Annotated in this window: 53 protein-coding genes and 1 riboswitch (1 of these 54 only partly in view); of the genes, 37 read left to right on the top strand and 16 right to left on the bottom strand. The window is 61.3% G+C overall.

Annotated elements, in window-relative coordinates:
* The 4 genes from aspD to ASH01S_RS10790 form a co-directional block, all read left to right on the top strand.
* Positions 1-458, top strand: partial view of an aspartate 4-decarboxylase gene (gene aspD / locus ASH01S_RS10805; RefSeq protein WP_083517058.1) — the 3' portion only. It extends 1,213 nt beyond the left edge of the window; the window shows 458 of its 1,671 coding nt (coding positions 1,214-1,671); its start codon lies off the left edge, out of view; it ends in the stop codon at positions 456-458.
* A gap of 127 nt (positions 459-585) precedes the next feature.
* Positions 586-1,551 carry an aldose 1-epimerase gene (locus ASH01S_RS10800; protein WP_067927782.1) on the top strand — a complete coding sequence of 322 codons (966 nt, stop codon included), beginning with the start codon at positions 586-588 and terminating at the stop codon, positions 1,549-1,551.
* Positions 1,552-1,781: 230 nt separating this feature from the next.
* The gene (locus tag ASH01S_RS10795; protein WP_067927779.1) at positions 1,782-4,739 is read left to right on the top strand and encodes a CDP-glycerol glycerophosphotransferase family protein; all 2,958 of its coding nucleotides are present in this window, start codon (positions 1,782-1,784) and stop codon (positions 4,737-4,739) included.
* Positions 4,736-5,917, top strand: a complete 1,182-nt coding sequence (locus ASH01S_RS10790) for a glycosyltransferase family 4 protein (RefSeq protein WP_067927776.1) — start codon at positions 4,736-4,738, stop codon at positions 5,915-5,917. Before ASH01S_RS10795 ends, ASH01S_RS10790 begins: the two co-directional genes overlap by 4 nt.
* A 15-nt stretch (positions 5,918-5,932) precedes the next feature.
* Here ASH01S_RS10790 and ASH01S_RS10785 read toward each other — a convergent pair whose 3' ends face one another.
* Both ASH01S_RS10785 and ASH01S_RS10780 read right to left on the bottom strand, forming a co-directional pair.
* Positions 5,933-6,709, bottom strand: coding sequence for an SGNH/GDSL hydrolase family protein (locus ASH01S_RS10785; protein ID WP_067927773.1), 777 nt, complete (start codon positions 6,707-6,709; stop codon positions 5,933-5,935).
* A 51-nt stretch (positions 6,710-6,760) separates the two neighbouring features.
* Positions 6,761-7,675 carry an endonuclease/exonuclease/phosphatase family protein gene (locus ASH01S_RS10780; protein ID WP_067927770.1) on the bottom strand — a complete coding sequence of 305 codons (915 nt, stop codon included), beginning with the start codon at positions 7,673-7,675 and terminating at the stop codon, positions 6,761-6,763.
* A gap of 198 nt (positions 7,676-7,873) precedes the next feature.
* On the opposite strand from ASH01S_RS10780, the gene ASH01S_RS10775 reads away from it, so the two are divergent.
* The 3 genes from ASH01S_RS10775 to ASH01S_RS10765 are packed head-to-tail and all read left to right on the top strand — an operon-like array spanning position 7,874 to position 11,673.
* Positions 7,874-10,006, top strand: a complete 2,133-nt coding sequence (locus ASH01S_RS10775; protein WP_067927767.1) for a S9 family peptidase — start codon at positions 7,874-7,876, stop codon at positions 10,004-10,006.
* Positions 10,007-10,037: 31 nt separating this feature from the next.
* Entirely contained in the window at positions 10,038-11,201 is a 1,164-nt protein-coding gene (locus ASH01S_RS10770; protein WP_067927764.1) for an acyl-CoA dehydrogenase family protein, read from the top strand.
* Between the two features lie 28 nt (positions 11,202-11,229).
* Positions 11,230-11,673 (top strand): GNAT family N-acetyltransferase, encoded by a 444-nt coding sequence (locus tag ASH01S_RS10765; RefSeq protein WP_067927761.1) that lies wholly within the window; start codon positions 11,230-11,232, stop codon positions 11,671-11,673.
* Positions 11,674-11,780: 107 nt separating this feature from the next.
* On the opposite strand, the gene ASH01S_RS10760 is transcribed toward ASH01S_RS10765, so the two are convergent.
* Positions 11,781-12,788 (bottom strand): FTR1 family iron permease, encoded by a 1,008-nt coding sequence (locus tag ASH01S_RS10760; protein WP_067927759.1) that lies wholly within the window; start codon positions 12,786-12,788, stop codon positions 11,781-11,783.
* A gap of 204 nt (positions 12,789-12,992) precedes the next feature.
* On the opposite strand from ASH01S_RS10760, the gene ASH01S_RS10755 reads away from it, so the two are divergent.
* Positions 12,993-13,343: a YojF family protein gene (locus tag ASH01S_RS10755; protein ID WP_067927756.1), complete on the top strand. Its 351-nt coding sequence runs from the start codon at positions 12,993-12,995 to the stop codon at positions 13,341-13,343.
* Positions 13,344-13,419: 76 nt separating this feature from the next.
* Positions 13,420-14,094 carry a bacillithiol biosynthesis deacetylase BshB2 gene (bshB2, locus tag ASH01S_RS10750; RefSeq protein ID WP_067927753.1) on the top strand — a complete coding sequence of 225 codons (675 nt, stop codon included), beginning with the start codon at positions 13,420-13,422 and terminating at the stop codon, positions 14,092-14,094.
* Between the two features lie 28 nt (positions 14,095-14,122).
* Here the strand turns inward: bshB2 and ASH01S_RS10745 are convergent, their stop codons facing one another.
* The gene (locus tag ASH01S_RS10745) at positions 14,123-15,262 is read right to left on the bottom strand and encodes a glycosyltransferase (RefSeq protein WP_067927750.1); all 1,140 of its coding nucleotides are present in this window, start codon (positions 15,260-15,262) and stop codon (positions 14,123-14,125) included.
* A gap of 246 nt (positions 15,263-15,508) precedes the next feature.
* Here ASH01S_RS10745 and ASH01S_RS10740 point away from each other — a divergent pair, with 246 nt between their 5' ends.
* The 3 genes from ASH01S_RS10740 to nagA all read left to right on the top strand — a co-directional run bounded on the left by ASH01S_RS10740 (position 15,509) and on the right by nagA (position 18,748).
* Positions 15,509-15,772, top strand: coding sequence for an HPr family phosphocarrier protein (locus ASH01S_RS10740; RefSeq protein WP_067927746.1), 264 nt, complete (start codon positions 15,509-15,511; stop codon positions 15,770-15,772).
* Between the two features lie 93 nt (positions 15,773-15,865).
* Complete coding sequence (ptsP, locus tag ASH01S_RS10735; RefSeq protein WP_169794225.1) at positions 15,866-17,539, top strand: phosphoenolpyruvate--protein phosphotransferase; 1,674 nt, start codon at positions 15,866-15,868, stop codon at positions 17,537-17,539.
* A 39-nt stretch (positions 17,540-17,578) separates the two neighbouring features.
* The gene (nagA, locus tag ASH01S_RS10730; RefSeq protein WP_067927740.1) at positions 17,579-18,748 is read left to right on the top strand and encodes an N-acetylglucosamine-6-phosphate deacetylase; all 1,170 of its coding nucleotides are present in this window, start codon (positions 17,579-17,581) and stop codon (positions 18,746-18,748) included.
* A gap of 25 nt (positions 18,749-18,773) precedes the next feature.
* Here the strand turns inward: nagA and ASH01S_RS10725 are convergent, their stop codons facing one another.
* The 3 genes from ASH01S_RS10725 to tlp all read right to left on the bottom strand — a co-directional run bounded on the left by ASH01S_RS10725 (position 18,774) and on the right by tlp (position 20,462).
* Positions 18,774-19,376 carry a sterol desaturase family protein gene (locus ASH01S_RS10725; protein ID WP_067927737.1) on the bottom strand — a complete coding sequence of 201 codons (603 nt, stop codon included), beginning with the start codon at positions 19,374-19,376 and terminating at the stop codon, positions 18,774-18,776.
* 60 nt (positions 19,377-19,436) lie between these two features.
* Positions 19,437-20,081 (bottom strand): Maf family protein, encoded by a 645-nt coding sequence (locus ASH01S_RS10720; protein ID WP_067927731.1) that lies wholly within the window; start codon positions 20,079-20,081, stop codon positions 19,437-19,439.
* A gap of 153 nt (positions 20,082-20,234) precedes the next feature.
* Positions 20,235-20,462: a small acid-soluble spore protein Tlp gene (gene tlp, locus ASH01S_RS10715; protein WP_067927730.1), complete on the bottom strand. Its 228-nt coding sequence runs from the start codon at positions 20,460-20,462 to the stop codon at positions 20,235-20,237.
* A 135-nt stretch (positions 20,463-20,597) separates the two neighbouring features.
* Between tlp and ASH01S_RS10710 the strand changes: the two genes are divergently transcribed.
* From ASH01S_RS10710 to ASH01S_RS10705, 3 genes are all read left to right on the top strand, one after another.
* The gene (locus ASH01S_RS10710; RefSeq protein WP_067927729.1) at positions 20,598-21,764 is read left to right on the top strand and encodes a uracil-xanthine permease family protein; all 1,167 of its coding nucleotides are present in this window, start codon (positions 20,598-20,600) and stop codon (positions 21,762-21,764) included.
* Positions 21,765-21,836: 72 nt separating this feature from the next.
* Positions 21,837-21,989, top strand: a complete 153-nt coding sequence (locus ASH01S_RS18880; protein ID WP_169794224.1) for a hypothetical protein — start codon at positions 21,837-21,839, stop codon at positions 21,987-21,989.
* Between the two features lie 260 nt (positions 21,990-22,249).
* Entirely contained in the window at positions 22,250-22,705 is a 456-nt protein-coding gene (locus tag ASH01S_RS10705; protein WP_067927728.1) for a hypothetical protein, read from the top strand.
* Between the two features lie 206 nt (positions 22,706-22,911).
* On the opposite strand, the gene acnA is transcribed toward ASH01S_RS10705, so the two are convergent.
* Positions 22,912-25,638 carry an aconitate hydratase AcnA gene (acnA, locus tag ASH01S_RS10700; protein ID WP_067927718.1) on the bottom strand — a complete coding sequence of 909 codons (2,727 nt, stop codon included), beginning with the start codon at positions 25,636-25,638 and terminating at the stop codon, positions 22,912-22,914.
* 501 nt (positions 25,639-26,139) lie between these two features.
* On the opposite strand from acnA, the gene ASH01S_RS10695 reads away from it, so the two are divergent.
* Positions 26,140-26,769: a hypothetical protein gene (locus tag ASH01S_RS10695; protein ID WP_067927711.1), complete on the top strand. Its 630-nt coding sequence runs from the start codon at positions 26,140-26,142 to the stop codon at positions 26,767-26,769.
* A 333-nt stretch (positions 26,770-27,102) separates the two neighbouring features.
* Here ASH01S_RS10695 and ASH01S_RS10690 read toward each other — a convergent pair whose 3' ends face one another.
* Positions 27,103-27,585 carry a hypothetical protein gene (locus tag ASH01S_RS10690; protein ID WP_067927708.1) on the bottom strand — a complete coding sequence of 161 codons (483 nt, stop codon included), beginning with the start codon at positions 27,583-27,585 and terminating at the stop codon, positions 27,103-27,105.
* Positions 27,586-27,711: 126 nt separating this feature from the next.
* On the opposite strand from ASH01S_RS10690, the gene ASH01S_RS10685 reads away from it, so the two are divergent.
* The 5 genes from ASH01S_RS10685 to ASH01S_RS18515 all read left to right on the top strand — a co-directional run bounded on the left by ASH01S_RS10685 (position 27,712) and on the right by ASH01S_RS18515 (position 32,581).
* A complete protein-coding gene (locus tag ASH01S_RS10685; protein WP_306302861.1) occupies positions 27,712-28,947 on the top strand; it encodes an MFS transporter in 1,236 nt (411 codons plus the stop codon).
* 298 nt (positions 28,948-29,245) lie between these two features.
* A complete protein-coding gene (gene coxB, locus ASH01S_RS10680; protein WP_067927703.1) occupies positions 29,246-29,881 on the top strand; it encodes a cytochrome c oxidase subunit II in 636 nt (211 codons plus the stop codon).
* Between the two features lie 70 nt (positions 29,882-29,951).
* On the top strand, positions 29,952-31,580 hold the full coding sequence (gene ctaD, locus ASH01S_RS10675) for a cytochrome c oxidase subunit I (RefSeq protein WP_067927700.1): 1,629 nt from the start codon (positions 29,952-29,954) through the stop codon (positions 31,578-31,580).
* Positions 31,581-31,771: 191 nt separating this feature from the next.
* Complete coding sequence (locus ASH01S_RS10670) at positions 31,772-32,398, top strand: hypothetical protein (protein ID WP_067927697.1); 627 nt, start codon at positions 31,772-31,774, stop codon at positions 32,396-32,398.
* Between the two features lie 12 nt (positions 32,399-32,410).
* Entirely contained in the window at positions 32,411-32,581 is a 171-nt protein-coding gene (locus ASH01S_RS18515) for a hypothetical protein (RefSeq protein ID WP_157067092.1), read from the top strand.
* 57 nt (positions 32,582-32,638) lie between these two features.
* Here the strand turns inward: ASH01S_RS18515 and ASH01S_RS10665 are convergent, their stop codons facing one another.
* Positions 32,639-32,836, bottom strand: a complete 198-nt coding sequence (locus ASH01S_RS10665; protein ID WP_067927693.1) for a YjzC family protein — start codon at positions 32,834-32,836, stop codon at positions 32,639-32,641.
* A gap of 103 nt (positions 32,837-32,939) precedes the next feature.
* Positions 32,940-34,076, bottom strand: coding sequence for a class I fructose-bisphosphate aldolase (locus tag ASH01S_RS10660; protein WP_245629031.1), 1,137 nt, complete (start codon positions 34,074-34,076; stop codon positions 32,940-32,942).
* A gap of 169 nt (positions 34,077-34,245) precedes the next feature.
* Here ASH01S_RS10660 and ispG point away from each other — a divergent pair, with 169 nt between their 5' ends.
* Positions 34,246-35,349 carry a flavodoxin-dependent (E)-4-hydroxy-3-methylbut-2-enyl-diphosphate synthase gene (ispG, locus tag ASH01S_RS10655; RefSeq protein ID WP_067927689.1) on the top strand — a complete coding sequence of 368 codons (1,104 nt, stop codon included), beginning with the start codon at positions 34,246-34,248 and terminating at the stop codon, positions 35,347-35,349.
* Positions 35,350-35,432: 83 nt separating this feature from the next.
* Here the strand turns inward: ispG and ASH01S_RS10650 are convergent, their stop codons facing one another.
* Both ASH01S_RS10650 and ASH01S_RS10645 read right to left on the bottom strand, forming a co-directional pair.
* Positions 35,433-35,882: a hypothetical protein gene (locus ASH01S_RS10650; protein WP_067927688.1), complete on the bottom strand. Its 450-nt coding sequence runs from the start codon at positions 35,880-35,882 to the stop codon at positions 35,433-35,435.
* The gene (locus ASH01S_RS10645) at positions 35,883-36,902 is read right to left on the bottom strand and encodes a peptidoglycan-binding protein (RefSeq protein ID WP_067927687.1); all 1,020 of its coding nucleotides are present in this window, start codon (positions 36,900-36,902) and stop codon (positions 35,883-35,885) included. It lies immediately after the preceding gene.
* Between the two features lie 286 nt (positions 36,903-37,188).
* Between ASH01S_RS10645 and ASH01S_RS10640 the strand changes: the two genes are divergently transcribed.
* Genes ASH01S_RS10640 through hisI form a run of 8 tightly spaced genes read left to right on the top strand, consistent with a single transcriptional unit; the run spans position 37,189 to position 43,842 of the window.
* A complete protein-coding gene (locus ASH01S_RS10640; RefSeq protein WP_067927686.1) occupies positions 37,189-38,241 on the top strand; it encodes an ATP phosphoribosyltransferase regulatory subunit in 1,053 nt (350 codons plus the stop codon).
* The gene (gene hisG / locus ASH01S_RS10635; RefSeq protein WP_067927684.1) at positions 38,235-38,885 is read left to right on the top strand and encodes an ATP phosphoribosyltransferase; all 651 of its coding nucleotides are present in this window, start codon (positions 38,235-38,237) and stop codon (positions 38,883-38,885) included. The genes ASH01S_RS10640 and hisG overlap by 7 nt, the downstream gene beginning before the upstream one ends.
* Complete coding sequence (hisD, locus tag ASH01S_RS10630; protein ID WP_083517052.1) at positions 38,882-40,228, top strand: histidinol dehydrogenase; 1,347 nt, start codon at positions 38,882-38,884, stop codon at positions 40,226-40,228. Before hisG ends, hisD begins: the two co-directional genes overlap by 4 nt.
* A complete protein-coding gene (gene hisB / locus ASH01S_RS10625) occupies positions 40,191-40,817 on the top strand; it encodes an imidazoleglycerol-phosphate dehydratase HisB (RefSeq protein ID WP_245629029.1) in 627 nt (208 codons plus the stop codon). Before hisD ends, hisB begins: the two co-directional genes overlap by 38 nt.
* Complete coding sequence (hisH, locus tag ASH01S_RS10620; RefSeq protein ID WP_067927682.1) at positions 40,814-41,473, top strand: imidazole glycerol phosphate synthase subunit HisH; 660 nt, start codon at positions 40,814-40,816, stop codon at positions 41,471-41,473. Before hisB ends, hisH begins: the two co-directional genes overlap by 4 nt.
* Positions 41,463-42,239 carry a 1-(5-phosphoribosyl)-5-[(5-phosphoribosylamino)methylideneamino]imidazole-4-carboxamide isomerase gene (gene hisA / locus ASH01S_RS10615; protein WP_067927681.1) on the top strand — a complete coding sequence of 259 codons (777 nt, stop codon included), beginning with the start codon at positions 41,463-41,465 and terminating at the stop codon, positions 42,237-42,239. Before hisH ends, hisA begins: the two co-directional genes overlap by 11 nt.
* On the top strand, positions 42,233-43,015 hold the full coding sequence (hisF, locus tag ASH01S_RS10610; RefSeq protein WP_067927678.1) for an imidazole glycerol phosphate synthase subunit HisF: 783 nt from the start codon (positions 42,233-42,235) through the stop codon (positions 43,013-43,015). The genes hisA and hisF overlap by 7 nt, the downstream gene beginning before the upstream one ends.
* Positions 42,991-43,842, top strand: a complete 852-nt coding sequence (gene hisI, locus ASH01S_RS19505; RefSeq protein ID WP_281178215.1) for a phosphoribosyl-AMP cyclohydrolase — start codon at positions 42,991-42,993, stop codon at positions 43,840-43,842. The genes hisF and hisI overlap by 25 nt, the downstream gene beginning before the upstream one ends.
* Positions 43,843-43,980: 138 nt before the next feature.
* Here the strand turns inward: hisI and ASH01S_RS10600 are convergent, their stop codons facing one another.
* On the bottom strand, positions 43,981-45,489 hold the full coding sequence (locus ASH01S_RS10600) for a DHA2 family efflux MFS transporter permease subunit (protein WP_067927675.1): 1,509 nt from the start codon (positions 45,487-45,489) through the stop codon (positions 43,981-43,983).
* A gap of 75 nt (positions 45,490-45,564) precedes the next feature.
* A complete protein-coding gene (locus ASH01S_RS10595; RefSeq protein WP_067927673.1) occupies positions 45,565-46,215 on the bottom strand; it encodes a TetR/AcrR family transcriptional regulator in 651 nt (216 codons plus the stop codon).
* A gap of 157 nt (positions 46,216-46,372) precedes the next feature.
* On the opposite strand from ASH01S_RS10595, the gene ASH01S_RS10590 reads away from it, so the two are divergent.
* The 6 genes from ASH01S_RS10590 (at position 46,373) to ASH01S_RS10565 (ending at position 53,521) form a co-directional block, all read left to right on the top strand.
* Positions 46,373-47,047, top strand: coding sequence for a response regulator transcription factor (locus tag ASH01S_RS10590; RefSeq protein ID WP_067927669.1), 675 nt, complete (start codon positions 46,373-46,375; stop codon positions 47,045-47,047).
* A complete protein-coding gene (locus ASH01S_RS10585) occupies positions 47,044-48,213 on the top strand; it encodes a sensor histidine kinase (RefSeq protein WP_067927666.1) in 1,170 nt (389 codons plus the stop codon). The genes ASH01S_RS10590 and ASH01S_RS10585 overlap by 4 nt, the downstream gene beginning before the upstream one ends.
* A gap of 93 nt (positions 48,214-48,306) precedes the next feature.
* Complete coding sequence (locus tag ASH01S_RS10580) at positions 48,307-49,263, top strand: ABC transporter ATP-binding protein (protein WP_067927663.1); 957 nt, start codon at positions 48,307-48,309, stop codon at positions 49,261-49,263.
* A complete protein-coding gene (locus ASH01S_RS10575) occupies positions 49,260-50,051 on the top strand; it encodes an ABC transporter permease (protein WP_067927660.1) in 792 nt (263 codons plus the stop codon). Before ASH01S_RS10580 ends, ASH01S_RS10575 begins: the two co-directional genes overlap by 4 nt.
* 68 nt (positions 50,052-50,119) lie before the next feature.
* Positions 50,120-50,221, top strand: a riboswitch (TPP riboswitch).
* Positions 50,222-50,357: 136 nt separating this feature from the next.
* Complete coding sequence (locus ASH01S_RS10570; RefSeq protein ID WP_067927657.1) at positions 50,358-50,924, top strand: ECF transporter S component; 567 nt, start codon at positions 50,358-50,360, stop codon at positions 50,922-50,924.
* The gene (locus ASH01S_RS10565) at positions 50,921-53,521 is read left to right on the top strand and encodes an ATP-binding cassette domain-containing protein (protein ID WP_067927646.1); all 2,601 of its coding nucleotides are present in this window, start codon (positions 50,921-50,923) and stop codon (positions 53,519-53,521) included. Before ASH01S_RS10570 ends, ASH01S_RS10565 begins: the two co-directional genes overlap by 4 nt.
* 112 nt (positions 53,522-53,633) lie before the next feature.
* Here the strand turns inward: ASH01S_RS10565 and ASH01S_RS10560 are convergent, their stop codons facing one another.
* Positions 53,634-54,686 (bottom strand): cytochrome d ubiquinol oxidase subunit II, encoded by a 1,053-nt coding sequence (locus tag ASH01S_RS10560; RefSeq protein ID WP_067927643.1) that lies wholly within the window; start codon positions 54,684-54,686, stop codon positions 53,634-53,636.
* Between the two features lie 189 nt (positions 54,687-54,875).
* Here ASH01S_RS10560 and tkt point away from each other — a divergent pair, with 189 nt between their 5' ends.
* Positions 54,876-56,861, top strand: coding sequence for a transketolase (tkt, locus tag ASH01S_RS10555; RefSeq protein WP_067927641.1), 1,986 nt, complete (start codon positions 54,876-54,878; stop codon positions 56,859-56,861).
* Positions 56,862-56,988: the final 127 nt, after the last annotated feature.

Below are 56,988 nucleotides of genomic sequence, written 5' to 3'. Positions count from 1 at the left end.
CGGCCGGTCTGTCGACGCCGCAGCAGGTCCAGATGGCCCTGTTCGCTGCGGCCGCGTTGGTGGATGCGGACGACGATTACAAGTCCCTCACCAAGTCCATCTGCCGGCACCGCCTGCACCTGCTCTATGAAGGGCTGGGTCTCCCGGTGCCCAATGTCCCTCACATGGCGGATTATTACACGGAGTTTGACCTGGCGGAATGGGCCGCCCGCCACTACGGTCAGGAGTTCGCCCAGTTTCTTCGGGAGACGTGCGAACCCACGGATATTCTGTTCCGGTTGGCCGAAGAATCGTCGGTGGTGCTGTTGAATGGCGGCGGTTTCCATGCTCCGAGGTGGTCGGTGCGCATTTCTCTGGCCAACCTGGACGATGCGGATTATGCGCAAATTGGCCGAGACCTGCACAAAGTTCTCGAGGAATACGTGGCAAAGTGGCAGGAGAGGGTGAGGCGTAAGTAGCACCCGGGGATGCGGTTCAGTACAATAATGAACGTGCATCAGCAGCCTGTTTCATGTGGGTGAATTTCCGCGAGGGCCGAGTGCAGCTATGCGCCGGCCGTTTGCTTGTCAGGGAGAGGATAGCCACATGTCTATTGTGCGTTCGTCGTACGTCGGGGAAGCGGCCATCACGGCGGTGGGTGAGCAACTGGCCGTGACGGTGGCCCCCAGTCTGGGCGGCAAGTTGGTCTCGCTTGTGCACCGTCCCAGCGGCGTCGAGTTGCTGCGCCAGCCGTCCAGCCGCGAAGAGTATCAGGCGCGGCCGATACTCTTCGGCGCACCCATTTTGTTTCCGCCCAACCGCATTGCGGATGGGCGCTTTCAGTTCGCTGACCAGACCTACCAGTTTGACTTGACCGAGCCGTCCAAACACAATCACATCCACGGCTTTGTCGCCCATCGTCCGTGGCAGGCGGAAACGGTGGAAGGGGGGCGGCGGACGGCGATTGTCGTCACCTTTGATTCGGCTCACCATCCGGAGGTGCTGCGTCAATTGCCGCAGCGTTTCACGATTGTCGTGGAGTATGTGCTCGACGGTCCACGGCTAATCAAGCGCGCGACGGTTGAGAACCACAGCGAGCGGCCACTGCCGTTTGGGTTCGGTTACCATACGACGTTTCGCTTCCCGTTGGCGGACGGGGGGCATCTGAAGGATTGCCGGTTCAGCCTGCCGGTCAGCAAACAGTGGCAGCTGGATGCCCGCAATCTGCCGACGGGCCGGCAGGACCCGGTGCCAGCGTCGGTGGCGGAAAACCTACCGCTGGCGGGCGTGGCGCGGGATGACGTGTTCTCCACCGCAGCCGGTGTGCCGAATCGGGCGGTGCTGCGGGACGACGCGGCAGGGCTTAAGGTCCATTACGACTGTGCGGAGCCCTTTCGGTTTTGGGTCGTGTACAACGCGGACGGCAAACAGGGTTTCTTGTGCCCGGAGCCGTACACCTGGGTGACCAATGCACCCAATTTGGCGCTGCCGGCAGACGAAACAGGTATGTCCGCCTTGGAACCGGGCGAGCGCCGCATCTTGGAGACGTCGATAGCCGTGTTGCCCCTTTAGCTGGATGGAAGGGAAGGCTGGGTGTTCCTGAACTTTACATATTCTGTAACAGATAGTGCTAGACGAGCTTGTGCGCTTGTGAGACAATACGCTCGTGCTCGGCTCCGAGTGTGGCCTCGGGCTGTGAGATGGAGAACCTAACAGAAGATATAAGATATGGCGCGCATCGGCCGGACTTGAGTAGGACCGGCCGATGCAGCGTGCAAATAGATGCTGCAGGAGGAACGAGCGTGAACCGACGAGCGCGGTTTGCCGGTCAGGACAAGCAGGAGTGGAAGCTGATTGACCTCGAAATGATGAGTTCGGGATGGCGTTTGTGGTTGGCTCCGGCCGTCGATGACGGGGCCGATTGGGAGTTGCTGCTGCAGGAGCGGCATGCGTCCCGTACGATGTCGCTGCCGCTGATGCGCAGCGACGGTGAACGCCTTGGTTCGGGAGCCGCGTACGTGGCCGATATCCCCTTCATACCGTCCGGCGGGCATGGCGAAGCCCTGTTTGACGTGGACACCTGGGACGCATATGTCCGCAAAGGGGGAGTGGTGGCAGCGGGGGGCGAGGCGCCGCGCTGGCGGGTGCGCAGCCACCTTCGCGAGCGGGAGTCGTTGTACGCGTTCCACCGTCCGCGCCGCCTGGCCGCCATTCCCTACAGCACCGTGCAGGGTAACCTGTCCATCCGCATTCGTCGCGTCAACGGATCGGCCAAATTGGTGTCGACGGCTTGGGATGGGGACGGTGTGCTGGTTTTGAACGGGTACGTGTTTGGTCCCCTGGTGGATCCGAATGAGCCCAAGCGGGTCCACCTGTCCCTGGTGGTGCGCAACGAGGCGGCCACTGCGGAATACGCCTTTGCCGCGAAACCGGTCCCTTGGATCGAGGAAGGGGATGCGATGTCGACTGCAGCGGCGGAGTCGAGGGCCGGACGCGAACCCATAGCTCGGGTGGTCGACTATGCGCCGCCGTCCGCCGCGTCGTCCTTGGCGTTCACAGCCCGGATTCCGATGGGGGCCTTGGACTTGGCCGGACTGATGGACCAGCGTTTGGAGTTTTTTGTCTCTGTCGGGCAAAGCGACGACGAGCGGCTGTTGCCGCTGCGCCAGCGCGAGGGTGGCCCCGCCGCGCTTGACCGGCGCAACCCAATCGTCCATACCCATCTTGGCGCGGTGCGGTGCGAGCTGTTGCTGGATGGGATGCGCCCGTTCGTCCGCCTGGTGCCCCATGACCTGGAGGCGGAGGTGGAGGCCGTCTATGCCCGCGATGGGGTGATTCAAATTCTCGGGCGGGTGCTACGCCCGGCCGGCCATAGTGGGGCCGCCCAGCTGTGCTTACGCCGACGCGATTCGCAGGCGGGGATGGCTGTGCCTGTTGTGGTGGAGGATGGCCGCTTCAACGTCCGACTGACGCCGAGCGGTCTCTTGCGGGACGGCTTACGCCCGGGGCTTTGGGACCTGTCCCTGTCGGCGCAGGGGCGTGCGTGCCGATTGCGTTCCTGGCAGGACGGCATCGCTCACAAGAACCAGTTGGTGCGTTTTCCATGCCAGCGCTTCACGCTGGACGGACAAGCCTATGCCGTTTACCCGCTCTACACGCGCGGCGACTACCTGGCGGTCAGGGTTCGTCCAGACGTGCGGGTCAAGTCGGTCTTGTGCGTCGAGGCGAGGAAAACGGGGTTGACGCTGCGGGTGCGCTTGGAGGTGTTTCCCCCCGTGGAGGGCGTCGACCAGGTGACGGGTGTGCTGACCGTGCGCTGCAAATACGGCAAGGTGCTCAGGATTCCCGTGGCATGCAGTTTGCAGAGGGTGGGACAGACGAGCAATTTTCAGGCTGTCCTGATGACCACGCTGTCGGCTGGGGAATTTGCCGCCATCCACGACGACGTGGTGAGAAACCTGCACTTTGATTCGGTGGAGTGCGTCTTGGAGTTTCCCAGCCATCAATCGCGGTTTCCCATTACCCTGAGCCCGGACGCGGTGGTCTCCTCCTTTGACGACCGACTGGATCGGCGGCCGCGGCTGCGCCGAGTGTTCGACAGGCTGCGGGTGCTCTTTTACCGCGCCGCCAACCGTGTGCTGCCGGTGCGCAGTGACCTAATCGTGTTTCAGAGCTACTACGGTAACAGTTATGCCTGCAACCCGCGCGCCATTTACGAACAGATGCTCAGACAAGGCCGCCGCTTTCGAGCCGTCTGGGTGATGAAAGACCTGAACAAACGGTTGCCCGGATCCCCGCGCCTGGTGAAGCCCAGATCAACCGCGTATTTCTATTATATGGCTCGCGCAAAGTATTTTATCAATAACGGGAACTTTCCGGATTTTTATCGCAAACGCCGCGGCACGGTGCATGTGGAAACCTGGCACGGAACGCCGCTCAAACGGTTGGGGTACGATGTCGATCCCGGTTCGACCGCGTACAAGGAGAACACGGCTCCGGAACTGCTCAGCCGGGTTCGCAGGTGGGACTACCTGGTTGCCCCCAATCCTTATACGGCCGAGATCCTGTGTCGCGCCTACCGCTATGACAAAGCCGTGTTGGAGGTGGGCTATCCCCGCAACGACGTCTTTTACCGCCCCGATGCCGCTCGGCGCGCCCAGGAGATTCGCCGCCGGTTGGATATCCCGGAGACAAAGCGGATCATCCTCTATGCGCCCACCTGGCGGGACTCAGAACATCAGGGCCAGCAGCGCCATGCGCCGTACGAGTTTCGTTTCGACCTGGATGATTTCAAGCGCGAGTTTGGCCACGACTATGTTCTGCTCTTGCGCCTGCATTACTTCGATGCCCAGCGCATGCAATGGATAGACGACAGCGGCATCGTCCGCAACCTCACCTATTATGACGACATCGCGGATCTGTACCTGATTTCCGACCTGCTCATCACCGATTATTCCTCGGTGATGTTTGACTTTGCCAACTCGGGTCGGCCGATGATCTTCTTCACCTATGACCTGTTGGCCTATCGATCTGTGATGCGCGGGTTTTACTTTGATTTGGAAGAGCAGGCGCCAGGACCGCTGGTGCGCACTGAGGCGGAGCTGTTTGCGGCGATTCGCCAGGTGGACGAATGGTCTATACGCTATCAGGACAAGTACGACGCGTTCCGCCGGCGTTTCTGTTCACTGGAAGACGGCGGCGCGGCGCGGCGCGTGATTGAGGCTGTGTTCGACGACGTCGGAAAGGGTGGGCGCCGATGAGAATCACCTTTTTGATCTTTGACATCTATGGCATGGGCGGCACCGTCCGCACAGTTCTCAACACGGCAAACTATTTGGCCGCGCACGGCCAGGATGTAGAGATTGTCAGTGTTTTTCGCAAGAACAAGGATCCGTTCTTTCCTATAGATCCGCGCATTCGCATCCGCGTTCTGCGTAACTCGGTCGCCGCGGGCCAAGTCGGCGGGCGGCCGGGCATCAAACAGCGGACGCTGCAGTACCTGCGTGTGCCCAAGCTGAAAAGCCGGCTGATCCACCGCGATGATGAGGCGTACGACGCGTTTTCGCTCATGAGCGACGTGAAGATCTACCGCTTTCTCAAGTCGCTCCATGACGGTGTCCTCATCACCACGAGGCCGAGTTTCAACCTGATGGCGGCCAAATACGTGGATCCGCGCGTCTGTCGGGTGGCACAGGAGCACCTCAACTTCGACATCCATCCGCCGGGGCTGCAGCGCGCCATCCGCCGGCTCTACCCGCGGCTCGACCATCTGATCACGCTGACAGATGATGACACCGCCACCTATCGCCGCCTGTTTGACAGTACCGGGCTGGATGTCCGCAAGATCACGAATTCGGCTCCACAGGTGTCCTGTCCGCAGTCCTCCTTGGATCAAAAGGCTGTCATCGCCGCTGGCCGGCTGGTGCCGCAAAAAGGGTTCGACCTGTTGATTGAGGCGTTTGCGCGCGTGGTCGAGCGCTTCCCCGATTGGCGCTTGAAGATCTACGGCTACGGCCGGGAGAGGGACGCCCTGCAGAGGTTGATTCTGGATAAGCACCTGTACAACCATGTGTTTTTGATGGGCCCTTCGCGCGACATGCAGCAGGAACTGGCCCAGGCTTCCATCTATGCTTTGAGTTCCCGGTTTGAAGGGTTCGGCATGGTCCTGGTCGAGGCGATGCAGTGTGGCGTGCCGATGGTCTCGTTTGACTGCCCCAAGGGCCCGGCGGAGATTGTGACGCATGGCGAAGACGGCTGGCTGGTCGAGAACGGCAATGTGGAACGGTTTGCCGAGGCGCTCATGGATCTGATGGGGGACGATGAGAAGCGGCGTCGCTTTGGCCAGAACGCCGTGCGCAATGTGCAGCGCTTTGACATTCAACAGATTGGCCAGCAATGGCTGGACCTGTTGGAGGATATAGGCCGCAACCGGGCCTGAGAAGGACCATGCGGCCTACATGGCGGCGGTGCTCGCATTGCCGTCCCCTCCCGGCCTCGGCCTCGCCAATCGAGGGTTCTCGACGTAGACAATCGGACCGCGTCCCAGCATGTGGACGATGTCCCTGTACAGGAGCTGGCCAGCCAATCGGTGGCCGGCGCTGTTGGGATGCCAGGAGTTTCCATAGTACACCCAGTACGTCTGGCCATGGGCAGCCATGTAGCGGCGCATCTGCGACAGGATGTCGAAGACGTGCACGTTCGGACTGCGGAACTCGTGCGCGACCTCCATTTCTGCCGTCAGGTAGCGTTCGGTACCGGCACGATAGAACGAGGACGACGCCTCGGTCACCGGCGGCGTCACGAGCATGACGACCGCATGTCGCGCCAGGGCGCCGTCGATTTCAGCGTGGATGGCGTGTTTAAACCTCGCCATGGGGGTGCGCTTGTGACAGTCGTTGAGCAGTCCCCAAGCGATGGCCACCACTTGGGGCTTTGTGCTCAAGAGCCAATGCGGGTAGCGATGCATCACATCGACCGCGCGTTCTCCTGGACGGCTTCGGTCGACATACTGCCATTGCACGGGAGTGGTGCTGCTGAGCTCGGCAAAGGCGCGCCGCAGGTAACTGTCGCGCCGTGCGTCCAGCCACCCGTGCGCCATCGATCCACCCACAACCAGCACCGTTTCTTGTTCACTGTGTCTGTGCGGTCTGCCCTCCGCGATGTACGTGGATCCGCACAGGGCTGCGGCACAGATCAGGGCTGCAGCCAGCCCCATCCAGCGTCGCTTCATTCCCGTTCACCTGCACCTATGTATGTCAATATCCCCCAGTATACTACAGGTTTACGTTCGCTTGCTGGCGGGGGCCGGCAAGGTTCGCGGGTGTTTCGCGCCGGCCAGCGAGATCACGGCTCGGACGGGACGGTGGTCGGACGCCGTCGTGTCCACGACGTGAACGGACCGGACCTTAAGTCCATGACTGACGAGCACGTAGTCAATCAAGCGCCTGGGGGAGTCGGCAGGGAAGGTGGCGCATCCGCCCTGGCACCGGTTCATCGTCTGGTCGAACACTTTCCACAACGGTCGCAGTTCGGGGGCAGCGGGGACCGCGTTGAGATCACCCATCAACACCTTGGGTCCGGTGTCTTCGGAGACGATGCGCATCATGTCGGCCACCTGCCGCGCTCGCACATGCGTATCACGCCGATAATCCAGGTGCGTGAGGTAAATGTGCAGGTCCTGTCCATGGACGTGAATCATCGCCTCCGCAAACCCCGGTTTCATCGCCACCGATTCGCGCTGGTCTCGCGTCAACCGGCGGGCAATCCGATGGTTTTCCATGCCCTGTATGGGATAGCGGCTCAGGAGCAGGACGCCGTATTGGCGCCGGGGGCCTCCTGGGGTGCCCGCGTCCAGGTTGAAGATGGGGGCGAAAAATCCGTACATATGGAGACGTCGGATGTAGAACTGCGCCTCGTCCTCATGCTGGGCGTGCTTGTGCCAGTAGGCACCCACTTCCTGCAGTCCGACCACGTCGGCGTGCGTCTGGGTGATGATGTCGGCAATCCGCGCCAAGTTATAGCGGCCGTCGATGCCGATGCCGCCGTGCGTGTTGTAGGAGACGACGGTTAACGTCTCTTTCCCCGTAGTCGGCTGGGTAGGCAGTTCTGCGGCCCGTGCCGGGGACGCCGCCATAGCCACAGCCAGGCATAGACTGGCGGCCGTCAGGATGGAGCGGGACAGCTTGGGCCAGTGCATGGCGGCTGTCACCTCGCTTTCCGTTTTTCGCTATTCTCTGCAACCCGGACGCGAAATACTCCTCAGTCAAGCAGGCACCCTTGTCCGTGAAGTCTGATCTATACTTAGAATCATACGTTGATTCATGAACATGCGATGCAGGGGTGCGCAGACGCCGGTTGGGCGGCTGGTGCAGGTTCACCGACGAGGGGGATGACAATGTCCAAACGCACCATCCAAGCGGAGGATCTCTATCGGTTTCAATGGCTGTCCAATCCGGTGCTCCGTCCGGACGGGCAATGGGCCGTGTTCGAGTGCATGAGCGTGGACGAGAAACAGGACGATTACGAGACGCAGCTATGGCTAGCGCGCACGGATGGGGCGGAGTTCCGCCCGCTGACGACAAGCGGTACGCATAACCATGGAGCCGTGTGGTCGCCGGACGGCGACACGCTCGCGTTCGTGTCCAATCGCGCGTATGGAACGCAGGTTTGGTTGCTGCCGATGCAAGGGGGCGAGGCACGGCGGTTGACCCGCTTCCGCTACGCTCCAGGCGCCTTGGCCTTCGCGCCGGATGGACGCAGTTTGTACGCGTTGGTGCCGGTGCCCCGGGAGCAGACAGTGGGCGACGTCGCGTTCTGGGATGAGGACCTCACGGACAAAGAGGTTCAGGAGCAAATGGACAAGGAGAACAAGGAATGGGCGGATAATCCCAAACGTTACGACCGGCTCTACTACAAGGGGGATGGCGTGGGACTGTCGCGCAAGCGCGTGCGACAGTTGGTGGCCATCGACGTGGAGACGGGTGTTTGTCGCCAGCTGACGTGGGAGCGCGAGGGGGTTTCTGCGTTCAGCGTGGCCCCCGACGGAAAGTCTGTTGCCTATACCACGAATCGGCGGGATAACCCGGATGTGAACTGGTGGTATGAGGATATCTACCAGGTGCCGGCGGACGGCGGAGAGGCTAGGCTGCTCTGTGCGGATGTGGTGGCGCATGACCTGGCGTATTCACCGGACGGCCGTTACCTGGCCGTGCTCGGGCACGGCGAGGAGTTGTACAAGTACTGGTCGGCTGCGCATACGCATCTGTTTCTGGTCGCCACGGCGGATGGCGGGGTGACCCGGTTGACCGGACAGTTTCCCGACGAAATCGGGGACGCAACCGGATCGGACATGCACGGTCTGGTGAAGAACCAGCCCCCCGTATGGTCGCGTGACAACCGATTCATCTACGTGCTGTCGGCGCGGGAAGGACGCTGCGAGGTGGTCCGCTTTGCCACCGATGGGAGCACACCGGAGGGCGAGGTGGTCATCGGCGGCGACAGGGACGTGTATGGGTTCGCCAGCGACGGGGGGACACGGTTTGTTGTGACTTACGGCACCCCAACGCACCCGGGAAAGGTGGTGTCGGTGGGCATTGCCGGCGTTCCACCCAGGCCGCGCAAGCCGCGCGCCGTGACCGAGGCGATGGACGGTCCGCTGCCGTTCTTTCCGGAGCGGGAGGTGCGTCTGGACCGGTGCAACACGTGGCTGGACGAGGTGGCGCTGGTGGAGCCGGAACCCTTTTATTACAAATCGGGTGGGGACTGGACGCTCCAGGGATGGGTGATGAAGCCGGCCCGTTTCGAGTCGGGAAAGCGCTACCCGGTGATTCTGGAGATTCACGGCGGGCCGCAGACCCACTACGGGTACGCCATGTTTCACGAGATGCAGTGGCTGGCGGCGCAGGGGTATGCGGTAGTCTACACGAATCCGCGCGGGGGCACCAGCTACGGTCAGGAGTTTGTCAACGCGGTGCGCCATCACTACGGCGAGGACGACGCGGCCGATGTGCTGAACGGCTTGGAGGCGGCTCTGTCGCAATTCGATTTTCTCGACGGGGAGCGCGTCGCCGTCACCGGCGGCAGCTACGGAGGCTTCATGACCAACTGGTTGATTGGGCACACCCAACGGTTTTTCGCCGCGGTCACACAACGCTCCATCTCCAACTGGATCTCTTTCTACGGGTGCAGTGATATCGGACCGCTGTTCGTCGAAAGCCAACTGGGTGTGTCGGACGTGATTGCGGAACGGGAGCGGTTGTGGCAGATGTCGCCCTTGGCCCACGCGGCCCATATCCGGACGCCGCTGTTGATTTTGCACTCGGAAAACGACCTGCGCTGCCCGATGGAACAGGCCGAGCAGCTGTACACGACGCTGAAGCGGCGCGGCGCGGAGGTGGAACTGCTGCGCATACCCAACGCCAGCCACGGGCTCTCTCGCGGGGGCAAGCCGAAGCTGCGGGTGGCCCGGCTCCAAGCCATCTTCGGCTTCATCGACGCTCACCTGCCGGATGTGGATTCACTCACCTGAGTGACATGTCCGTTGGAAGGGGGAATTGCCAATGGACTTTCTCTTGCCGCAAGAGTTGATGGAGATGAAGCGGACGGTGCGCGACTTTGTCGATCAGGAAGTCGAACCGCTGGCCATGCAGATTGAGCAGCAGGACCGGGTGCCCGACGATCTCTTGCTCAAGTCCAAGCAACTGGGGCTGTTCGGCCTCAGCATTCCCGAGGAGTACGGCGGCCTTGGCCTGTCCATGCTCGGCAAATGCGCCGTGTTTGAAGAGCTGGGGCGCACCATCAACGGCTACACTACGGTCGTTGGCGCGCACAACGGGATTGGCAGCGTGGGCATCGTGGAGTTGGGAAACGAGGAGCAAAAGCGCCGCTACCTGCCGAAAATGGCTTCCGGGGAGTGGATTGGCGCCTTTGCCCTGACGGAGCCACAGGCCGGTTCCAACGCCGCCAATCTGCGCACTGTGGCGGTCAAGAAAGGGGATCGCTACATCCTGAACGGCCAGAAGATCTACATCACCAACGCCCCCATTGCCCATGTGTTCACGGTCATGGCCGCGACGGACCCGGCGAAGGGGGCGCACGGCATCACATCGTTCATCGTCGAGCGCAGCTTTCCAGGCTTTCACGTCGGCCAGGTGGAGAGAAAGATGGGACTGCATGGCTCGCAGACCGCTCAGCTCTATTTTGAAGACCTGGAGGTGCCGGAGGAGAACGTGCTCGGCGAGGTCGGCCGCGGCTACGTCAACGCTCTCCGCATCCTCGCCAACGGCCGGGCGGGCTTGGCCGCGCGGTCTTTAGGATCGTGCGAGTACCTGCTGGAAAAGTCGCTCGCTCACGCCTTGACCCGCGAGCAATTTGGCAGGCCCATCTTCGAGCAGCAGATCATCCAGCACTACCTGGCGGAGATGGCGCTCGAAATTGAAACCCTGCGGGCGTTCCTGTACAAGGTCGCCTGGCAGGCGGACCAGGGCGAGAAAATCGTCAAGGAAGCGGCGATGTTGAAACTGTATGGCTCTGAGGTGTATAACCGAGTGGCGGACAAAGCGGTGCAGATTCACGGGGGCATCGGCTACATCGCCGACTATCCGATTGAGCGTTTCTACCGCGATGCCCGCATCACGAGAATCTATGAAGGCACGTCGGAAATTCAGAAGAATATCATTGCAGCCCAACTGAAACAGGAGTTCGAACGGCGGGCGACGCATTGATTCGGCGTGCGTGCAAAGGGGAGTGCCGATGCGCGCGCAGGTCGTGGAGAACGAAGAGCAGTTGCGGGAGTGCCTCGCCATTCGCCGCGAGGTGTTTGTCGAGGAGCAGGGCGTCCCGGAAGACCTGGAGTGGGACGAATGGGACCGCGTGGGCGCCTGCGTCCATCTCCTGGTCCGGGATGGGCGGGGGATGGCTCAAGCGACCGCGCGGGTCAAGCGGTACGATGAAACAACGGCCAAGGTCCAGCGCGTGGCCGTGCGCCGGTCGGTCCGCGGTGGGGGCTGGGGCAGGGCCGTGATGGCGGCCGCGGAGGCGGCAGCGCGACAGCTCGGCTTGCGGCGCGTCGTCTTGGACGCCCAGTGCCAGGCACAGGCCTTTTACGAGAAGCTGGGCTATCGCGTGGTCAGCGAGGAGCCGTTCCTGGACGCGGGAATCTTGCATGTGCGCATGGAAAAGGAACTCGCCGATTGAGTAAACTGAGCCTCGCGACGAAGGTAGAGCGTGTGGGCGATCCGGCCGGATCGCCCACAGGGATATGGGCTGTACGCTTGGCTGTGCCCGCGCGCGGTTGGCGCGCCTTACGCCTGCCCGGCGGAAGTGCGCAGCGCTTCCCGTCGCGGCTTCCATACCCGCACATACTGCGCGCCAAAGTAGGACCCGAGCACGAACAGAGCGGCGATGAACTGCGCGGCCAGGCTTTGAATGTTGTTGAACACACAGAACCAAAGCCCCATCCAGTCCGGGAAGTGCACCGGCAGCTGGGTGGCGCCAAGCCAGCCGGCTTGCTGCATCTCCTGCACTTGTTCTCCGACCATCACCAACAACACGGCGCCCAGCATGACGCCCGTGAACACCAGCATCTTTTTGTAGGGAAGTTTTTGGTGGGCGAAGAAGGTTAGGACGGCGACCATCAGGGTAAGCGCCAGGCCCACCGCGGTGCCGATGAGGACAACCATGGACCCCACCTGCATGCGCGTGTTCTGTAGGAACAGCACGACTTCGAAGCCTTCCCGATAGACGGACGTAAACCCGAGAACGACCAGGCCTTTGTAGGCCACCGATTTCGCGGTGTCGGCGATGCCGACTGGCGCTGTCGCGTCCGATTCCAGCGTATCAATCATTTCGTTTTTCTTTCGGTTGTGCATCGAAATCCAGCCGGTCCAATAGATGCGGTGGAAGAACCAGTTCATTACCAACAGCAAGACCAGGATGGCCAACAGCCCGGTAGCCGCCTGGATGTCGAGTTCCGAGGCGGTCTGGCCGACCAGGGCGATGATGCCCACCACTACAAACCAGGTAACGATGGTGGCCAGAAAGGCGAGTCCGGCGCCGTTTGAGATTGGCCGCCAATACGCTCGCCGGGTACGGACCAGGCTGGCCGTGATGGCCGAGAGGACGAGGATGGTCTCCAATCCCTCGCGAAACACCAGGATGCCTGTGTCCACGATGGCCGCACCTCGGCCAATGTTCTGCGCCGTCGGGTCCGGATTGCCGCCGGCGGTGACGCCCTGCCACACGAGCGCCGCCACCACCGCAGCCGCCAACACCGTCAAAATCGTTCGCTTGATACTCCACCGGAAAGACAACCGATACTCCCCCTCGTCTCGGTGCGTCGACAAACATGACCTAGTGAATCAACTTTCTCTCTGGGTATTGTACGATTAGCAGATGCTAACTGCAAGAGGTTTGATACATGAACTCGCCATCATTCGCAGATCGGACGAGAGTTTGCTAACCTATGAAGTAGCGACAGGACTTGTGGATCAGGTTTGATGGATGGAGGTTGTGCCATGGGACCCATCGATAAAGAGGCGGTGCAAACTGTCCTCAACGAGTTTGAAAACCAGGATTTGTACCTGCACCTGGAGACGACCAACGGGGCGTACGCGGCGCATAGGCAGGAGTCGCAGCTGGCGGTGTGCGCGTACATTCGCAACGGGCGCATCCGGTATCACCGCGGGGTGGTGAGCGGAGACGGCCCGTTTCGGGTGGGGCTCAAGATGGACCAAGGTTGGGTCTACGCCGAGGGACTGACCGACTACGAGGTGGATGCCGAGGGACGGCTGCTGATGGCCGGTCATGACCGGGAGGGCCGCCTGGCGGTCGCCTTGGAGCTCAGCCGCACCCCGTTTCGCATCTGAGCGCATCTAGGCGCAGTTTTGCTCTGCGGTTGGTATCCTACGCTGGTGTGTGCAGCGGATAAGGGAGTTGAACACAATGGAGAGGCACGTTTTAGTGGTATTCCCACACCCAGACGACGAAACTTTCAGCAGCGGGGGCACCATCGCCATGCACACACAGGCTGGCACACCGGTCACCTATGTGTGCGGCACGCTGGGAGAGATGGGACGCAACATGGGCAAGCCGTTTTTTGCCACCCGCGAGTCGCTGCCCCAAGTGCGGGAACAGGAACTGCGCGAGGCCTGCCAGGTTCTTGGCATTCGGGATTTGCGGCTGTTGGGGCTGCGCGACAAGACGGTAGAGTTTGAGGACCGGGAAGCGTTGGCCGAGCGCATTCGGGACATCATCCTGGAGCTCAAACCTTCTCTCATCATCACGCACTACCCGGGATTCGCGGTGCACCCAGACCACAACGCGCTCGGGGCGGCGACCGTGCGCGCGGTCGAGATGTTGCCCAAGGATCAGCGACCGACCGTGCACTGCAGCGCTTTTTCCCGTGACGCCCGGGAAAAGTTGGGCGATCCGGACGTAATCAACGATGTCCGTGCGGTGTTCGACATCAAGATGGCGGCCATCCGGGCGCACCGCTCGCAGTCGGAGGCGATGCTCAAGAATCTGGAGGAACAGTTCGCGAAAAATCCCGACGCGGCCCGGAGGATGGAAGCGGAGCGGAGCAAGGAAGCGTATTACACCTACCGTTTTGCCGATTGAGGCGCCGGGCTGCCCGGCGCATGGTCCCTCACAATATTTTTTCCCGTGTCACGGAGACCACCGGCGCAAGCTCGTCGTCGCCGGGGCCTCCCCTCGCCGCCCATGTCCAACGGTTGTTGGCCGTGAAGTTCCAGACGGTGGCGAGGGCAATCCCGAGCAACTGCCCATACAGTTCGGGGATGTGCAGCCAGGCAAAGGCCTGCGCCGCTGCCGCTGTGATGGCGATGCCGACGGCCGAAATCGCCATGAACAATGGCAACTGCAGCCACCGGTGCCAGCGTCCACGGACCGTCCTCCCGCGCCAGGTGACGCGATCATTCCAGACGAAGTTATGCACCATCGCGACGACGGAGGAGGACACGGAGGCAACGAGCACGGGCAGGTGTGCCACGTCAAGGAGCAGGGCCATGACCATGAGGTTGACCCCAACTCCAAGGAGCCCAACCAGACAGAACAGATAAAATCTTCTATCCTCCGGCAGCTGCGCCACGAGGCGGATCAAATGGTGGACGTAATTCCACTGTTCGCGCAGGCTCATCTTGGACTCGCCGGCACGGCGGGCGATGAACCGGTAAGGAATTTCATGGACGGTGCGGTATCGGCCCTTGGCCAGGACCTCGATGAGGATTTTCCAGCCAATTGGGGCGAGCGGCACGCCGTCGACGACCGAGCGGCGGATACCGAAGAAACCGCTTGTGCAGTCGGAGACATGACGCAGCCGGTGCAGGGCCAGCTGTCCCATCTTGCGCGCAATCCAGGAGACGAGTTTGCGCGTGCCCGTCAATCCGCCGTCCGATCCGCCCGCCACAAAGCGGCTCGGGATGACCACGTCAATCCCCTGCAGCAGCCGGTCCATGACCGTGGGCAGGACCTCTGGCGGGTGCTGCAGGTCTGCGTCCATGACAATGAAGAATTCTCCACCAGCCCGCTGGAAGCCTTCCACCACCGCCGTCGCCAGGCCGCGGCCGTGACCGCGGTGGTGCACGCGCACGTGCGGATCGCGCTGCATGAGCGCCTGCAAGATGTCGGGGGTATCATCATCGCTGTCATCCACAAACCACAATTCGTACCAGTCCGTCCGGTCCGCCAGGACCTGGGCGATTCGATCCGCCAGTATGCAGACATTTTCCCGTTCATTGTAGGTTGGAACGATGATGCTGAAGCGCACGGGCATGCCCCCCAAATACAGGCAATTCACAGGCTGATTATACCATGAACCGCGTTCGGAGACGTCCCGACCCTCTTCGCCTGCCCCGGATACAGAGAGCGGTCTCCCGTTCCTGTCGCACATTCACACATTCATGAAATATTGTCGTGGACGCGGGAGTCTGACCACAACCAGGGCAAAAATCGATACAATAAGGTCGTACACCGTTATCAGCCAGACCATAGCGGCTGAGAGAGGAGAGTCCTGATGACAGAACAAACGGTCACCATTCACAACCCGAGCGGACTGCATGCCCGGCCGGCAGCGCTGCTGGTCCAGGAGTGCGGCCGCCACAGCTGCCAGATCTGGATCCGCAAAGAGGACAAAGAGGTGGATGCCAAGAGCATCCTCGGTGTCATGTCGCTGGCGGTTCAATCCGGTCAGACGGTGACGATTCGCGCCGAAGGCGAGGGCGAGGAGGCGGCCATCCAATCGGTCGTCGCTCTTATCGAAAGCGGTCTAGGGGAATAATTCACACGATGCGCTCGCGTGTTGGCCCGGCCTCGGTGACGGCCGGGGCAGGGCTGTGCTGACAATTTAGAGAGGATGGACGAGGTGCAATCAGTGGAACGAGTGTATCGTGGAATTGCCGCGTCGGAGGGGCTTGCGGTGGGGCCAGCGTTCCTGTGGCGAACTCAAGCGGCCGACGTACCTGTGCGCCCATTGGCGCCGGAGCAGGTCGCTATAGAACAAGAGCGGTTTGAGGCGGCGGTTGCGACAGCAAAGCAGCAGATCACGCACATCCGGGAACGAACGGCTGCCCAAGTGGGCGAAGCGGAGGCCAGGGTGTTCGACGCCCACCTCGCCTTCTTGGACGATCCGGCCTATGTCGGCGAGATCGGCAGGCGAATCGCGGCTGATCAACTCAACGCCGAAGCGGTGTGTCAGCAGGTCACCGAGGCGACGGCGGACATGCTGGCCGCGATTGCCGACGAGTACCTGCGGGCGCGTGCGGATGATATCCGGGATGTCGGGAGGCGCCTGCTGCAGGTGTTGAGCGGTGTCGAGACGGGCGGGCGGAACGTGCCGGACGGCGCCATCATCGTGGCGGACGAACTGGCACCTTCCGATACCGCCCAATTGCCTGCGGGCGTGGCTGGGTTTGTGCTGGCGCACGGCAGCAAGACCGCCCATACCGCCATTTTGGCGCGGACGATGGGGATTCCGAGTGTAGTTGGATTGGGTGGAGAAGCCATCGCCCAGGTGCGCGACGGAGACGTCCTGGTGGTGGACGGACGGGCCGGGGAAGTCACGGTAAACCCGGACCCAGCGTCAGCTGAGCGTGCTCGCCAAGAGGCGCAAGAACAGCGTGCCCGGCGCGAAACTCTGCGGGCGGCGGCGCAGGTTTCGGCCAGGACGAAGGATGGTGTGCGCATTGAGGTGTTCGCCAACATCGGCAGCCTCAAGGACGTAGAGCCGGCGCTCGCCAATGGGGCGGAAGGGGTCGGCCTGTTCCGAACTGAATTCTTGTATCAGAACTCTGACCATTGGCCCACGGAGGAGGAGCAATACGCAGCATACCGATCCGTCCTGGAGGCGTTCGCCCCGCGGCCGGTGGTGATTCGGACGCTCGACATCGGCGGGGACAAGCCCCTGCCGTTTGCCCAGTTGCCCAAGGAGGAAAACCCGTTCCTCGGCCACCGGGCGATTCGCTTTTGTCTGGACCAGCCCTCTGTCTTTCGGACGCAGTTGCGCGCTTTGCTGCGGGCGAGCCAGCACGGGCAGCTGTGGATCATGTTCCCGATGATCCAATCGCTGGCCGAACTCAGGCAGGCGAAGAGCCTGCTTGGTGAATGTCGCGAGGAATTGGTGGCCGTCGGCGTACCGGTGGCCGAGCAGATCAAGGTCGGCATGATGGTGGAAATTCCTGCGGCAGCCGTGTTGGCCGACGTGTTCGCCCGCGAAGTGGACTTCATGAGCATCGGCACCAACGACTTGACTCAGTACACACTGGCGGTGGACAGGGGCAATGAGCAGGTGGCCGATTTGTATCAACCGATGCACCCGGCCGTGCTGCGGCTGGTGCAGATGACGTGCGATGCGGCGCGTAAGGCGGGCATACCGGTGGGCATGTGCGGTGAGCTTGCGGGCGACGTGCACGCCACGGAGTGTCTTGTCGGGCTTGGGCTGACGGAATTGTCCATGAGCGCTGGTTCCATCCCCGCTGTCAAGCTGCGGTTGTCGGAGGTCGACAGTTCCACGGCTCGTATCCACGCTTCCGAGATGCTGGAGAAGTGACGGGCCGAATCTATCGCTTGGCTGGAGGTGACGCATCGTATGGGCAGCGATGACTGGGTCCTCAACGGGGTTCGTATCGTCACTTCAACCGGTATCTGCGAAGACGGGTACGTGCGGGTGCAAAACGGCGTCATCCGCGAGTTGGGCGCCGGACCGGCGCCTGCGGCGGCACCCTCGACTTTCTCTGAACCGCGTGGGGCGTGGCTGGTGCCGGGGTTTATCGACATGCACGTGCACGGGGGGGACGGAGCCGATGTCATGGATGGCAGACCGGAGAGCGTGGAGCGCATTGGCCGCTTTCATGCGTCCCATGGCACCACCGGTTGGCTCCCGACGACTCTGACCGCGTCAGCAGACCGGCTGCTTCAGGCGCTGGACGCCGTGCATGAGGTCCGCCAGCGACGGTGGCAGGGCCCCGTCATTCTCGGCGTACATCTCGAGGGGCCCTTCATCGCCCCCAGCCGGCGTGGGGCGCAGAATCCGGAGCACATTGTCAATCCGTCCGTTTCCCTGGCCGAATCACTGCTGGCGCGGGTGCCTGGGTTGGTCCGCAGTATGACCCTTGCTCCCGAGCGCCCCGGGGCGCGCGACTTGATAGAGTGGCTCGGCCGGCAGGGGGTGCTGGTCTCGATGGGGCACACGGATTGCGACTCCGATACGGCCGGCGAGGCCATCCGGCAAGGGGTGCGCCAGGCCACACACCTGTTCAACGGCATGCGCGGCTTGCACCATCGGCAGGGCGGGCCGGTAGCACAGGCCCTGCTGGATGAGCGTGTGGTCTGCGAGTTGATTGCGGACGGACAGCACGTCGATTGGGACGTGTTGCGGTTGGTGGTGAAGGTCAAGGGAGCCGACGGCGTGACGCTGATTACAGACGCCATGGCGGCTGCCGGACGCCCGGATGGAGAATATGACCTGGGGGGCCTTCCGGTGTCGGTGCGCGACGGGCGAGCCTGCTTGGCTGGCAGCGACCAGCTCGCCGGCAGCACGCTGACCATGGACCAGGCCGTGCGCAACATGGCCATGAAAGTGGGGGTTGGCTTGTTCGACGCCGTGCGCATGGCCAGCACCACGCCGGCGCGCCAACTGGGGCTCTCACATTGCAAGGGGGACATTCGTCCCGGTATGGATGCCGATTTAGTGCTCCTGGATGAATCCTTATCGGTCCTCGCGACCTGGGTTGGAGGGGAGCGTATCTTTCACCGCTAGCGCGTATGTGCAGAGAGCGGCGAGACTAGCGTTGCCAAGTCTCGCCTTTCAGTGCGGAACTGACGGTATCGACCTCGTCCCGCCTGGGGTTGGTGCCCATGACCATGTCGAGGCTGGGGTTGGTGACGCCAAACCAATAGTTTTCGTTCTTGTAGTGGTGCAGCAGGTGGTACTTTTTCATCCACCGACCCCAGGCGCTGCGCGGCACGATGGGCCGGTGCGAGACAAAATGGGTCCATTCGTAGTACAGCTGCGCGAGCGATGTGCCGACAATCAGGCCGGCGGTGATCAGGGCGCTGCGGGTGCCGAGGTACCCCACCACCCAGTACACAATATATCCAGGCATGTTGTACACGTTGGGCGTCAACATGTATTTCAGCTCGGTGGGCAGCTGATGATGCACCACATGGCCCTCGTAGGCCTTGGGTAGAATGATCTTGAGAATCCCATGCAGCACAAAACGGTGCGTGATGTATTCAATGAAATAAAACAGGACGATGCCGGCAATGATGGCCAGCCAGAGTATCGGCCGATAGGGCTGAATCAGTGCGACCACGATGTCTGCAGCCAACACCAGGGAGAGAAACAACACTCGGTGGTCCCGCAAAAATTCCTTTCCGTACGGCATTGTCATCGCCTCTATCATGAAGGATTTACGGAAGTATTTTAGTATAGTTGCACGGGGATGTCACTCCGCCGGCCGATTTTGCGGGTCCAGTAGCGGACAGCCGAGTTCGTCCAGGTAGCGTCCCAGTTGGTGGAGCGGCAGGCCCACCACGGTGAAATAGTCTCCCTCGATGTGGTGGATGAGAACCGATCCGTATCCTTGAATTCCATAGGCCCCCGCCTTGTCGAAGGGCTCTCCGGTGGCGATGTAGGCGTAGATTTGTTGGGGATTCAGACTCGACATATGCACCCGGGTTCGTGAAAATCCCTGGCGTTTTCGGATGGCTCCGTCATTGTCCCGGGCCAGCACACACAGCCCGGTGTACACATCATGCGCCCTGCCCTGTAGCCGCGAGAGCATCGCGAAAGCTTGCTCGTGGTCGCGCGGTTTGCCCAAGATCTCGCCGTCGAGCGCAACCACCGTGTCAGCGCCGATGATGATAACCGGATCGCCCGCGGTGTCGTGGCCGCCGAGCCTTTGCAACACCGCGCCTGCCTTGCGCTCGGCCAGTATCCGCACCAACTCGGCCGGATGAGGGTGGCCGGGCACCGATTCGTCGGCTTGGCTGGTTTGCACTTCAAACGGGCGCTGAAACATAGCCAGTAGCTGGCGTCGACGCGGTGAAGAAGAAGCCAACACCAGACGTGCTCGGTTCACAACTGCCATTCGTGTTCCCCCTTGCCTGCGTCAGCGCATACGGACTTTGTGGGCTATTGTACAACAAACGGGCGCGACACCGGGCAAGCTGGGCAGTCGGTAAGGATGTGGGCGCCGCAGGCCGTATCCGGACCGTCGGCCTTTAGCGCCCACGGTAGATGCTCACAGCTGATGAGCGTCTTCCACCTCATCTTTGATTTCATCCCGGAAACCCTCGATGGCACGTTCCCGCCGCTCGTTCTTAGCCTCCAGGGCGGCCTTGTCCCGCTCATTCATCTGTTCTCCATGCGCCTTGAGAAAATCGTTGGCTTCCCGCAGGTTGGCCATCGTGTTCTGAATCGACCGCTGAAGTTTTTCCACATTGTCGCTGCGGTCATCCGGTTTCGCCATGGATTGACACTCCTTCTCAAAAAAGTTGGTGGCAAACCGAGCATAGGGTGCGTTGCTGAGGACCCTTTTATGCTATGGTTATACAGGCTGCGTGCGGATAACCTGACATGGCAGGATTGTGGAGGAGTGGATGTGATGAAGTCGTTTTGGCGGGCGGTGCCTCTCTCGATTCAACACGTGTTCGCAATGTTTGGCTCCACCGTGCTCGTCCCTTACATGACCGGATTGGATACCGGCAGCGCCTTGATTTCCAGCGGTGTGGGCACACTGGTGTTTCACGCCATCACGCGGGGTAAGGTGCCTACGTACCTTGGGTCTTCGTTTGCGTTCATTGCACCCTTGACCCTCTATGTGGGGAAGTACCATTCACCGGCGGAGGCGGCCGCTGGTTTGGTCAGCGTGGCAGTAGTCTACGCCCTGGTGGCCCTGCTCGTGACCAAGTTGGGATTTGCTCGCGTGCGGCGCTTCATTCCTCCGGTCGTGGTTGGGCCGGTAGTCTCGGTCATCGGACTGTCGCTGGCCGGCACGGCTGTCAGCAACATGGCCGCGGTGCACTGGGACGCGGCGATTGTCAGCCTGGCCGCAGCGATTGCCGCCTCGCTGGTGGGTCCACGGCAGCTGCGCGTGGTCCCCTTGTTGGTCGGAATTATGGTCGGATACATATACATGTGCGCGCGCGGTCTCGTAGATCTGCACTCTGTTGCCAGCGCACCAATACTATCGTGGCCCCACTTTGTTCTGCCGCATTTCACCGGATCCGTCGTGTTGGCCATGGCACCCATCGCCTTGGTCACCATGGTTGAGGACCTGGGTCACATGTTTGTTCTCAATGAGATCATCGGTCGCGACGTGACCAAAGACCCTGGATTTTCTTCAGTCCTCTGGGGCAATGGCGCGGCGACCTTGCTGTCCGCCCTCATGGGCGGTCCTGCTCAGACCACGTACGCGGAGAATCTGGGCGTTCTGGCCATCACGCGCCAGTACTCCGCTCGCATCATTCAAGGAGCGGCCGTCGTCGCCATCATATTGGGTCTGTTTGGCAAGGTAGGGGCGTTGATTCACACCATTCCGGTGCCGGTCATGGGCGGTATCAGCATTCTTTTGTTTGGGATGATTGCAGCTATGGGAATTCGCCACGTGATTGAGGAACGGGTTGATTTCACGAACATGAAGAACCTGATTGTGGCGGGGGTCATCTTCATTGTCGGCGTCGGCTACCCGAACAATGGCGTCGCCTTGGCCACACTGGCAGGACTTGTTATATATTGGGTGCTGCCGGACTTAAACCGCAAACCAGTTTGATGGCATCACATACTGGACGGCTGGTGTGGGCACGTTATCGAGTGTCGGACACCACGCTGGGAGGGCTGTGTGATGACATCGAGACGCAAGTCCATTGGACGCGGCGATGAGGCCTCTGGACCGATTGCCAATGCTCTCGCCAGTCAGAGCATGGCGCGCGGGGAACCCGAGGAAGAGCTGATACGACGCCGTGCTCACAAGGCGTCGTCAAACCTCCAGAGTTGACCGGCGGCTCTTTTTGACTGGCCGTGCGGAACGAAGAGGCATCCACAAAAGTGCCCAGTGTCCGACAGGGACCCGGCGACCAGGCCGGGTCTTTCTTTGTCCATGACTCGGCATCGATGGGCCACCATGCCAGCGCAGCGGGTGTTGTCCGTTTTCTGCCATGGCCATGGAAACCACGGCTCCTGTATACTAGAAATCTGACGGATTGCGCGATTTCCCCTGCTGTTGTGAAAGTGGACGGGGATAGAAGGAGAGTAGACATGCTGGTTGTCGGTTTTGTTGCAGGCGTTTTGGCCATTATCCTCCTGCTGTGGGGCATGCTGCGGCTTGTGCGACGCAATCTCAGCCGTTGGTACTTTGTCGGCTTTATCGTCTTGGCGGCGGTGTCTCTGGTCGGCCTGTATCTTGGGCGCCCACATTATACCGTCAAGTCGGTGGCGGCGGAGGCGGGGAATCGGCATGCGTACGTTGTCCATGTGGAGACGGTCAACAGCGAAAGGGCGCATCTGGAAGCGTACGCGCGGGACATCATCCAACAGGTTCGCCAGGAACATCCTGATGCGGTGGCTATCGATGTTGAATTCTTCGCGCCGCATGGTTCGACATGGCAGTCGCGGGCTATGTGGGGGTCTCACTCTGACGTCAGCGCGGGTGAACAGGGCGTGACCGGTGCGGACGCCGCCAATCAGACCGTGTTTGACTATGTGCTACGCTGAGAAACGCGCCTGTTGAGAGCGTCATGAGCGGCACGTCATGGCTGCAGCGGAGGACCGCAGGCCCGCTCAAGCCGAAGCGAGCAAGGATGTGCTGACCATCCTACCAAACAGTCCGTAAGCAGCAGCCTAGGCGGTCGACAGCAAAAACCAGGGGTCTCCCAACCGGGAGTGGCCCCTGGTTTTTCTTCAGACAACGGACGACACGTTCACTGGGCGGTGCCGCGCAGGAAATTGCGCAGCACGGTCTGGAGAATGCCGCCGTTGCGGAAGTAATCAATGTCCACCTGGTTGTCCAGGCGAGCGGTCGTGGTGAAGGTGAAACTCGTCCCGTCTTCCCGCGTCGCCTTTACGGTGATGTCCTGTCCCGGCTGCAGGTCCCCGTCCAATCCAAGGATGTCAAACCGTTCACGGCCGGTGATGCCGAGCGACTTCCAGCTGTCACCCGCCTTGAACTGCAGCGGCAGCACGCCGAGACCTACCAGGTTGCTGCGGTGGATGCGTTCGAAGCTCTCCGCAATGACCGCCCGCACGCCCAGCAGGATGGTCCCCTTCGCCGCCCAGTCGCGCGAACTGCCGGTGCCGTATTCCTTGCCCGCAATGACCACCAGCGGCTGGCCGTTTTCCTTGTATTTCATGGCCGCATCGTAAATCGGCATGACCTCGCCGGTTGGCAGGTAGGTGGTGAACCCACCCTCGGTTCCCGGTGCCATCTGGTTGCGGATGCGGATGTTGGCGAACGTTCCGCGCATCATCACTTCGTGGTTGCCCCGGCGCGATCCGTACGAGTTAAAGTCGGCCGGCTTGACGCCATGGTCACGCAGGTACTTGCCGGCTGGGCTGTCGTACGCAATGTTGCCGGCGGGCGAGATGTGGTCCGTGGTTACCGAATCCCCGAGCAGCGCCAGCACGGCCGCTCCTTGGATGCTCTGGGCCTTGGGCACGTCCGCGGTCAGTCCGACAAAGAACGGAGGCTCCTGAATATAAGTCGACGCTTCGTCCCACTGATACAATTCGCCTTCCGGACTGGACAGGGCGTTCCAGCGCTCGTTGCTGTTGAACACGTTGGCGTACTTCTTTTGGAACAAATCCGGTGTGATGACCGAACGAATGACCTCGGCCACCTCGTTCGGAGTCGGCCAGATGTCCCTCAGATAGACCGGGTTGCCGCCTTGATCTCGCCCAATGGGTTCTTGCGTCAGGTCGATGTCGACCGTTCCGGCCAACGCGTAGGCGACGACCAACGGCGGCGACGCCAAATAGTTGGCGCGTACCAGGGAGTGGATGCGGCCTTCAAAGTTCCGGTTGCCCGACAGCACCGCCGATACCAGCAGGTCGTTGTCCTTGATGGCGTCGGAGATGGCGTCTGGCAGCGGACCGCTGTTTCCGATGCAGGTGGTGCAGCCGTAGCCGACCACATCGAACCCGAGCTGCTCCAGGTACGGCAGGAGGCCCGATTTCTCCAAGTAATCGGTGACCACGCGGGACCCCGGTGCCAGGCTGGTTTTCACGTAGGCCGGCGTCTTCAGTCCTTTCTCGACCGCCTTTTTGGCCAGCAGGCCGGCGCCGACCATGACCGTCGGGTTGGAGGTGTTGGTGCAGCTCGTAATCGCCGCGATGACCACCGCGCCCGGCTTCATGGTGGACTGCACGCCCTCTGGATACTGCACCTGAACCTCCTTCCGGACGTCTTCGTCGCCGAGGCCAAACCCACCTTGGTCGAGCGGCTTTTGCAGGGTGTCCTCGAAGGTAGACTTCATCTTTGTCAGTACAATCTTGTCCTGCGGCCGGCGCGGACCCGCCAAGGTCGCTTCGACATCTCCCAGGTTCAGTTCCAGGGTGTCGGTGAATACCGGATCGGGCGTGGCGTCGGTGCGGAACAAGCCCTGCTCTTTGCAATACGCTTCGACGAGTCGAACCTGGCTTTCGTCACGACCGGTGCTGCGCAGGTAGTTGAGGGTTTCCTCGTCGACCGGGAAAAAGCCCATCGTCGCGCCGTACTCGGGAGCCATGTTGGCGACTGTGGCGCGGTCGGCGACGCTGATGTTGCTCAGCCCCGGGCCATAGAACTCGACGAACTTGCCGACGACACCCTTCTTGCGCAGCATCTGTGTGACCGTCAGCGCCAGGTCCGTGGCCGTCGCTCCTTCGGGCAGCTGGCCGGTCAGCTTGAAGCCGACGACCTGCGGCATCAGCTGATACAGGGGTTGTCCCAGCATGCAGGCTTCGGCCTCAATGCCGCCGACGCCCCAGCCGAGGACGCCGATGCCGTTGATCATGGTGGTGTGAGAATCGGTGCCGACCAGCGAGTCCGGGAAGACTACCGTCTCGCCGTCAACCTCGCGGCGTCCGACGACGGAAGCCAGGTACTCCAGGTTCACCTGGTGGACGATGCCGGTTCCCGGCGGAACCACGCGGAAGTTGTCGAACGTCTTCTGCGCCCAGTGCAGGAATTTGTAGCGTTCCTCGTTGCGCTCGAACTCGCGCTGGATGTTAAACTCCAGCGCTTCCTTCGATCCGAACGCGTCCACCTGCACGGAGTGGTCGATGACCAGGTCGACCGGGATGAGTGGGTTGATGCGCTGAGGATTGCCCCCAATCCGCTGCATGGCGGCACGCATCGCCGCCAGGTCGACAACGGCCGGCACGCCCGTGAAGTCCTGGAGCAAGATGCGGGCCGGTTTGAACGGCACGTCCGTGCGCTGCGGCGAAGCCGCTTGCCAATTGGCCAATTCCCTGACATGGTTTTCGTCAATCACACGGCCGTCGTATTGCCGCACCACCGCCTCCAGCAGGATCTTGATGGAGAACGGGAGCTTTGCGACGTCCGCGACCCCTTTTCGTTCCAGTTCCCCGAGATGGTAGTAGGTGAACTGGCTGTTATCGATGGTTAACTTCTTTTTGATGCCAAACGGGTCTTGCAATTGGTTCGCCATTACGTTCCCCCCACTCTGGCTGTCATTTCCTCGATACCCATTGTCGCAGATGCGCAGTCCGCTTGTCGAAGGCAGATAAGAAAAGCCGATGAGGCGATTTCAAATCCCAATAACTCACCCATCCACCTTGACACAGACTTGACATATAAAGTTCGCACTTACATGGATGTAGTCTAACACACTTAAATTGAGTGTCACAAACGCCTCTCCAGCCTCATGAGAGCCCGCCATTTCAGCATTTTCAGCTCATCGTGTGGAACCGAGTTCTTGGTACGTCAGCACGCTTTCAGGAATCGGTACCAAGCATCTTCAAACGTTTGGAAGTGCATCGGGCTACCATCCGGTCTGGCAATGACGAGATCATGGTCTTGGTATTCGTCTCACATACAGTGCCCGGTCTTGTGCTATTGTAAATCTATGTTTATATCAATTTTCTAATCGATTGCTGATCAAGTTGTGAAACCAATACTGTTTTCAAATTCGTGATAGGTGAGGATGCTAGTGAATCTACATACTCAATTGTATCTGGGTAATTTAGGGAATCAATTAGGGTATGGTTATGGAATATTCCTTATTTTGATATGTTTACCGATGATTATTTGGCTTATTGTCTCACTGATCAGATGGGTGATATCAAGAAAAATAGCACTCCTGAAATGGTGGGCGATTACAGCTGGCGTTCTTTCTACTGTAGGCTTGATTATACTGGCCTTTGCCAAGATATTGGGTGGTGCTGCGTATACTATCGCATCCCGGACTAACATTTATATTCCAAGATCGGTCGATGTACTTGAAAACGATCATCTGGTTGCAATGGATGAGGAACAGGACTATGTAGTCGTACGGTTCAATCAGACTCAAATGGATACCTTCATGAAGTCCGCTAAGGACAAGGGATGGAAGTCTGGAACTGTTGTGCCTTACTCCTTGCTAAATCTCTCGCCTGGACAAGAGAACCCAATGTCTGGGAGAAAGAATCCATTGCCTAAAGTCAAACGGGATGGATACTATTATTCGTTCATCAAAACAAGATACGAATATCAAGATTCGTACACGACACGGAAAGCATACTTCTTAGATACCAAGTCAAGAACGCTGTACATTTTCTATGACGACTCACAATGGGGTTAAGAGGATGGACAGCTAAAGACCAATACGGATGTCTCAAACTCCGTAAGAAATTATACGAAACAAGGCGGAAATTGTCGGTGTCAAGTTCCAGTAGGTGAGACCTCACTGTAGGCATTAGGCGACCGTGAATGGGGAGTGAACCCATGGACGCAAGACGTACTTGAGCAGGGTCTTGCCGCATGTGGCCCCTCAAGCGCGGGTAAATGCGCCTGCAGCCACTGTTCTGCCACTCGCTGCTTCCGCCTCATCCGGTGAAACAATCTCGTCCTAGTTGTTTCGCAGATAGACCTCCATGCCGCCGGGGCGGCACCAGCACAGGTTAGAGATGCGCTTTCACCAATGCTCATCCCGATTGACGACGCGGGTGCCGCCGCTGTCGAGGTTGATAGTCAGCTGCAGCCGTCCAGTCGAGTCATCGTAATGAGCCGATCCAATGGGCTGGTCCTGGCCCGTGGGGGAGCGGTAGACCACAGACAACAGTTCTCCCTTGTCGTATTCGTAGTACTTCTTCATCAGACGGGTGAGCAACGCCTCACGGTCGTTGACGGAGACCGGGCGGCGCACGGTCAGCACATACGAAACCGGGTCCAGCCCGGTGCCGGAATCAATCACGGTGAGGGTCCCGAGGTGGTGCACCGTGACGTATTCCATAAATGTATGTTGATGAGCGGCTTCACGCGCGGCCGCGATGTGGTGCATCACGGGAATCAGTGTCAGGACCAGTCCTGTGATGATGCCGGCCATGGCCAAGATCCAAGCCCGCGTGCGCCACTGATGCCGTTTGCTTGAGCCGGTGTTCGCTGGCAGTGAGTTCACTTTGTGTCCCCCCTCGGCAGACGTGTCTTCATATCATTCCTACTATTATAGATTATACTGCAAAACACGACCTTGACCGGCGTCTCTGAATGTCAATGGCTGGACACATTCTGTAGTGGCCAAAAGGTGTTGAACGGCGGTCGTTGGTGCTATCCTGAGAATGGTGAACAGAGGAGGCATGTAGTGGTGCTGAGACGGCTTGCAGTGATTCTGTCCATGATTGTCACGGTTTTTGTCGGCTTTGGGCTGGTCATACCGGTGCTGCCGATGATGGTTGCCAATGTCGGTGCCCAGCCGTACCACCTGGGCCTGATGCTCGCCGTGTACTCGGCCGTGGCCTTTTTCATTTCTCCCTGGTGGGGGCGATTGTCCGACCGAATCGGGCGCAAGCCGGTCCTGATGGTTGGGTTGGTCGGGTTTGCCTTCAGCTTCTTCCTGTTTGGACTGGCCAAGGACATGCTGTGGTTGATGTACTTAGCGCGCATTGTCGGCGGTGGCTTTTCGGGCGCGGTGACGGCCACTGCCATGGCCTACATCGCGGATGTGACGGGTGTGGAGGAGCGCACCCGCGGGATGGCGTTCGCCGGCATGAGCATCGGGCTAGGGTTCATCATTGGTCCCGGCGTGGGCGGAATTCTCGCCAATTTTGGCGTGGCCATTCCGTTCTTTGTGGCGGCTGCGCTGGCCCTGTTGAACGCCGTATGGGCGCTTGTATCGCTGCAGGAACCGGATCGGGAGCAGCGCGTTCACGTGACCGCCAGCACTCAGTCCAGGTGGGCGGCGTTTGCCGGCTCATTGAAATACATGTATCTGGTGGATTTCATCGCCCAGTTTACGATTGCCGCGTTGGAAGGTTGTTTTCAGTACTACGAGATGTGGAAGATTGGCGCCACTCCGACGCAGATTGGATATATGTTCTTCATTTCTGGCATCGTCGGCGCCCTTATCCAAGGCGGCATCGTGCAACGGTACGTCAAACACGGCCGGGAGGTTCCAACCCTCTATCTTGGGCTCGCCGTATCGGCTGCGGGACTGTTCTTGGTTCTGCTCTCGCACAGTTTCTGGACGGCGGCCTTGTTCATGACCATCTTCGGGGCCGGCAACACGGTGCTCAAGCCGACTGTCACCTCCTTGGTGAGCAAGCGGACCACGGTGGGCCAGGGACTGGCCTCCGGACTGCTGTCATCGATGGATTCGCTCGCCCGCATCGTGGGTCCCCTGTTGGCCACGCTGCTGTACCAGTGGGATAAAGGCCTGCCGTTTGTTGTGACGGCGTTGGTGTGCGTGGCCGGACTTGGTTTGGTGGCGGCGTTTCAACATGGAGAACTGCAAGCCAAGCGGACAGCCGCAGAAACTCTCTGAATCGAACCGGGTTGAGGTTCTGGGTAGCAGGCAGAAGCCGCCGCGTCGCTTGACTCGCGGCGGCATTTCTATGGTAAACTGTACCCGTATCTTGAATTGAGTGTGTGTTTCTTGTTGCCGATGCTATCGGAATCTTGCAGGGATTTGGGAGACTGGCTGTGCGAAGGGCATGCACCGTATGGCAAGGGGCATTCATCCCTGGTTGGGCAGGACGTCCAGGAGCCGCGAATCTGCGACGCCCAAGCTCCGGGAGCCCATCCATAGCTTGGACGGCAAACCGGTAAAGGAGGGTGCGTCCGTGTTCTCATCGTGGTTGCCGGTGGAGCTGACTCAGATGGCGCACAGCGTGGATTCGTTTTTTTACATCATGCTGGGCGTGGTGGCTTTCTTCTTTGTCTTGGTCGAGGCTTTGTTGATCACGTTTCTGATTCGCTACCGGCGGACCCGGCGCAATCCGACGGGGGCTGCGGTGCACGGCAACACCAAGTTGGAGGTGGTGTGGACGCTCGTACCGGCAGCCATTTTGGTCTTCTTGGGGGCATTTTGCGTCAGGTACGTGTATGCGCTTCAAAAACCGCCGGCTCAGGATGTGACGATTCGCGTAACCGGCCACGAGTGGTACTGGGACTTTGAGTATCCCAACGGGGCGCATGCGCGGACGCTGGAGGTGCCGGCAGGAACGCCGGTGCTGTTCGACATTACCTCGGCTGACGTGATACACGGTTTCTACATACCGGATGTGCGGCTGCAGCAGGACGCTCTGCCTGGGCGCATCACGCAGTTTTGGATTAACATCAAGCCGGACATGGTGGGGCATGTATTCGATGTGCCCTGCGACCAGTTCTGCGGCGCTGGCCATTCGCAAATGCACGCGACCGGCAAGGTCGTGACGCAGGCCGAGTTTCAGCAGTGGGTATCCTCGTTGAAGAAGTAGGTATATACAAGGCAATCGCGACCGTGTCGGGCGCCGACCCTTATGACTTCAACCTGCGAGGTGAGGATTCATGGAGGCTGTCCTCAGTCATCCGCGCCCACGTCGGCAGTCGTTTGTACGCGAGTGGGTGCTGACCGTCGACCACAAGAAAATCGGCGTTATGTACGGGGTTACCGCCATCTTCTTCTTCCTCTTGGGCGGCCTGTTTGCGCTTTTGGTGCGTACCGACTTGCTTGTCCCGCAAGGGGTGTTTGACGCGCAGTCCTACAATGAATTCTTCACCATGCACGCCACCATCATGATTTTCCTGGTTATCATCCCGCTTCTGACCGGGGCGTTTGGGAATTATCTCATACCCCTGCACATCGGCGCCCGGGACATGGCGTTCCCCCGAATGAACGCACTGAGCTACTGGTTGTACCTGACTGCGGGTGTCATCATGCTGTGCAGCATGGCCGGCGGCATGCCGGACGCCGGGTGGACCGCCTATCCGCCGTACAGCGTGTCCGCCAAGGGCGCCGGTATCGATTTTTGGATTTTCTCGGTCCACTTGGCTGGCCTGTCGTCCATTCTTGGCGCTATCAACTTTTTGGTCACCATTCACAAGATGCGCGCTCCCGGCATGTCGTTCAATCGCATGACGCTGTTCACTTGGAGCATCTGGGTTACCGCGTGGATGCAGTTGTTCGGCACCCCTGCCCTGGCCGGAGCCATCACGACGCTTTTGTCCGATCGCCACTGGTCGACCGTGTTTTACAACTCCAGCGCCGGCGGCGATCCGATGCTGTATCAGCACCTGTTCTGGTTCTATTCGCATCCTGCGGTCTACATCATGATTCTGCCGGCGTTCGGGATCATATCGGAGGTTCTGCCGGTGTTTTCCCGTAAGCCGATCTTTGGCTACCACGCGATTGCCTATTCCAGCGTCGCGATTGGTTTTCTCGGCTTTTTCGTGTGGGCTCACCACATGTTTGTCGCTGGCATGCAGATGTCCGAGGGCATTCCATTCATGATTTCGTCACTGGTCATCGCTGTACCGACGTCGGTGAAGATTTTCAACTGGCTGGCGACGATGTGGCGCGGTTCCGTCGAGTACTCGGTGCCGATGATGTACGCGTCGCTCGGGTTCATCGGATCGTTCATCATCGGCGGATTCAGCGGCGTCCTGGTGGCCGCGGTGCCGCTGGATATGCACCTGCACGACACGTATTTCGTCGTCGCCCACATTCACTACGTCCTATTCGGCGGCAGTGTCATGACCATCATGGCCGGGCTGCACTTTTGGTTTCCCAAAGTCACGGGCCGAATGTTCAACAAGACGCTGGGGCATGTCTCCTTCTGGTTCTACTTCGTCGGTACGCAGCTGACTTTCTTTCCGATGCACTTTCTCGGTTTGGCCGGGATGCCGCGGCGATATGCGGCCTACGCGCCCCAGTACATGTTTTGGAACGACGTGGCCACAATCGGCTCCTACGTTTTGGGGTTCGGTACCCTGTTGATTGTCGCCAACCTGTTCTGGGCGGCCAAATACGGGGTGAAGGTGGGGCCCAATCCGTGGGGCGCCCAAACCTTGGAGTGGCAGGTCTCGTCTCCGCCTCCGGAGCACAATTTCGACGAAATCCCGACCGTCACCGACAACCCGTACCGGCCGTATGATCCGCCGCAAACGGAACCGGAGGCGAATCCAACGTGGGCTTGAGCGGGGAGCCGCGGGCGCGCGGGGAAGTTGCAGACAGACGATGCCAGCGACGTCCGGCCGCCTGCGGTGGTCCTCGGCCCTGGCGCTCGGGTGCCGTCCGGGGGCTGGATGACGGCGCTTGCGGAGCGCCAACCCTGTGTAGGGCAAGGGCCGGTTAAAGGCATCCATGGAGAAGGAGAGGAGATGCGGATATGGCTGTGCGGATGGAAAACGGGCATGGCGGACAGGCGGTGCACGATGAGCGCATAGACCCGCAGGCCAACGCAAACCTGGCGGTGTGGCTTGGTTTGGTCGCTTTGACGTTCATGTCGGCCGTGTTTGTCGCCTCGAACGTCTACCTGCGCGGTTGGAATCCGAGCAAGTTCACGCTGAACAATCGACTGCTCACAGACCTTCCTTATTGGGATACCTTGCTCCTGATTGTGTCTGGGGTGCTGGTGCTTGTGGCTGCCGCGTTCTTTGCCAAGGACCGGTGGCAGGCGTTCAACGCGGTGTTGGCGCTGGCGGTGTTGTCCTGGGTGGCCACGGCGTTGATTCAGTTTCGTCTCATGCTGTGGTTTGCGGGCTACAGCCAGCAGATCAAGACGATAGACTGGCCGACCTCGATGATTGTGTTTGGCTTGACGTTCATCTCCGCGGTGCTGATTGCCATCGCCGGTTGGTACGCCAGTTTTGCCAACAAGGCCAAGGTGAACGCGTTCTTTCCGGTGGCGATGAACGTATGGCTGTACACCGTCATGTTTGGAATTGTCGTGCTGTTGATGGAACGGGTGCTGACTGTTGGTCAGTTCGCCGCGTGGTGCGGACTGCACGCCTGAGGGGATGATTCGATGCGACTGATTGCCTTTGCCTTGGGATTGTTTGCGTTCGTTGCGGTGTTCCTGCTGGTTCTGCGCTACACGACGCATCTGTCGAACGTCAAGAAGGGGCGAGGGAAGCACCCGGCCGCGCCGACCGTTCCCGTGTCCTATGACAGCCCCATGACCGGGGAGGATCTGTGACCCTGCTGCCCCCATGGCGGGCGCGGCTGAGGCGAACAAAACGGGGTGCCATTTTGCTCAGTCCTTTGTGTTATGCGCCTTCATGCGCACCCACTTGCGGTTGTGGTTGCTGGTGGCGGGGAAGGTGTCGCCCCGTTTCAGGTGAACCTTCTGCGGATCGCGAATGGAGGCGCTGTCTGGGTGCTCCCCGACCTCAATGTAAAAGCCGTCGTTGGGGACTTCCCATCCGGGTTCAAACTGTTTGTGCTGTCCCATCGTGGTCCCTCCTCCTGTCCTTGGCTTGGCAGAGACAGCCGCCCCGCAGGGGACGGCTGCGCTCCTAGTATGCCAGAATGGGACCGGGACTATGATGGCTTGTTCAGGCGATGGTCACATCCTCGCACAGGTAGACGTCTTGAATCAGGTTGAGCAGCTTCACACCTTCGTCCATCGGCCGCTGGAACGCCTTTCGGCCCGAAATCAAACCCATGCCACCGGCCCGTTTGTTGATGACCGCGGTGCGCACCGCTTCCGCGAAGTCGTTGGCACCGGAAGCGCCTCCGGAATTGATGAGGCCAATCTTGCCCATATAGCAGTTTGCCACTTGGTAGCGGGCCAAATCGATGGGGTGGTCGGTCGTCAATTCCGTATAAATCCGCTCGTCCGTCTTCCCGTAGCTGCTGCCTTCCATGTTCAACGCCTTGAATCCTCCGTTGGTCTCCGGCAGCTTCTGCTTGATGATATCCGCTTCGATGGTCACGCCCAGGTGGTTGGCCTGGCCGGTCAGGTCCGCGGCGACATGGTAGTCGACACCGTCCTTTTTGAACTGCGGATTGCGCAGGTAGCACCACAAAATGGTGAACATGCCGAGCCGGTGCGCCTCCTCGAAGGCCGCGCTGATCTCCTGCAGCTGGCGCGTCGACTCGTTGGACCCGAAGTAGATGGTGGCGCCGATGCCCGCCGCTCCCAATTCCCACGCCTGGCGCACGCTGGCAAACAAGACCTGGTCGAATTTGTTCGGGTACGTCAGCAGTTCGTTATGGTTAATCTTGACAATGTACGGGATCTTATGGGCGTATTTGCGCGAAGTCAGAGCCAGCACGCCCAGCGTCGAGGCGACGCCGTTGCAGCCGCCTTCAATCGCGAGCTTGACGATGTTCTCCGGATCGAAGTAGGCGGGGTTCTTGGCGAACGAAGCGCCTGCCGAGTGCTCGATGCCCTGGTCGACAGGCAGGATGGAGACGTACCCGGTGCCGCTCAAACGGCCGGTGTTCAACAGCTGCTGCAGGCTGCGCAGAACCTGGTTGTTGCGGTTGGACGCGGCGAACACTTCGTCCACACTGTCCGGTCCGGGCAAGGTCAAGCTCTCTTTCGGGATGGTGCGGCAGGTATGGGAGAGGAGGTCATCCGCCTCACTCCCCAGGTACGTGACAATTTGGTCAATCATCGTCTGGGAACACGCTCCATTCTCGCCGGCACAGACGCGGCCGGATCGACAAGTCTCGGACAGGCTCACCCTGTCTCCACGTTTCACACCATACTGTATCAAATCCCGTCGCTTGTAGGGAAGTCGTACGAATGTTGGCTGTCCGCCTCGCGCCGTGGTCTCCGAACGGTGAACCGGCCACCCGAATGCAAGGGATTATGTATAATTGCAGTAGAGTCCATGTACTGGAGGCGACCCTATGTACCTGCGTCAACAAACACGGACGGTCCGAGTGGGTGATGTCTCCATCGGCGGCCGTGATCAAGTGGTCATCCAGAGTATGACGACGACCAAGACGGCAGACGTGGAAGCGACCGTGCGCGAGATCCTGCGCCTGGAGGAAGCGGGGTGTCAGGTGGTCCGCGTCACCGTGAACAACCGGGAGGCGGCCGCAGCGATTCCGGAGATCAAGCGGCGCATCCATATTCCCTTGGTCGCCGATATTCACTTTGATTATCGTTTGGCCCTGGAAGCGATCCGCGGCGGCGTGGACAAGGTCCGCATCAACCCGGGGAATATCGGCGGCCGCGAGCGCGTGGAAGCGGTGGTCAAGGCTTGCAAAGAACGGGGGATTCCCATCCGCATCGGTGTCAACGCCGGTTCCTTGGAGCATCACATCCTGGACAAGTACGGCTACCCGACAGCCCAAGGAATGCTGGAGAGCGCCCTGCACCACATCCGTATCTTGGAAGAACTTGACTTTCACGACATCGTCGTGTCCATGAAGGCGTCCGATGTCCAGTTGGCGATTGAGGCGTATCGGCTGGCGGCCGAGACGTTCGATTATCCGCTGCACCTGGGCATCACCGAATCTGGCACGCTGTACAGCGGAACCATCAAGAGCGCCGCTGGCTTGGGCACGCTGCTGTCGATGGGGATTGGCAACACCATCCGGGTTTCGCTCAGCGCAGATCCGGTCGAAGAGGTGAAGGTGGCCCGTGAACTGTTGAAGACGTTCCACCTGATCTCCAATGCGCCGACCTTGGTCTCCTGTCCGACGTGCGGTCGCATTGACATCGACCTGATTGCCGTGGCCAACGAGGTCGAGGATTATCTGCAGCACATTCAGGCCCCGATAAAGGTCTCGGTGCTCGGCTGCGCGGTCAACGGTCCCGGCGAGGCGCGGGAGGCGGATATCGGTATCGCCGGCGGCCGCGGGGAAGGCCTGTTGTTCCGCAAGGGCAAGGTGGTGCGCAAGGTGCCGGAAGCAGAGTTGGTGGCCGAGTTGAAACGGGAGATCGACGCTATGGCCAAGCGGTATCAGGAGACCGGCAAGCTGCATGAGGAAGAGGTGGGGGTTTGAGTCGGTCGGGATGGTCGTGGGCCGCCCGAGGGCGAAGCGGCCCCACGGGTGGTTGGCGATAATGCGCCTGTAGACGCGGCCGGTCAGGTACCGGAGGCGGCGGATGGGCAGGCGGATGTCGCCCCACCGCCCGAGGTGTCAATATGGTGTTTGGCGACCGCTTGTTCAACCAGGCTTGAGACCAGGCTGGGGATGTCGCCGATGACCTGCCCGCCCAGCGCGGCCAGCGGCCCGGCTTGGCTGATCACGGCAGATACCGCGTCCTGCTTGATGCTCTGCGCCAGCGCCGGGGTGAAAACGCCAGCTTTCTTTGCGTCGGCCACCACCTTTTGGTTGAATTCCTGAACCACCGCCTCGGCGATGGTGGACAGCCCGTCGATCACGTGCGAGGCCAGCTGCGCCTGCTTGCCGTCGGCGTGCGCACTGACAATTCGCTTTAGGCGTGGCGCCAAGGCGCTGATGCCGACGCCAATCAGCAGGGTCATCAGACTCAACAGGGATTCGAGGATTTTTAACTCCAGCTCGCTATTCACTCAGCTCACTCCTTGCAGCGCTTTTTCCGCCTTTTGCAACAGCTCCAGCACTTCCCGCAGCTTCGACGCGGTGTTGGGGTCTGGCAGTTGATACAGCGCTTGGCCCAACGTGGTCAAGGTCATCGCTCCCGCAATACCGTCCACCGTCAGGTGATGCTGTTGTTGAAAACTTTTCACGGCTGCTTCGGTTTTGGGTCCGTACGCGCCATCGACCGCCAGATGCACATGGAGCACCAAGTTGAGCTCCTCCTGGAGCAGCTTCACCGCTTGGCCTTGACTGCCTCGCTCGAGCATGTGCTTGCCTCCTTCCTTCAGCGGCGCCGGGCCACCGGCAATCGCCGACCACATCGCGGCTGTCGCCGATTGATAATTCCAAAACGAGTAGCCCGGCTGGTTCTTGCATGCGTCCATGAACGATTGGATTTCGCCCGGGGTCACGCTGCCGTACGCCTGTCCAACCGGCGCAACGGGAATCTTGTACGGTTGGTAATAAGCCAGACTCTGAGCCACGGCCGTCCTGGGCGGCAGGCGAAAGTCGCCCCAATACACCTGTGGCATGGTGAAGTCTGCGTGGCGGCTGAAGGCGTGGAACGGGAAACCCGGGTGATATTTGGGAAGTCCGAACGTCGAATAGCCAATCGGTTTGCCACCGGCCTGCTGTCGGATGGCGGCCATGAGCCGGGTGGCCGCGTCAGCCATGCCGGATGGTTCGAATTCGGCCTCCACATCCGCCACATAAAAGTCGGCACCCAGGGACAGGGCCCTGTGCGCATTGGCAGCCTCCGCGTCAGGGTGGGCGCCGTAACAGTAGCCCCACGCGCCCACCACCAGTCCGGCTTCATGCAGCTGGTGGACCAGGCTGGAAGAAAACTGTGACCAAAAGTTGCGGCCGTCGTGTGCCTTGACGATGAGTCCGGCGAGTCGCGCGCTCTGCACCCGCTCAATGATGGCCTGGATGTTGCCGCCGCTGGATTCGCTCACTTCCCATACCCAAACCATCTTGCCTTGCCAAACCTCCAAACCGGTCACCCCCCTTTTTTGCGGCTTCGGATGCCTACAGCAACATATGGCGCCGCGCCTCGCCGTGTTTTCGGCAGACAATCTGCCCGGTTTCTCCAGCCGATTGGGAAAATGCAGCGGCGCGCCGGATTGGGGGCGTCTCGTCCATGCGATTCGTTGACGAATTGGGAGAGAGGGTATACAATACGACACGTACTTTACTTTGGTAGAGAACTAAAGCAGGGCGGTTCTGGCAACGCCTTTTGCTTCGGATAGGAATGGACCTTGTGTTGGCTGGAAAGGGTTGATGTGCGTGGCGCTGGATGCCATGCGGTGGGCCGAGCGGCCTCAGGGGATGCGGGACCTGTTTCCGTCTCAGGCGCGGATGCGTCGGAACCTGGAGGATTGGCTCATCCGTTTTTTTGAAGACCGCGGTTTTTCCCTTGTCTCCAGCGGGGCGTTTGAATACGCGGACACCCTGCAGCGGGGACGCGGGCCCACTGCCTCGGAGCAGTGGGTGCAAGTGTTTGACCGTTCGGGCCGCCCAATGGCCCTGCGGCCTGACATGACGCCGAGTGTCGCGCGGATGGCGGCTCCCTTGGTGGCCGCAGGGCAGCTCCCCATCCGCTGGTGCTATGCCGAGCGCGTTTACCATCGCTCCGACGCGCCGGCTACCTTGTCCTGGATGAGCGGACGCGCCGCCGAATCGACCCAGGTGGGGGTGGAATGCATCGGCGAGTCCGGAGTGGCGGCCGACAGCCAGTTGCTGAGCCTGTGTCTGGATGCGTTGGCGGGGCTGAGGCGTGCCGGTGTGCGCATGGTCATCAGCCATGCTCTGTTTGTCCCCGCTCTGCTCGAGCTTTTGGGCGTGCCTGCAGATGACCTGGAGCCCTTGCTTGCGCTGTTGACCGCCGGGGATTACGTGGCATTTCGGGCGGAGAGCCGGCGCTTTGTCGGCGAGGTGGACGTGATGGAACTGCTGTCCACGTTGAACCCATTCCAGCCGGACACGCTCCCGGGCACCCTGGTGCGGCCGGAGTCGGCCGCTTCACAGCGGTTGCAGGCGGCATGGCGGGCGTTATGCCAATTGGCGGACGCCATCCGGGCCAGTGACCACGCTTCGGCCATGGTATTCGACCTCTCCTTGCATCGCGATCCGTCCTACTACACGGGCATGGTCTTCGAGGTCTTCGCTCCCGGTGCCGGCGCGCCGATTGCCCAGGGTGGGCGTTACGACCACCTGCTGCGGGAGTTTGGTGCGCCAGCGCCGGCCATCGGGTTTACGTTTGAAGTCGAGCGGCTGATGACGCTGTTTGCGGACGAGGAGCTGGTTATGCAGCGGGGGGTGGTCTCGTGCTGACCATCGCGCTGGCCAAAGGCCGGACCACGGACGGGGTGTGGCCATTGCTCCTGGCGGCGGGACTTCCTCTGCCCACGGATCTGGACGAGACACGGGCCTTGGTTTTTGACGTGGCCGCCGACGCGGCGACGTTCCAGGTGCATCGCATGCGCTACCTGCTGGCCAAGCCAGCGGATGTCCCCACGTACGTTCAGTATGGCGTGGCTGACCTCGGGATTGTCGGAAAGGACATCCTGATGGAGGAGCCCAGAGACGTCAGTGAGCTGGTGGATCTGGAGTGCGCCTGCTGCCGTCTGTGCGTGGCCGGCCGACCCGAGGATGAGCTGCGACCGCCGCGGCGTGTGGCCACCAAGTACCCACGCCTGACGGATCAATACTTCCGCAGCCAGGGTACGGCGGTGGAAATTGTTCCGCTCAGCGGCTCCATCGAGCTGGCGGCTGTCATCGGCCTGACCGACAGAATCTTTGACCTGGTGCAGACAGGCGCCACCCTGCGGGCCAACGGGCTGAAGGTGTTCGACACGGTGTCGGACGTGTCGGCTCGGCTGATTGCCAATCGCTCCAGTTACCACCTGCAGCGCGAGGCGATTCGTCAGGTGGCCGAGGCATTGGCGGCGGCCGTCGCAAGGAGGAAGACAGGATGATCCGCAAATTTCCAGTCCGCGAATGGACGTGGCGCAGGGAGCTGACAACGCACGCCGACGACCGCAGTGTGGAGCAGGTGTTGGCTGCGGTGCGTGAGCAGGGGGACGCGGCATTGCGCCAGTGCACCGTTCGCTTTGACCGGCGGCCGGAGGCGGCGTCGGAGGCGTGGGCGCTGCGCGTCCCCGAGGATATGTTGGCGGCGGCCCTGGCCCACCTGAGCCCTTCTCTGCGCGAGGCTCTGACCGCCGCCGCGTCCCGCATCCGCTCCTTCCATGAGGCGCAGAAGCCGACCGAGGTGTGGTGGTCGGGCGGGGACGGCGAGCGGCTTGGACTGCATTGGCGGCCGCTGCGCCGGGTCGGCGTCTATGCGCCCGGCGGCCGCGCGGCGTACCCCTCGACCGTGTTGATGGATGTCATCCCCGCCCAGGTGGCGGGGGTGCCGGAGATTGCCTTGGCTTCGCCCCCTCATGGCGAGACGGGGTGGCCCCACCCGTTGGTCCTGGCCGCCGCCGCCCTGCTTGGGGTCCGCGAGGTATACCGGATCGGCGGGGCGCAGGCGGTCGCCGCCTTCGCCTACGGAACCGAGAGCATTCGGCGCGTCGACAAAATCGTGGGACCGGGCAACCGCTATGTGGCTATGGCCAAGCGGGCCGTGGTGGGCAGTGTCGGCATCGACAGCATCGCCGGTCCGAGCGAAGTGTTTGTGGTGGCGGACCATACCGCCAATCCGGAGTTCATTGCCGCTGATCTGCTGGCCCAGGCCGAGCACGATCCGGACGCCGGCGCGGTCTGCGTTGTCACGGACGCAGCCCTGGCAGACGCCGTCCAGGCGGCAACGGAGCGCCAGTTGGCCGTCCTGCCACGGCACGCGGAGGCGGCTTTGGCGCTGGAGCAGTGGGGAGCGATTGTGCTGGCGGCCGATGTGCAGGAGGCCATTGATCTGGTCAACCGAGCTGCGCCTGAACACCTGGAGTTGCTGGTGGCTCAACCGGAGGCCTGGCTGCCGCGCGTGACGACGGCGGGGGCGGTGTTTCTCGGCCCTTGGTCGCCGGAGCCGGTGGGCGACTACTACGCCGGCAGCAACCATGTATTGCCGACCCACGGGAGCGCACGTTTTGCGTCGGGCCTTGGCGTGCACGACTTCCTGCGGCGGATGACCAGTGTGCAGTATACCGAACAGACCCTGCGCCGGCACCAGGACCACATTGTGGCGTTGGCCCGCGCGGAGGGACTGGAGGCGCACGCGCGCGCGGTATTGGCGCGCAGCCCTGGCGCTGATTCATCGCCGCCCAGGGGGCAGGCAGATGGGGACGATGGAGGCGGACAACGTGGCGGATTTTGAGCAACCGACATTCAGAGCGGAGGTTGCGCGCAATACCGGCGAGACCGAGATCGAGCTGAGGCTCAACCTGCGTGGCAATGGACAGGCCGACTTGGACTTTCCGGTGCCGTTCTTGCGTCATATGCTGCACCTGTTTGCGGTGCACGGCCGATTCGATTTGACCATCCGCGCCACGGGAGACGTGGACGTGGACGATCATCACCTGGTGGAAGACATCGGTCTTTGTCTGGGCAAGGCGGTGCACGCCGCGTTGGGCAACAAGCGAGGGATACGGCGTTATGGGGAACGCCACACACCCATGGACGAGACCTTGGCCCGAGCTGTCATCGACCTTTCGGGGCGGCCTGCCTTCGTCCTGCGGGCGGACATTCCCGCCGAGCGAATCGGCACCTTCCCCACCGAACTGGTGGCAGAGTTCTTTAAAGCGTTGGCCAACGAGGCGCGCATGGCCCTGCACCTGGCCGTGCTGTACGGAGACAACAGCCACCACATGGTGGAAGCCCTGTTTAAGGCGACGGCGGCGGCGCTGCGCATGGCGGTCGCCGCCGACGGAGACCGTGTGCCGAGCAGCAAGGGGGTGCTGGAATGATTGCCGTGTTTGACTTAGGAATTGGCAATCTGTCGAGCGTGCAAAGCGGCTTCTCCCGCGCCGGCGCAAAGACGTTCCTGGTGGCCAACGCCGAGGAGTGGCGGACGGTGGTCGCGGGCCAGTCGGTCAGCGGAGTGGTCCTGCCAGGTGTCGGCGCGTTTTCCGACGCCATGTTCCAACTGCGGGCGCGCGGGCTGCTGCCGGTGGTGAGGGAGGTTGTCCGCGCCGAAATGCCGTTGTTGGGCATCTGCCTGGGCATGCAGATGCTGCTCTCGCTGAGTGAGGAGCACGGCCGACATGTCGGACTTGGACTGATTGCCGGCGAAGTGGTCCGCTTTGGCCCAGGGCTCAAGGTGCCCCACATGGGCTGGAACGACCTCGTGCGGGTGGCGGATCATCCCCTGGTGGCGGGTGTCGAGGTGGGCGATCACGTCTATTTTGTCCACTCCTACTACGCGCGCCTGGCGCACCCGGAGGACGCCGTCGCGGTCAGCCAATACGGAGAGGTCGAGGTGCCGGCCGTGATTGCGCGCGGACATGTGTTTGGCACCCAATTTCACCCAGAGAAAAGCGGACCGGTGGGAGAGCGTATCCTGGCCAACTTCGTCCACCTGTGTCAGCCGGTCACGGTGGGAGGAAATCAGCATGGGCAGTGAAACAGCGCCGGAGTTCACCCTGTATCCGGCTATTGATGTGCACGACGGGCAGTGTGTGCGCCTTTTGCAAGGGGATTACGGAGCCAGCACGGTCTACGGGCGCTCCCCACGCGCCATGGCTGAGCGTTGGCTCACCGCCGGGGCTGTGTTCCTGCACGTGGTGGATCTGGACGCCGCGAAAGCGGGCGCCGCGGTCAACCGGCAGGCCATCCTTGAGGTTCTCTCAGCGGCCGCTGAGGCCGGGGCGCGCGTCCAGGTGGGCGGCGGCATCCGCGACGAGCGGTCGCTCGCCGGCTGGCTGGAGGCCGGGGCCGCCCGTTGCGTCATCGGCACGGCAGCGCTGGACAGCCAGTGGGTGGAGCAGATGGTGAAGACGTACGGATCGGACACGCTGGTCGTGGGATTGGATGGTCGCGATGGACGGTTGGCCGTCAAAGGGTGGCTGGAGCAGACCGATGTGCCGCTGCTTGAGGTGGCCAACCGGTTGGCTGCGGTCGGGGTGCGCCATGCGCTGGTCACCGATGTCCGGCGGGACGGGACGCTGACCGGCGCCAACCTTGAGTTGGCCGCCTCCATTCAAGCGGCAAGCGGCCTCGCCTGCATCGCCTCAGGCGGCATCCGGTCTCTGGCGGACGTGCTGGCAGCCCGGGACGCGGGTTTGGCGGGGGCGATTGCCGGCCGCTCCTTGTACGATGGCACGCTCGATTTGGCACAGGCCCTAACCGCCCTGCGGCTGGGGAGGAAGGAGGCGGAGCGCCCATGCTGACCAAGCGCATCATCCCTTGTTTTGACGTCCTGGACGGGCGGGTCGTCAAGCATGTCGGGTTTTTGCAGAACCGCCGCGATGCCGGAAGTCCGGTGGAACTCGCCCAGTTGTACTGCCGCGAGGGCGCTGATGAACTGGTGCTGCTCGACATCTCCGCCTCGCAGGAAGGGCGTTTGGCGATGCGCCAGGTGGTGGCGGAGGTGGCGCGCCGGGTCAATATCCCGCTGACGGTGGGTGGCGGCGTCTCGACCGTGGAGGATGTGCGGGCGCTCTTGCTCGCCGGCGCGGACAAGGTATCCATGAACACGGGGGCGGTGCGCAACCCGAAACTGATTCGCGAGGCGTCGCGCCGGTTTGGTGAGCAGTGCATCGTGGTGGCCATCGACGCCAACCTGCGCCCGGCCGGCGTCGGCTACGAGGTGATGGTGGCAGGCGGCCGCAAAGGCACCGGCATCGATGCGGTGGAGTGGGCGAAACGGGCAGCCAGCCTTGGCGCGGGGGAAATCCTGTTGACCAGTTTTCGCCAGGACGGCACGCGCGAGGGCTACGACCTGGAATTGACGCGCATGGTTGCGGAAGCGGTGTCGGTGCCGGTCATCGCCAGCGGCGGAGCCGGTGCCCTTGAGCACTTCCACTCCGTTCTCACCGCGGGCAAGGCGGACGCCGCGCTGGCGGCAAGCGTGTTTCATTTTGCTGAGACGTCGATTGGCCAGGTCAAGGACTACCTGCGCCAGAGGGGGGTGCCGGTGCGGTGGACGCAGCCAAACGCTTCCTGAGCGGCGAGGTGGCGCTGGAGGCGGTGCGCTACGACAGCCGGACCGGGCTGGTGCCGGTGGTGGTGCAATCGGTGGCGGATGACTCCGTGTTGATGGTCGCCTACGCCAACCGCGAGGCGCTGAAGCGGACGCTGGACACCGGATACGCCTGGTTTTGGAGCCGTTCCCGGGGCGAGTTTTGGCAGAAGGGCGCGACCTCGGGCAACGTCCAGCGGGTGCGCGAGGTGTGGCTGGATTGCGACAATGACACCGTGCTCTACCGTGTCGATCCGGCCGGGCCGGCCTGTCACACGGGGGCGGCGAGCTGCTTTTACCGGCGCTTGGTGCGCCGCCTGCCAGAGGCCGGGCGCGGAGGAGAAGGGGCCTCGGCCAGCGCGGACGGGGTCGCCCGGGATGGGCGGGGCGGCAGCCGGGACGGAGGAGACGGGGATGCGCCGGGACCGGACGGAGAGGGCGGAGAGACCCGAGCCCGAGCTTCTTCAGGGCCAGTACGCTTGGAGGTGTCCGCCGCGCCGGCTGCCGACTGGTCGGTGTTGGAACGGTTGTGGGCGACCTTGGAGACGCGTTGGCAGCAGCGCCCGGACGGATCGTACACGTCGTATCTGTTCAACCAGGGCATCGACAAAGTGGCCAAAAAGTTGGGCGAGGAGAGCGTCGAGGTGGTGATTGCCGCGAAGAACGCGGCTGCTTCGGCCGACTCTGCGACCGGGGGGAGCGAGCTGGTGGCCGAGAGCGCTGACTTGCTCTACCACCTGCTGGCGCTCTGGAAGGCGAGCGGCGTGACGCCATCGTTGGTCCTGCGCGAATTGGCCAACAGGGCGCGCTGAGGCGTCCAGGATTGGGCGGTCCGGGCCGGGGTGCGTCAGGCGGCTGGCTGAGATATCCGCTATCGAGTGGTTCGGCGATGCTGGGGAACGTCCGAGGAAGGGACTGCCGCTCCACGCCTGCGAATGTGTGAACTCCCCTCATGTGTCAAGGCTGACTCGTTTTTGATCATGAGGGCCATCGCGATTCCCAAAGCACTCATACCCGCAACGAGCCAGATCACATCGTGAAACCCAGATGTCGCCGCGTTCGCCAGGTGCTGTTGTGCGGAAACGGGGAACCGCCGCGCTACGACGGGAGCGCTTGGGTTTACCAGGTTGCCCGCAACGCTCAGACTTGCGGTCACCGGCTGCATGCGCACGTGCTCCCGTACCTGAAAGAACGTTACCAAGAGAGCGATCCCGAGCGTTCCACTGATGCGCTCTACAACGTTGAACAAAGTATTGCCGTCCGCAACCTTGGACTCGGGGAGTGACCCGATTAATCCATTGAGGAGTGGTTGGATGACCATCCCGATGGCGAAATCCGCGACCGCAAAGAATCATCGCCGTGAGCGAGGCGGGAGAGGTCGCCGTTACCGCCAGAAGCCCCACCGTGCTCATGGTGAGGAGGACCATCCCCACAACGACGGTTCGACGCACCCCCCACTTTGACGGCAATTGATTGCCCAACACGGCGCCAATGCCGGTGATGAGTCCTTGCGGCAGCAGCGTCACTCCCGCCGCCACTTCGGATTTGCCTTGAATCTCCTGCATGAACGTCGGCACCAGTAAGACAACCGCGAAAGTCACAACCGAAACGAGTGCTGCCAGCGCCAGCGCAAGAATCTGTTGGGGTTTCCGGAGGAGTGTCATGTCAACAATCGGATTTTCACGACGAAGAGCCCACGCTGCATAGATAGCCAACAGCACGACTCCAGCAGTCCAGTAAGGCCATACAGACCAGGAGAACCATCCGGACTGAGGTCCTTTGGAGGCGCCGTAGGAAAGTCCTGCCAATCCGAACGAGAGTAAAACGAATCCGAATGTATCGAAGTGTGCCTCGCCGGTTTCCTGATGCGCCACCATAGCAGGCAGACGTGTCGCCCCAAGGACTGCCAGAATGCCAACGGGAACATTGACTAAGAAGATTGTGGACCAGCCTGCCCAGCGGATGAGAACGCCGCCGAGAGAGGGCCCTACCGCGGGCGCCAGGAACAGAATCATTCCAGCAGCAGCGGATATCTGTTTCCCTGCTTTTCCCTTGCCTAATAGCATGTTCATCGCCAAGGGTACGAGTGGCGCACCAAAGACACCTTGCATCACGCGATCAGCAATCAGCGTCCCTGCGCTTGGCGCGAGTGCACAGAGCACGGAAGACACCGTAAATCCAATCAAACTCACAAGATAAACTGGCTTCGTGCCGAACCGTTTGGCCAAGTATACCGTACCCGTGAGCGACATACCCAATGCCAGCAGGTAAGCGCTCGCGACCCACTGGACTGTCGCCAGGGAACTGTCCAGGGCTATTGCCATGTCTGGCAGAGCGACATTTACGACACTGCTGTCAATCATGGACATAAAGGGACCTGCTAACAGCCCTATCTGGACCAAGACGCCAAGGCGTTCGGTCTCGGCGCCGTGGGTGTCAGCGGTTTGGGTTAGGTTCATTCATCCCTCTCCTTGCCACTGTGGATCTCAATGATTGACTGACTGTACGGTCAAAAATTGAACAGAAAAAGTCGACTAGTCACCGGATTCGAGTGACGTGGATTGCGTAAACAATCGTATAAGGCTGTCGGCGGTAGACAGAGACGGCATGGGTGTGGACATCGTCTCCGCGACGGCCAATCCTTGGATGCATGAACCCAACAGGAACGCCAGGTGTTCCGGATCTCCTTGAACAATCTCCCCGTTTTTCTGTCCCTCAGCGATGAATTGGGTGACGATGGACCCGGTCTTGGCGGCCACCGTCGAGACAAGGTCACGCGCTTCCTGTGGCACAGCGTCACTCACAAACGCCTGAAGAACCACCATGAACATGTGCGGCTGCTCGACCAAACCGGTGACCACCTGTTCAATCAACCATCGCAGCCGCTCGACGGCGGCGCCCGGCAGCCCGAAAGCTTGCTGGTAGAGACGAATCGTCCCGTGTGTGGCACCCTCGATAAGGGTGTTGAATATCTCTTCTTTACCCCCAAAGTAGTGGTAGATCAGACCCTTGCTGATTCCGGCTGCAGAGGCGATGTCATCGATTCGCGTTCCGACATATCCGTTCCGAGCGAATACTTCCGCAGCCGCCGCGAGAATTTGTTCCTTTCTCTCATCGCGAATCTGTTGATTGACTTTCTCGGTGCGCGGGATAAGGACCACCTCTTTGACTGAACGATAAGTCAACGATAACCCAATGACCGTTGGAAATCAACCCACGGCTCGTTTCTACACGGTTTGATCCATATCCTTTCTTGTTGGCTTGTGCTCGTCCATACACCCTGGACGCTGTCGTGCACGGTTTGTCTCGTCGCGCTATCCTATACCTGGAGGGGGGCGAGTCATGGCGCGGATTTTAGTTGTTGATGACGATCCGCACATTCGCGAGCTGGTCTGCCATTACCTGGAGCGGGACGGCTTCACGGTGTGCGAAGCCGGCGACGGGGAACAGGCGCTTCGGGTGCTGGAGGCGACCAGGGTGGATCTGGTGGTCTTGGATGTGATGATGCCGCGCTTGGACGGATTCGCGTTTTGCCGGCAGGTGCGCGCGGTCAGCCAGGTGCCGTTGTTGATGTTGACGGCCAAAGGCCAGACGGTGGACAAGGTGAAGGGACTGCAGCTGGGGGCGGACGATTACGTGGTCAAGCCGTTCGAGCCGCTGGAGCTGGTGGCCCGCGTCAGGGCGTTGCTGCGTCGCTACCAGATTGCCACCGAGCACACCGTCCAGGTGGGGAATCTGCTGCTCGACGAACGCACCCGACAAGTGTCCCTGGGCGGTGAGGAGATTTCTCTGCCCCCCAAGGAGTTCGAGCTCCTGTTCAAACTGGCCAGCCACGCGGGCAGGACCCTGTCACGGGAGCAACTGATTGAAGACATCTGGGGCTACGACTTTGCCGGCGACGAACGGACGGTGGATGTCCACATCAAACGCCTGCGCGACAAGTTTCCGGACGAGGCCAGCGGCTTTTGCATCAAGACCGTCCGTGGCCTAGGCTACCGGCTGGAGGTGGGGACATGAGCCGTGAAGGGCATAGGCTGCGCGTGCGGCCGCGTTGGCCAGCCGGAAGGCGCGGCGCAGCTCACGAAGGCGGGTCGCGTTATTCTCCCAGTGCCCTGATTGTCGTGTTATACATCGCATTGGTGTTGGCGTGGGCGTTTGCCGCGTTCTCGCTCGCCTTCTTTGTCACCCAGTACGGCTATCGCTGGCTTCATTATCGTGCAAGCGGGTACGTGGTGCACATGACCATGGTGGGGGTGGGGATTGTCTTGTTCGTGGGGGGCGGCCTGGTCATGGGCCGTCGTCAGGCGTCGAAGCAGCGCCTGTTCTTTCAATCGCTGCTTGACGCGATGCGCCGGATGGCGAAAGGGGATTTCAACGTGCGCGTGGACGTCGAGCTGGTCACAGAGCCGGGCGGGCGCAACCACCCGTTTCGGCAGCTCGTCCACAGCGTCAACACGATGGCGGAGGAACTCGCCCAATTGGAGGAGGTGCGCCAGGAGTTCATCTCGAATGTATCGCACGAAATCCAGTCGCCCCTGACCTCCATAACCGGGTTTGTGCAGGCGCTCAAGGACGACCGCCTGCCCCCGTCGCAGCGACGCCACTACCTGGATATCATCGAAGCGGAAAGCCGGCGCTTGTCGCGGCTGTCGGACAATCTCCTGAAACTGACGATGCTGGAGTCGGGGCAGCACTCGTTCCATCCGCAGCGGTACCGTCTTGATAAGCAAATCCGCAGCGTGGTTTTGACGTGCGAGCCGCTGTGGCTCAAAAAGCAGATTGCGGTGGATGTGTCGCTGCCGCCCACCTATATTACGGCGGATGAGGACCTGCTCAGCCAGGTGTGGATGAACCTGCTGGCCAACGCCATCAAATTCACGGGAGAGAACGGACGGATTGACATTTCCCTGCAAAGGGACGGCGATTGGGCGGAGATGCGCATCACCGACACCGGCATCGGCATCGCCGAGGAGGACCTGCCACGCATCTTTGAACGGTTTTTCAAGGCGGACAAGTCGCGCAGCGCCCAGAAGTCCGGCGGCGGCCTGGGGCTGGCGATTGTGAACAAGATTCTGTCCATCCACAAAGGGCAAATCACTGTTCAGTCGCGGCTGGGAGCGGGGACCACCTTTACCGTCCGCCTGCCGCAGGCAGAATCGGCGCAGTCTGGGGCCGGTGGTTGAACGTTTGTTCATCTTTTGTTCATACACCTTCCGTATGCTGGTCGCGTGCCCACCCTGCGGGTCCGGGTGGAATCAGTGTGCAGGAGGATCTGTATGGAACCGTTGATTGCTGTGGAGGACCTGGTCAAGCAATACCGCAAGGCCAAGCAGCCGGCGGTCAAAGGCATCAGCTTTCAGGTCCAGCCAGGGGAGTTCTTCGCCCTGCTCGGCCCCAATGGAGCCGGCAAGACGACCACCATTTCGATTCTCACCACCACGCTGGCCAAGACCAGCGGTCAGGTGCGGATAGCCGGGTACGACCTGGACACGGAGGCAAAGCGAGTCCGCCAAAACATCGGCATCATTTTTCAGAATCCGAGTCTCGATCTCACCCTGTCGGCCGAGGAAAACATCCGCTTGCACGCATGCCTCTACGGGCTCTATCCATATCGTCCATGGTACCGCCTGATGCCGGCGGAGTATCGTCGGCGCGTCAGCGAGTTGGCGGAGATGGTCGGACTGGGCGATCACCTGTTCAAGCGTCTGAAAACCTTTTCTGGCGGCATGAAGCGGAAGCTCGAGATTATACGCAGCCTCATGCACAGGCCGCGGGTGCTGTTTCTGGACGAGCCCACCTCGGGCTTGGACGCGGTCAGCCGCCATTCGCTCTGGCAGTACCTGCGCGAGATTCGTGATCGCGAGGAGATGACCGTGTTCCTGACCACGCACTACCTGGACGAAGCCGAAACGGCCGATACCGTATGCATTGTCAACCATGGACGCATCGAGATGATGGGGACGCCGGTGGAATTGAAACACAGGTTGCTTGACCGGAGCATGGTTGTGGATGCTGCCGACCGGGCGGCGCTGAAGCGGGAGTTGTCGGCGCTCGGGTTGAGCTTTGTTGAAGAGTCAGAGGGGTTTCAGGTCCGCTACAGCGAGGAGACGCCGCAGTCCATCCTCTGCCGTCTGCAGACGCGCCTGACGAAGCTGAAGGTGGTCGATGCGACGTTGGAGGAGGCCTACATTCGCTTGGTCACGGGCGGTACAGCCGGAGGTGATGGGGTATGACGGCGGTGTCAAGCGAGGTCAACGCGGCGGTGGCGATTGCCGCCCGGGATGTGGTCAAGTCGCTCAAAAGCGTGGGGTCCTTGGTGTTCAGCCTTGCCTTTCCGCTCATTTTTGTCGGGCTCATGGGCGAGACCATCGCCCAGAACATGGGTGCCGGACTCGGCTACAACTACCTGCAGTTTATGCTCATTGGGATGGCGGTCAACACCTTGTTCCAGGTTACCATTGCGGGAATCATGAATCTGGTGGAAGACCGCCAGAACGACTTTACCCAGGAGATGTACGTGGCGCCCATCTCCCGGTACGCCATCATTTTTGGCAAGATTTTGGGTTCCAGCTGCACAAGCCTGTTTCAGCTGGCGGGGCTCATCCTCATCGCGCTCGTTCTCGGGATATCGCTCGGCGGCTGGAGCTTTGTGCGGTTGCTCGTGCTCTCTCCGCTCATCTGTCTGTCCGGAGGCGCGCTTGGCACCTTATTGGTGGGCGTGGTACACGACCAAAAGACGGCCCAAATTGGCACGCCGATGGTCGTGTTTCCGCAGATGTTTCTCTCCGGCGCGATGATCCCGGTCAATCACTCCAGCGGCGTGTTGGCGTGGTTGGCCCACATCATGCCGATGACGTACGTGGTGGACCTGACGCGCGCCGTGTTTTACTGGGGTGAGCCGCAGTACCACAACGTTGTTCTCTACTCGCCGGCCTTGGATGTGGCCGTGGTTATCGCGTTCTTCTGCGTCTTTTCGGTCTTGGGGGTATGGCTGTTTGTACGCGCGGAGACAAATCGTTGAGTGCTGGATTTACAAGCCGGCAGGCGCGTGGTAGAGTTAAAGTGGTAGAGTTAAAAGCAAAATCGAATAGATGGCGCTAGGGGTGCCGATTCGGCTGAGAAACGGGAGACCGTTAACCCTGGGGACTCGATCTGGATAATGCCAGCGTGAGGAAGTGCCGTGCAAATCACGATGACGACCACCTCTGGGTCACGCTGTGCGTGCGCCGAGGTGGTTTTTCGTTGTCGCACGTGTGTGGCCAGCACCCTACAGGCGGCCGAAGCCCTGCGCCGAGCATGATGGACAACGTAAAGGAGTGGGTGTGGCATGTGGAAGCTCAGAGACATCATTGTGGCGGTGGTCTTGTCTGCGGTCTGCGGCGCCATTTACATGGGCTGGGATTGGCTGTACGGTGTCGCGGCCACCGGCTTGAACCCGGTTCTGCAGGCGGCGTTCAACGGTCTGTGGTGGCTGGCGGCTGGACTCGTCCCATATATCATCCGACGTCCTGGGGCCGCGCTCTTGTCGGAGATCGCGAGCGCCCTGTTTGAGTTTGTGTTCGGCAGCCCGTACAGCTTGAGCGCCGTTCTGTCCGGGGTCCTGCAGGGCTTGGGCGCCGAGGTCGGCTTCGCCATGTTCCGCTGGCGCCGTTATCATCTTGGTGTGATGATGCTCGCGGGCGCCCTGGCGGGGCTTGGGTACTCGGTGCAGGCCTACTTCCAGTATGGCGCGAACTCGTACGCACCGGGCGTTTTGGCCGGATTCGTCATTGTGACGATGTTGAGCGGCGCCGTACTGGGCGGCGCATTGCCGAAGTGGATAGGGGACGCGCTGCACCGGACTGGATCCCTGCAAAACTTTGAGATTGCTCGGCAGGTGCGCCGCCAGCCATGAGTGTGCAAGCGACCGCGCCGACCTCTGTTTGTGCAGCTCCGCGCGGCACCGTGGAAGACCAACCGCCCGATGTTGTGGTTTCGTTGCGGGGGGTACAGCTGCGCTATCCCGGAACGGATGACCCTGTGCTGTCCGACGTTCATTTTGATCTTCACGAGGGCGAATCGGTCCTGTTCCTGGGGCCGAGTGGCAGCGGCAAGAGCACCTTGGCGCTGCTGATTGCCGGACTGGTGCCGGGCGCGGTGGAGGCGGAGGTTGCCGGCCGGGTCTGGCGTCACCCGCGGCTGTCGGAGCCCGGCGGCATCGGCATGGTATTCCAAGATCCGGAGACGCAGCTGTGCATGCTCGAAGTGGGAGACGAGGTGGCCTTTGGCCTGGAAAACCTGCGTGTACCCCGCGACGAAATGCCGGAGCGTGTGCGCGCAGCACTCCGTGAACGCGGGCTCCCATTGGACCTGTCCCAATCCCATCAGCACTTTTCCGGGGGAATGAAACAGAGGCTGGCCATGGCCTGCACCCGCGTGATGCGGCCCCTGGTCATGATCTGCGACGAACCCACGGCCAATCTCGATCCGCTCGCCAGTCGCCAGGTGTTCATCGAACTGGCGAGGATGCGCCAGCAGGGACAGACGCTGCTGGTCATTGAACACCGGTTTAATCCGCTGCTGCCCTTTATGGACAGAGTCGTCTTGTTGGGCCATGACGGCCGCATTCATCGCAGCGGTCCCACGCGGCAGGTGGTGGCCGAGGAGTGGGAGTGGATGAAGCAGGTGGGGATTGTCCCGCCCTGGAAATCGCTGCCGGATATGGACGGCCGCGCTGCCGCGACGCCGACCGATGTTGTCCGAGGCCGACCGGCGGATGGGGACTGGATGCCATCCCTGACAGCCCGGTCCAACGACCGCCAGCGTCGGCATGGGCAATCTTGTGATGGGCAGCCTCAAGCTCAGGCGCCGGCGGCCGTCTCCGTGTCTGGCGGACGTTTGGCGTATGCAGGCCGCGTGGTCTGGGATGGCGTGAATTTCACCATTCCAAGCGGAAGTTTCACGGCGATTGTGGGACCCAATGGGGCAGGCAAATCGTCGTTGCTGCAGGCCATGATGGGGATGGTCAGGTTGGACGCGGGCGAATTGAACTTGCTGGGTCGCCCGTTGCCGGCCTGGTCGCGGCGGGAGTTGGTGGAAGCGGCAGCCTACTGTTTCCAGAATCCGGAGTTCCAGTTCATTTTCGAACGCGTCGCGGACGAGCTGGCCAATCGTGCGGTGGGCGAGGATGTCCCCGCGGCGGTGAAGGCGCTGCTGGATGAGTTCGGGCTCGCGGGAACGGAAATGAAAAGCCCGTTCTCGCTCAGCCAGGGCCAGAAGCGGCGGCTCAGCGTGGCGACGATGCTGCGCCAGCCCCATCGCTTGTATCTGCTTGATGAACCCACCTTTGGCCAGGACGCGGCGACCCAGGCAGCTCTTCTGCGTCGGCTCGGGGAACTCAATCAACAGGGTGCGACCATCGTGATCACCACCCACGACATGGAGCTCGTGCGGGCGTGGGCCACGCAGGTGGTCGTGCTGGCCGAAGGCAGCGTGCTGTTCTGCGGCCCGCCTGAGGACCTGTTCCAACGCCCGGACATCATGACCCGCGCTCACCTGGTGGACGACCTCAGGCCGTTGACCGAATTTTCCTTGCAGGAGCAGGACATGGAGGTGCCCGCTAGCGACAAGACATCTACTCACGACGCGGGTGCTCAGCGCGCTTGCACTCGGCACTTGGTGGTTGACGACCACGCCGACAAGCTCGTCCGCGACACAGCCGGCCGGCCGGCTCAGGAGCCGAATGCGCGGGCGGGGAGGCGTAAGCCGCTCGCCGCCCGCATCAATCCAGCCGTGCAACTGCTGACCTGCGTCGTATCGGTTTGCATGGCCATGGCGGTGCGTTCCATTCCGCAGGGGCTGGGCCTGTTCGCCTTCGTGTTGGCACTGATGATGGGCCTGGCCTGGTTGTCGCCCATCCAAGTTGTGAAGCGCATGTCGCCTTTCCTGGCTTTCTATATCGTGTACGTCTGGACCCAGACCGCCTACGCCCGGGTGGCGCCGGGCACGCCCACCTTTCAAATTCTTTGGTACCACCTGAGTTGGCCGGGGTTTTTGTCCGGTTTGGTGCTGGCGTTGCGCATGCTGTCCGCGGTGGGGCTCGGAGTGTACGTCCTCTCCTCGGTCGATGTGACCGAGACCATGGCGGCGTTTTGCCAAAACCTGCGCGTCCCGCCCAAGTTTGCGTACGGGCTGTTGGCGGGGATTCGCTATCTGCCGTTGTTCCAGGACGAGTGGACGCGGCTACGCAAGGCTCGCCAGTTGCGGGGACGGGACGCGAAGGTCGGGTTCCTGCGCCCGGCCGTCTATGCATTGCCGCTGTTGAGTCAAGCGGTGCGCATGGCGGAGCGGGCCGCACTGGCCATGGAGGCGCGCGGTTTTCAAGGCGACGTCGCGGCTACGGCCGGCGGCCGGACGTATTACCGTCAGGTTTCACTCACCTGGAGGGACGGAGCCTATGCCGTCGGTTTGAATCTGGCCATCGTGGCCTTGCTCTGGCTGCTGCGCCCATAAACCCGGGGGCGGCTGCGTTTGCCTGCGCTCGTATCTGGGCCGATCCGCTTGTCGGATTGACCTGTATCTATTTCTCGACCGCTCGTTGCGATCCGCGTCCTCGTTGGTTGATCTACCCTGTCTTGGAATCGGGTTCCTTCTTGTCGGGGCGTCGGTGTTTTCTCCAGCCTCGCCGTCTCATCCGGCGACCAGTCTGATACAGCGCCCAGACGACCGGAACTGCGACGATGACGGCCGTTTGCACGGCGTCGAACAGTGAGTCGGTCAGACGAAAAACGGGGTCGAACGAGTTATTCACCGTCAGATAAGGGTAGATCAAGTACGGCAGGTGGGTAACAGCATAGGCGGCCACCACCAGCAGGTATTGAACCACGGCGCTGACCTGGGCAAGGCGGTGGCAGCGGTGATGGAGCAGTCCGATAGTGATGGGAAAGAACAGACTAGCTGCGGCCAGGGCGGGCCACACCGAGAGCAGCCGGGCGAAGTGCAACGGGGCAGAGAAACGCAGCAGAACCAGCGTGAGCGCTGCCGCTAGCCAGGTGGGGAGGACGGCGCAGGCAGCCCGCACCTTGAACCGGCGTTCCATCCGTGGGGCCTGCAGGGCGGCCGCCAGGACCGCCAAGTGGACGGCGGACAGGTATAGCACACTCCCGATGGACAGGGCTGCAAAACTCCAGAACAGCGGCGTGCGGAGAAACGGCAGGGACCTGACATAGAGCAACCCGTTGACAGCATGGACCCAGCCGCCTTCGGACAAGGGTAGGATGGAAACCAGGAGTAGCGGCACCAAGAGGCCGCTGACCCCGTGCAGGACGGCCGACGCTGCACCCGGCCGGGCGGCGCCGGCTTGCATCACCAGCACGAGGCTGCGCAGCATCATCAAGGACAGCGCTGCAGCCGCCGGCCACATCAGATTGGTCGCCACAAGCATGGCCGTGGCGGGAAAGAACTCCACCACACCAACCACAATGAAGATCAGGCACACGTGGATTACGGTCCATCCGAATGATGCCAGTTGGGAGTGCAGAATGAACAGCGCCTCCCGACGCCGGCGAAAATAAGCCCACGCGTACCAGATGCTGGCGCCAAAATCGATTGCGGCGAAAATGCCGTAGGCAAATACGCCCGCCCATATGAGAAGGATGATGAGAAAGGCTGAAGTCATCGTCCTGCTGCTCCTTCCACACGTATAAGCCTACTCCCCCGAACGCGCCAGAGCCAGTCAATGCCGGTGCAAGTGCTGACGCTTTCGTGACCAGCCTGCGGCATGATTGTGAATGGATGTGTCGAAGGCGAGCGCGTGGTATCATATAAAGGGTGTACAGGCAAGTCGAACAAAGGAGTGGATGTAGAAGTGGCATTTTCAGAGATAGACGAGCTCTCGGTCAAGACAATCCGCACCCTCTCCATTGATGCCATCGAAGCCGCGAATTCTGGGCACCCCGGACTGCCGATGGGCGCGGCACCGATGGCCTACGTATTGTGGAGCCGCTATCTGCGCCACAATCCGAACAATCCTGCGTGGTTTAACCGGGACCGGTTTGTCCTGTCGGCCGGCCACGGATCGATGTTGTTGTACAGTTTGCTGCACCTGAGCGGTTACGACGTGAGCATTGAGGAGCTGAAGCAATTCCGTCAGTGGGGATCAAAAACTCCGGGCCACCCGGAGTATGGGCACACGCCGGGTGTGGAGGCGACCACGGGCCCGCTCGGCCAGGGAATCGCCATGGCGGTGGGCATGGCGATGGCTGAACGCTTCTTGGCCGCACGCTTCAATCGTCCTGGGCGGGAACTGGTTGACCATTATACATACGTGCTGTGCGGAGACGGAGATCTGATGGAGGGCGTGGCGACAGAGGCCGTCTCGCTCGCCGGCCATCTCGGGTTGAACAAGCTGATTGTCCTGTATGATTCCAACGACATCTCCCTGGATGGTCCGACCCATTGGTCGTTCACTGAGGATGTCAAGGGGCGGTTTCAGGCGTGCGGCTGGAATGTCCTGCGGGTGGAAGACGGCAATGACCTGGAGGAGATTTCCCAGGCGATTGCCAAGGCGAAGACCTCGACGGACAAGCCGACCCTGATTGAGGTCAAGACGGTGATTGGCTACGGTGCCCCCAACAAGCAGGGAACTGCCAAGGTGCATGGGAGCCCGCTCGGGAAGGAGGAAGCCCTGGCGGCCAAGCGGACTTACGGTTGGGAGTACGAGGATTTCCATGTGCCCGCAGAAGTGCGCGCACACTTCGCCCGCTTGGCGGAGACGGGCGCCCGTCTGGAGGCGGAGTGGAACGAGGCTTTTGAAGCGTACGGCCGCGAATTTCCCGACCTGGCGCAGCAGTTTGTCGACGCCCTGCACGGGCGGGTGAATGTCGATTGGGACAGCGTCTTACCCGCATTCTCCGGGGCCGTGGCCACCCGCGACGCGTTCGGCAAGGTGGTCAACGCGGTAGCGCCGCACGTGCCGACGCTGTTGGGTGGATCGGCTGATTTGTCCGGCTCCAACAAGACCTTGATTGAGAACGAGGCTCACTTCGGCCGCGCCGACTACGCCGGCAAGAACGTGTTTTATGGCGTGCGCGAGCACGCCATGGGCGCAGCGCTCAACGGCATCGCCCTGCATGGTGGAGTCGTCCCGTACGCGGGAACGTTCCTTGTCTTCTGCGACTACCTGCGCCCATCCATTCGCCTGGCGGCGTTGATGAAGCAGCCGGTCCTGCACGTGTTTACCCACGACAGTATCGCCGTTGGAGAGGACGGTCCCACCCATGAGCCGATTGAGCAGTTGGCTTCGCTACGGGCGATTCCTGGTTACACGGTGTTTCGCCCGGCCGACGCAACGGAAACGGCTCTGGCCTTCCGCTATGCGCTCGAACACCGTGACGGTCCGGTGGCCTTGGCGCTGACACGGCAAAAGCTGCCGGTTCTTCCCGAGGTTAAGGAACACGCGGACGATTTTGCCCGCGGCGGCTACGTCCTGTATGAGCATGGCAGCAGCCCGCAGTTGATCCTGTTGGCCAGCGGCTCCGAAGCGCACTTGGTCCTGGAAGCCGCGAAGAAATTGGCGACTGAGGGCGTGGCGGTGCGCGTTGTCAACATGACTTCGATGGAAGTGTTTGACCGTCAGGATGCGGCGTACCGCGAGCACGTGCTGCCCAGTGGCGTGAAGCGCCGGTTGGCCGTCGAGATGGCGCACCCGATGCCTTGGTACAAGTATGTTGGCAGCGAAGGCATCGTGTTCGGCATCGACCGGTTTGGTGCCTCGGCGCCTGGAGACGTGGTGGTTGAGAAGTACGGATTTACGTTGGACCATGTGGTGAGCTTGGCGAAGGAACTGCTCTGAGGGGCTTGTTCAGAACCGGATTGCATAAGGGGCTGTTAGCCGGGAGCATCGGGTGGGCAGCCCCTTGTCCGCAAAAGAGGCGTCCTATCATCGGATGGTGTTAGGATGAAATAGTGGACACGACGGT

This window comes from Alicyclobacillus shizuokensis NBRC 103103 (assembly GCF_001552255.1).
In the GTDB taxonomy this organism is placed as follows: Bacteria; Bacillota; Bacilli; order Alicyclobacillales; family Alicyclobacillaceae; genus Alicyclobacillus_G; species Alicyclobacillus_G shizuokensis.
This window is presented reverse-complemented; position numbering and strand designations above follow the sequence as displayed.

Excerpts from the sequence above, each read along its gene's own strand:
- ASH01S_RS10800 (WP_067927782.1), top strand. The coding sequence starts at position 586 with ATGTCTATTGTGCGTTCGTCGTACGTCGGGGAAGCGGCCATCACGGCG.
- ASH01S_RS10790 (WP_067927776.1), top strand. The coding sequence starts at position 4,736 with ATGAGAATCACCTTTTTGATCTTTGACATCTATGGCATGGGCGGCACC.
- ASH01S_RS10785 (WP_067927773.1), bottom strand. The coding sequence starts at position 6,709 with ATGAAGCGACGCTGGATGGGGCTGGCTGCAGCCCTGATCTGTGCCGCA.
- ASH01S_RS10780 (WP_067927770.1), bottom strand. The coding sequence starts at position 7,675 with ATGCACTGGCCCAAGCTGTCCCGCTCCATCCTGACGGCCGCCAGTCTA.
- ASH01S_RS10775 (WP_067927767.1), top strand. The coding sequence starts at position 7,874 with ATGTCCAAACGCACCATCCAAGCGGAGGATCTCTATCGGTTTCAATGG.
- ASH01S_RS10770 (WP_067927764.1), top strand. The coding sequence starts at position 10,038 with ATGGACTTTCTCTTGCCGCAAGAGTTGATGGAGATGAAGCGGACGGTG.
- ASH01S_RS10765 (WP_067927761.1), top strand. The coding sequence starts at position 11,230 with ATGCGCGCGCAGGTCGTGGAGAACGAAGAGCAGTTGCGGGAGTGCCTC.
- ASH01S_RS10755 (WP_067927756.1), top strand. The coding sequence starts at position 12,993 with ATGGGACCCATCGATAAAGAGGCGGTGCAAACTGTCCTCAACGAGTTT.
- bshB2 (WP_067927753.1), top strand. The coding sequence starts at position 13,420 with ATGGAGAGGCACGTTTTAGTGGTATTCCCACACCCAGACGACGAAACT.
- ASH01S_RS10740 (WP_067927746.1), top strand. The coding sequence starts at position 15,509 with ATGACAGAACAAACGGTCACCATTCACAACCCGAGCGGACTGCATGCC.
- nagA (WP_067927740.1), top strand. The coding sequence starts at position 17,579 with ATGGGCAGCGATGACTGGGTCCTCAACGGGGTTCGTATCGTCACTTCA.
- ASH01S_RS10725 (WP_067927737.1), bottom strand. The coding sequence starts at position 19,376 with ATGCCGTACGGAAAGGAATTTTTGCGGGACCACCGAGTGTTGTTTCTC.
- ASH01S_RS10720 (WP_067927731.1), bottom strand. The coding sequence starts at position 20,081 with ATGGCAGTTGTGAACCGAGCACGTCTGGTGTTGGCTTCTTCTTCACCG.
- tlp (WP_067927730.1), bottom strand. The coding sequence starts at position 20,462 with ATGGCGAAACCGGATGACCGCAGCGACAATGTGGAAAAACTTCAGCGG.
- ASH01S_RS10710 (WP_067927729.1), top strand. The coding sequence starts at position 20,598 with ATGAAGTCGTTTTGGCGGGCGGTGCCTCTCTCGATTCAACACGTGTTC.
- ASH01S_RS18880 (WP_169794224.1), top strand. The coding sequence starts at position 21,837 with ATGACATCGAGACGCAAGTCCATTGGACGCGGCGATGAGGCCTCTGGA.
- ASH01S_RS10705 (WP_067927728.1), top strand. The coding sequence starts at position 22,250 with ATGCTGGTTGTCGGTTTTGTTGCAGGCGTTTTGGCCATTATCCTCCTG.
- acnA (WP_067927718.1), bottom strand. The coding sequence starts at position 25,638 with ATGGCGAACCAATTGCAAGACCCGTTTGGCATCAAAAAGAAGTTAACC.
- ctaD (WP_067927700.1), top strand. The coding sequence starts at position 29,952 with ATGGAGGCTGTCCTCAGTCATCCGCGCCCACGTCGGCAGTCGTTTGTA.
- ASH01S_RS10670 (WP_067927697.1), top strand. The coding sequence starts at position 31,772 with ATGGCTGTGCGGATGGAAAACGGGCATGGCGGACAGGCGGTGCACGAT.
- ASH01S_RS18515 (WP_157067092.1), top strand. The coding sequence starts at position 32,411 with ATGCGACTGATTGCCTTTGCCTTGGGATTGTTTGCGTTCGTTGCGGTG.
- ASH01S_RS10665 (WP_067927693.1), bottom strand. The coding sequence starts at position 32,836 with ATGGGACAGCACAAACAGTTTGAACCCGGATGGGAAGTCCCCAACGAC.
- ispG (WP_067927689.1), top strand. The coding sequence starts at position 34,246 with ATGTACCTGCGTCAACAAACACGGACGGTCCGAGTGGGTGATGTCTCC.
- ASH01S_RS10640 (WP_067927686.1), top strand. The coding sequence starts at position 37,189 with ATGTGCGTGGCGCTGGATGCCATGCGGTGGGCCGAGCGGCCTCAGGGG.
- hisD (WP_083517052.1), top strand. The coding sequence starts at position 38,882 with ATGATCCGCAAATTTCCAGTCCGCGAATGGACGTGGCGCAGGGAGCTG.
- hisB (WP_245629029.1), top strand. The coding sequence starts at position 40,191 with ATGGGGACGATGGAGGCGGACAACGTGGCGGATTTTGAGCAACCGACA.
- hisH (WP_067927682.1), top strand. The coding sequence starts at position 40,814 with ATGATTGCCGTGTTTGACTTAGGAATTGGCAATCTGTCGAGCGTGCAA.
- hisA (WP_067927681.1), top strand. The coding sequence starts at position 41,463 with ATGGGCAGTGAAACAGCGCCGGAGTTCACCCTGTATCCGGCTATTGAT.
- hisF (WP_067927678.1), top strand. The coding sequence starts at position 42,233 with ATGCTGACCAAGCGCATCATCCCTTGTTTTGACGTCCTGGACGGGCGG.
- ASH01S_RS10600 (WP_067927675.1), bottom strand. The coding sequence starts at position 45,489 with ATGAACCTAACCCAAACCGCTGACACCCACGGCGCCGAGACCGAACGC.
- ASH01S_RS10590 (WP_067927669.1), top strand. The coding sequence starts at position 46,373 with ATGGCGCGGATTTTAGTTGTTGATGACGATCCGCACATTCGCGAGCTG.
- ASH01S_RS10585 (WP_067927666.1), top strand. The coding sequence starts at position 47,044 with ATGAGCCGTGAAGGGCATAGGCTGCGCGTGCGGCCGCGTTGGCCAGCC.
- ASH01S_RS10580 (WP_067927663.1), top strand. The coding sequence starts at position 48,307 with ATGGAACCGTTGATTGCTGTGGAGGACCTGGTCAAGCAATACCGCAAG.
- ASH01S_RS10575 (WP_067927660.1), top strand. The coding sequence starts at position 49,260 with ATGACGGCGGTGTCAAGCGAGGTCAACGCGGCGGTGGCGATTGCCGCC.
- ASH01S_RS10570 (WP_067927657.1), top strand. The coding sequence starts at position 50,358 with ATGTGGAAGCTCAGAGACATCATTGTGGCGGTGGTCTTGTCTGCGGTC.
- ASH01S_RS10565 (WP_067927646.1), top strand. The coding sequence starts at position 50,921 with ATGAGTGTGCAAGCGACCGCGCCGACCTCTGTTTGTGCAGCTCCGCGC.
- ASH01S_RS10560 (WP_067927643.1), bottom strand. The coding sequence starts at position 54,686 with ATGACTTCAGCCTTTCTCATCATCCTTCTCATATGGGCGGGCGTATTT.